The sequence below is a fragment of the Streptomyces sp. NPDC001514 genome (assembly GCF_053597075.1).
In genome coordinates this window covers 1-56,742 of the sequence record NZ_JBSFHO010000028.1, presented here as the reverse complement: position 1 = coordinate 56,742, position 56,742 = coordinate 1, and the positions used below count along the sequence as shown (strand labels likewise).

General features: G+C 70.9%; 52 protein-coding genes, 1 tRNA gene and 1 pseudogene (1 of these 54 only partly in view). 38 read left to right on the top strand and 16 right to left on the bottom strand.

What is annotated here, in order from left to right:
* The 12 genes from ACWCXB_RS26005 to ACWCXB_RS25950 form a co-directional block, all read left to right on the top strand.
* On the top strand, window positions 1–308 hold the 3' portion of the coding sequence (locus ACWCXB_RS26005; RefSeq protein ID WP_003967428.1) for an STAS domain-containing protein. It extends 46 nt beyond the left edge of the window; the window shows 308 of its 354 coding nt (coding positions 47–354); its start codon lies off the left edge, out of view; it ends in the stop codon at window positions 306–308.
* 164 nt (window positions 309–472) lie between these two features.
* Window positions 473–949, top strand: a complete 477-nt coding sequence (locus ACWCXB_RS26000) for an ATP-binding protein (RefSeq protein ID WP_450725986.1) — start codon at window positions 473–475, stop codon at window positions 947–949.
* 272 nt (window positions 950–1,221) lie between these two features.
* A complete protein-coding gene (locus ACWCXB_RS25995; RefSeq protein WP_450725984.1) occupies window positions 1,222–3,618 on the top strand; it encodes a sodium-translocating pyrophosphatase in 2,397 nt (798 codons plus the stop codon).
* Between the two features lie 240 nt (window positions 3,619–3,858).
* Window positions 3,859–4,518: a small secreted protein gene (locus ACWCXB_RS25990; RefSeq protein WP_450726053.1), complete on the top strand. Its 660-nt coding sequence runs from the start codon at window positions 3,859–3,861 to the stop codon at window positions 4,516–4,518.
* A gap of 225 nt (window positions 4,519–4,743) precedes the next feature.
* Entirely contained in the window at window positions 4,744–6,261 is a 1,518-nt protein-coding gene (locus ACWCXB_RS25985) for a DUF7059 domain-containing protein (protein WP_450725983.1), read from the top strand.
* Between the two features lie 298 nt (window positions 6,262–6,559).
* Window positions 6,560–6,757 (top strand): hypothetical protein, encoded by a 198-nt coding sequence (locus tag ACWCXB_RS25980; protein ID WP_450725982.1) that lies wholly within the window; start codon window positions 6,560–6,562, stop codon window positions 6,755–6,757.
* Between the two features lie 280 nt (window positions 6,758–7,037).
* On the top strand, window positions 7,038–9,875 hold the full coding sequence (gene topA, locus ACWCXB_RS25975; protein ID WP_450725980.1) for a type I DNA topoisomerase: 2,838 nt from the start codon (window positions 7,038–7,040) through the stop codon (window positions 9,873–9,875).
* A gap of 140 nt (window positions 9,876–10,015) precedes the next feature.
* Window positions 10,016–13,141: a dTMP kinase gene (tmk, locus tag ACWCXB_RS25970; protein ID WP_450725978.1), complete on the top strand. Its 3,126-nt coding sequence runs from the start codon at window positions 10,016–10,018 to the stop codon at window positions 13,139–13,141.
* 211 nt (window positions 13,142–13,352) lie between these two features.
* Window positions 13,353–14,558 carry a DNA polymerase III subunit delta' gene (locus tag ACWCXB_RS25965; RefSeq protein WP_450725977.1) on the top strand — a complete coding sequence of 402 codons (1,206 nt, stop codon included), beginning with the start codon at window positions 13,353–13,355 and terminating at the stop codon, window positions 14,556–14,558.
* Window positions 14,559–14,647: 89 nt separating this feature from the next.
* Window positions 14,648–16,207, top strand: coding sequence for an alpha/beta hydrolase (locus tag ACWCXB_RS25960; protein WP_450725975.1), 1,560 nt, complete (start codon window positions 14,648–14,650; stop codon window positions 16,205–16,207).
* 132 nt (window positions 16,208–16,339) lie between these two features.
* Window positions 16,340–16,413: transfer RNA gene (locus ACWCXB_RS25955), tRNA-Thr, on the top strand.
* Window positions 16,414–17,071: 658 nt separating this feature from the next.
* Complete coding sequence (locus ACWCXB_RS25950; protein WP_450725973.1) at window positions 17,072–17,647, top strand: hypothetical protein; 576 nt, start codon at window positions 17,072–17,074, stop codon at window positions 17,645–17,647.
* Window positions 17,648–17,929: 282 nt separating this feature from the next.
* Here the strand turns inward: ACWCXB_RS25950 and ACWCXB_RS25945 are convergent, their stop codons facing one another.
* A complete protein-coding gene (locus ACWCXB_RS25945) occupies window positions 17,930–19,126 on the bottom strand; it encodes a PucR family transcriptional regulator (RefSeq protein WP_450725972.1) in 1,197 nt (398 codons plus the stop codon).
* Window positions 19,127–19,226: 100 nt separating this feature from the next.
* Here ACWCXB_RS25945 and ACWCXB_RS25940 point away from each other — a divergent pair, with 100 nt between their 5' ends.
* From ACWCXB_RS25940 to ACWCXB_RS25925, 4 genes and pseudogenes are all read left to right on the top strand, one after another.
* Window positions 19,227–20,921, top strand: a complete 1,695-nt coding sequence (locus ACWCXB_RS25940; RefSeq protein ID WP_450725970.1) for an alpha-keto acid decarboxylase family protein — start codon at window positions 19,227–19,229, stop codon at window positions 20,919–20,921.
* An 89-nt stretch (window positions 20,922–21,010) separates the two neighbouring features.
* A pseudogene (locus tag ACWCXB_RS25935) lies at window positions 21,011–23,029 on the top strand (SpoIIE family protein phosphatase); the annotation flags it as partial.
* A 34-nt stretch (window positions 23,030–23,063) separates the two neighbouring features.
* The gene (locus tag ACWCXB_RS25930) at window positions 23,064–23,501 is read left to right on the top strand and encodes an ATP-binding protein (protein WP_450726052.1); all 438 of its coding nucleotides are present in this window, start codon (window positions 23,064–23,066) and stop codon (window positions 23,499–23,501) included.
* Window positions 23,502–23,702: 201 nt separating this feature from the next.
* Complete coding sequence (locus ACWCXB_RS25925) at window positions 23,703–24,524, top strand: alpha/beta fold hydrolase (protein WP_450725969.1); 822 nt, start codon at window positions 23,703–23,705, stop codon at window positions 24,522–24,524.
* A gap of 149 nt (window positions 24,525–24,673) precedes the next feature.
* Here the strand turns inward: ACWCXB_RS25925 and ACWCXB_RS25920 are convergent, their stop codons facing one another.
* Window positions 24,674–25,279: a LysE family translocator gene (locus ACWCXB_RS25920; protein WP_450726050.1), complete on the bottom strand. Its 606-nt coding sequence runs from the start codon at window positions 25,277–25,279 to the stop codon at window positions 24,674–24,676.
* Between the two features lie 198 nt (window positions 25,280–25,477).
* Between ACWCXB_RS25920 and ACWCXB_RS25915 the strand changes: the two genes are divergently transcribed.
* Window positions 25,478–25,996: a SigE family RNA polymerase sigma factor gene (locus tag ACWCXB_RS25915; RefSeq protein ID WP_450725967.1), complete on the top strand. Its 519-nt coding sequence runs from the start codon at window positions 25,478–25,480 to the stop codon at window positions 25,994–25,996.
* 103 nt (window positions 25,997–26,099) lie between these two features.
* Window positions 26,100–27,404 (top strand): hypothetical protein, encoded by a 1,305-nt coding sequence (locus ACWCXB_RS25910; RefSeq protein ID WP_450725965.1) that lies wholly within the window; start codon window positions 26,100–26,102, stop codon window positions 27,402–27,404.
* 26 nt (window positions 27,405–27,430) lie between these two features.
* Here the strand turns inward: ACWCXB_RS25910 and ACWCXB_RS25905 are convergent, their stop codons facing one another.
* Together ACWCXB_RS25905 and ACWCXB_RS25900 are read right to left on the bottom strand one after the other, a co-directional pair.
* Complete coding sequence (locus ACWCXB_RS25905) at window positions 27,431–29,128, bottom strand: bifunctional 3'-5' exonuclease/DNA polymerase (RefSeq protein ID WP_450725964.1); 1,698 nt, start codon at window positions 29,126–29,128, stop codon at window positions 27,431–27,433.
* Between the two features lie 65 nt (window positions 29,129–29,193).
* On the bottom strand, window positions 29,194–30,495 hold the full coding sequence (locus tag ACWCXB_RS25900; RefSeq protein ID WP_450725962.1) for a LuxR C-terminal-related transcriptional regulator: 1,302 nt from the start codon (window positions 30,493–30,495) through the stop codon (window positions 29,194–29,196).
* Between the two features lie 158 nt (window positions 30,496–30,653).
* On the opposite strand from ACWCXB_RS25900, the gene ACWCXB_RS25895 reads away from it, so the two are divergent.
* A complete protein-coding gene (locus ACWCXB_RS25895; RefSeq protein ID WP_450726048.1) occupies window positions 30,654–31,568 on the top strand; it encodes an NADP-dependent oxidoreductase in 915 nt (304 codons plus the stop codon).
* On the opposite strand, the gene ACWCXB_RS25890 is transcribed toward ACWCXB_RS25895, so the two are convergent.
* Entirely contained in the window at window positions 31,569–32,126 is a 558-nt protein-coding gene (locus tag ACWCXB_RS25890; protein ID WP_450725960.1) for a sugar O-acetyltransferase, read from the bottom strand. It abuts the gene before it with no gap.
* Window positions 32,127–32,242: 116 nt separating this feature from the next.
* Here ACWCXB_RS25890 and ACWCXB_RS25885 point away from each other — a divergent pair, with 116 nt between their 5' ends.
* Window positions 32,243–32,743, top strand: a complete 501-nt coding sequence (locus tag ACWCXB_RS25885) for a hypothetical protein (protein ID WP_450725959.1) — start codon at window positions 32,243–32,245, stop codon at window positions 32,741–32,743.
* A gap of 55 nt (window positions 32,744–32,798) precedes the next feature.
* Here the strand turns inward: ACWCXB_RS25885 and ACWCXB_RS25880 are convergent, their stop codons facing one another.
* The gene (locus ACWCXB_RS25880) at window positions 32,799–34,922 is read right to left on the bottom strand and encodes an FtsX-like permease family protein (RefSeq protein WP_450725957.1); all 2,124 of its coding nucleotides are present in this window, start codon (window positions 34,920–34,922) and stop codon (window positions 32,799–32,801) included.
* Window positions 34,916–35,680, bottom strand: coding sequence for an ABC transporter ATP-binding protein (locus tag ACWCXB_RS25875; RefSeq protein ID WP_450725955.1), 765 nt, complete (start codon window positions 35,678–35,680; stop codon window positions 34,916–34,918). Before ACWCXB_RS25875 ends, ACWCXB_RS25880 begins: the two co-directional genes overlap by 7 nt.
* Window positions 35,681–35,795: 115 nt before the next feature.
* Here ACWCXB_RS25875 and ACWCXB_RS25870 point away from each other — a divergent pair, with 115 nt between their 5' ends.
* Window positions 35,796–36,947 (top strand): DUF2786 domain-containing protein, encoded by a 1,152-nt coding sequence (locus ACWCXB_RS25870; protein WP_450726047.1) that lies wholly within the window; start codon window positions 35,796–35,798, stop codon window positions 36,945–36,947.
* 59 nt (window positions 36,948–37,006) lie between these two features.
* Here ACWCXB_RS25870 and ACWCXB_RS25865 read toward each other — a convergent pair whose 3' ends face one another.
* From ACWCXB_RS25865 to rpmB, 3 genes are read right to left on the bottom strand one after another with little or no spacing between them, the layout of a single operon-like run.
* Window positions 37,007–37,513 carry a hypothetical protein gene (locus ACWCXB_RS25865; protein ID WP_450725954.1) on the bottom strand — a complete coding sequence of 169 codons (507 nt, stop codon included), beginning with the start codon at window positions 37,511–37,513 and terminating at the stop codon, window positions 37,007–37,009.
* Window positions 37,514–37,561: 48 nt separating this feature from the next.
* Entirely contained in the window at window positions 37,562–37,867 is a 306-nt protein-coding gene (gene rpsN / locus ACWCXB_RS25860) for a 30S ribosomal protein S14 (protein ID WP_450725953.1), read from the bottom strand.
* Window positions 37,867–38,103, bottom strand: a complete 237-nt coding sequence (rpmB, locus tag ACWCXB_RS25855; RefSeq protein WP_450725952.1) for a 50S ribosomal protein L28 — start codon at window positions 38,101–38,103, stop codon at window positions 37,867–37,869. The genes rpsN and rpmB overlap by 1 nt, the downstream gene beginning before the upstream one ends.
* Window positions 38,104–38,154: 51 nt before the next feature.
* On the opposite strand from rpmB, the gene rpmG reads away from it, so the two are divergent.
* From rpmG to ACWCXB_RS25815, 8 genes are all read left to right on the top strand, one after another.
* Complete coding sequence (gene rpmG, locus ACWCXB_RS25850) at window positions 38,155–38,319, top strand: 50S ribosomal protein L33 (RefSeq protein ID WP_450725950.1); 165 nt, start codon at window positions 38,155–38,157, stop codon at window positions 38,317–38,319.
* 9 nt (window positions 38,320–38,328) lie between these two features.
* Window positions 38,329–38,583 carry a type B 50S ribosomal protein L31 gene (locus ACWCXB_RS25845; protein ID WP_450725948.1) on the top strand — a complete coding sequence of 85 codons (255 nt, stop codon included), beginning with the start codon at window positions 38,329–38,331 and terminating at the stop codon, window positions 38,581–38,583.
* Window positions 38,583–39,716 (top strand): CobW family GTP-binding protein, encoded by a 1,134-nt coding sequence (locus tag ACWCXB_RS25840; protein ID WP_450725947.1) that lies wholly within the window; start codon window positions 38,583–38,585, stop codon window positions 39,714–39,716. Before ACWCXB_RS25845 ends, ACWCXB_RS25840 begins: the two co-directional genes overlap by 1 nt.
* Before the next feature lies 1 nt (window position 39,717).
* Window positions 39,718–39,960 (top strand): 30S ribosomal protein S18, encoded by a 243-nt coding sequence (gene rpsR / locus ACWCXB_RS25835; protein WP_385421042.1) that lies wholly within the window; start codon window positions 39,718–39,720, stop codon window positions 39,958–39,960.
* A 124-nt stretch (window positions 39,961–40,084) separates the two neighbouring features.
* Window positions 40,085–40,459: a VOC family protein gene (locus ACWCXB_RS25830; protein WP_450725945.1), complete on the top strand. Its 375-nt coding sequence runs from the start codon at window positions 40,085–40,087 to the stop codon at window positions 40,457–40,459.
* A gap of 6 nt (window positions 40,460–40,465) precedes the next feature.
* Window positions 40,466–40,807, top strand: coding sequence for a metalloregulator ArsR/SmtB family transcription factor (locus ACWCXB_RS25825; protein WP_450725943.1), 342 nt, complete (start codon window positions 40,466–40,468; stop codon window positions 40,805–40,807).
* Window positions 40,804–41,262 (top strand): SRPBCC family protein, encoded by a 459-nt coding sequence (locus ACWCXB_RS25820; RefSeq protein ID WP_450725941.1) that lies wholly within the window; start codon window positions 40,804–40,806, stop codon window positions 41,260–41,262. The genes ACWCXB_RS25825 and ACWCXB_RS25820 overlap by 4 nt, the downstream gene beginning before the upstream one ends.
* Window positions 41,263–41,382: 120 nt before the next feature.
* Window positions 41,383–41,622, top strand: a complete 240-nt coding sequence (locus ACWCXB_RS25815; RefSeq protein ID WP_351229578.1) for a DUF397 domain-containing protein — start codon at window positions 41,383–41,385, stop codon at window positions 41,620–41,622.
* A 127-nt stretch (window positions 41,623–41,749) separates the two neighbouring features.
* Here ACWCXB_RS25815 and ACWCXB_RS25810 read toward each other — a convergent pair whose 3' ends face one another.
* Window positions 41,750–42,241 (bottom strand): ATP-binding protein, encoded by a 492-nt coding sequence (locus ACWCXB_RS25810; protein WP_450725939.1) that lies wholly within the window; start codon window positions 42,239–42,241, stop codon window positions 41,750–41,752.
* A gap of 296 nt (window positions 42,242–42,537) precedes the next feature.
* Here ACWCXB_RS25810 and ACWCXB_RS25805 point away from each other — a divergent pair, with 296 nt between their 5' ends.
* From ACWCXB_RS25805 to ACWCXB_RS25775, 7 genes are all read left to right on the top strand, one after another.
* Window positions 42,538–43,419, top strand: a complete 882-nt coding sequence (locus ACWCXB_RS25805) for a helix-turn-helix domain-containing protein (RefSeq protein WP_450725937.1) — start codon at window positions 42,538–42,540, stop codon at window positions 43,417–43,419.
* A 63-nt stretch (window positions 43,420–43,482) separates the two neighbouring features.
* Entirely contained in the window at window positions 43,483–44,940 is a 1,458-nt protein-coding gene (locus tag ACWCXB_RS25800) for an aldehyde dehydrogenase family protein (protein WP_450725935.1), read from the top strand.
* Window positions 44,941–45,084: 144 nt separating this feature from the next.
* A complete protein-coding gene (locus ACWCXB_RS25795; protein ID WP_450725934.1) occupies window positions 45,085–45,636 on the top strand; it encodes a DinB family protein in 552 nt (183 codons plus the stop codon).
* A 38-nt stretch (window positions 45,637–45,674) separates the two neighbouring features.
* Complete coding sequence (locus ACWCXB_RS25790) at window positions 45,675–45,932, top strand: hypothetical protein (protein WP_450725932.1); 258 nt, start codon at window positions 45,675–45,677, stop codon at window positions 45,930–45,932.
* 76 nt (window positions 45,933–46,008) lie between these two features.
* A complete protein-coding gene (locus ACWCXB_RS25785) occupies window positions 46,009–46,650 on the top strand; it encodes a PadR family transcriptional regulator (protein ID WP_450725931.1) in 642 nt (213 codons plus the stop codon).
* A gap of 84 nt (window positions 46,651–46,734) precedes the next feature.
* Complete coding sequence (locus ACWCXB_RS25780; RefSeq protein WP_450725929.1) at window positions 46,735–47,667, top strand: ATP-binding cassette domain-containing protein; 933 nt, start codon at window positions 46,735–46,737, stop codon at window positions 47,665–47,667.
* Window positions 47,668–47,696: 29 nt separating this feature from the next.
* Complete coding sequence (locus ACWCXB_RS25775) at window positions 47,697–48,440, top strand: ABC transporter permease (RefSeq protein WP_450726045.1); 744 nt, start codon at window positions 47,697–47,699, stop codon at window positions 48,438–48,440.
* A 77-nt stretch (window positions 48,441–48,517) separates the two neighbouring features.
* Here ACWCXB_RS25775 and ACWCXB_RS25770 read toward each other — a convergent pair whose 3' ends face one another.
* The 3 genes from ACWCXB_RS25770 to ACWCXB_RS25760 form a co-directional block, all read right to left on the bottom strand.
* Window positions 48,518–49,942 (bottom strand): glutamate decarboxylase, encoded by a 1,425-nt coding sequence (locus ACWCXB_RS25770; protein WP_450725928.1) that lies wholly within the window; start codon window positions 49,940–49,942, stop codon window positions 48,518–48,520.
* 13 nt (window positions 49,943–49,955) lie between these two features.
* Window positions 49,956–51,227, bottom strand: a complete 1,272-nt coding sequence (locus tag ACWCXB_RS25765) for an ion channel protein (protein WP_450725927.1) — start codon at window positions 51,225–51,227, stop codon at window positions 49,956–49,958.
* Window positions 51,228–51,321: 94 nt separating this feature from the next.
* Window positions 51,322–51,690: a YbjQ family protein gene (locus tag ACWCXB_RS25760; protein WP_450725925.1), complete on the bottom strand. Its 369-nt coding sequence runs from the start codon at window positions 51,688–51,690 to the stop codon at window positions 51,322–51,324.
* 172 nt (window positions 51,691–51,862) lie between these two features.
* Between ACWCXB_RS25760 and ACWCXB_RS25755 the strand changes: the two genes are divergently transcribed.
* A complete protein-coding gene (locus ACWCXB_RS25755; RefSeq protein WP_450725924.1) occupies window positions 51,863–52,552 on the top strand; it encodes a DedA family protein in 690 nt (229 codons plus the stop codon).
* Window positions 52,553–52,774: 222 nt separating this feature from the next.
* Here the strand turns inward: ACWCXB_RS25755 and ACWCXB_RS25750 are convergent, their stop codons facing one another.
* Window positions 52,775–54,424 (bottom strand): threonine/serine exporter family protein, encoded by a 1,650-nt coding sequence (locus tag ACWCXB_RS25750; protein WP_450725922.1) that lies wholly within the window; start codon window positions 54,422–54,424, stop codon window positions 52,775–52,777.
* A 118-nt stretch (window positions 54,425–54,542) separates the two neighbouring features.
* Window positions 54,543–55,037 carry an inorganic diphosphatase gene (locus tag ACWCXB_RS25745; protein ID WP_019888410.1) on the bottom strand — a complete coding sequence of 165 codons (495 nt, stop codon included), beginning with the start codon at window positions 55,035–55,037 and terminating at the stop codon, window positions 54,543–54,545.
* 139 nt (window positions 55,038–55,176) lie between these two features.
* Here ACWCXB_RS25745 and dacB point away from each other — a divergent pair, with 139 nt between their 5' ends.
* Entirely contained in the window at window positions 55,177–56,571 is a 1,395-nt protein-coding gene (dacB, locus tag ACWCXB_RS25740; protein ID WP_450725920.1) for a D-alanyl-D-alanine carboxypeptidase/D-alanyl-D-alanine endopeptidase, read from the top strand.
* The last annotated feature ends 171 nt before the right edge of the window (window positions 56,572–56,742 follow it).

The window sequence follows — 56,742 nt, the reverse complement described above, 5'->3', positions numbered from 1 at the left end:
ACCGTACGGTCGTCGAGGTCGGTGGCGAGATTGATGTGTATACCGCGCCCAAGCTGCGCGAGCAGTTGGTCGAGTTGGTGAACGACGGCAGCTACCACCTGGTTGTCGACATGGAGGGTGTGGACTTCCTCGACTCGACCGGCCTCGGCGTGCTGGTGGGCGGCCTCAAGCGTGTGCGTGCACACGAAGGCTCGCTGCGCCTGGTCTGCAACCAGGAGCGCATTCTCAAGATCTTCCGGATCACTGGTCTGACCAAGGTGTTCCCCATCCACACGACGGTCGACGAGGCCGTCGCGGCGACCGACTGAGTCGGCCGGAAGGCCCCGGAGGGCTCCGGACCGTTCCGTAGGGTCCGGAGACTTCCGGGGAGCTCCGGGGCGATCCGGAGATCCTTGAGGAAGGGCAGGGGTTCCGGGCGTCATCGCCCGGGCCCGGGAGTTGCACGCTCGCTCGTACGTCCGAGGGGGACCGCATGGCCACCGTTGAACTGCGCTTCAGCGCCCAGCCCGAGCATGTCAGGACGGCCCGTCTGGTGGCCGCTGCCGTGGCACGCCGGGCCGGGGTGGACGAGGCCGTGCTGGACGAGGTCAGGCTCGCCGTGGGTGAGGCCTGCAGCCGTGCGGTCGGTCTGCACCGCAGCAGCGGCATCACCGCCCCCGTGCGCGTCGTGCTCACCGAGGAGGAGAAGACCTTCTCGATCGAGGTCGGCGACGGGGTGCCCGCTCCGGGAGCTTCGTCGGCCGGCGGCGCACAGGCGTCCGGCACAGGCACCGGCCCCGGTTCCGGCTCCGCAGGGGCACCGGAGGACACGGACGGTGACGGTGGCGAGGACCAGATGGGGCTCGCGGTGATCAGCGGGCTCGTCGACGACGTCGAGGTCACCTCCGGTGTGGACGGCGGTGTGATCCGCATGAGCTGGCCCAAGAATCCGGACACGATCGCACCATGACCGCTTGACCGGTCATGCGCGTCACGCTGACGCCGATGCGCTCGTGCGTTCGTCCAACAGGCCCTGCTGAGCAGGGCCTTTTTTCATTTCCCCGGATCACGGACCTGGCGTCAATGCTTTTGACCCATTACTGCTTTCGGGGTGAATCCTGAGGCGCGATCTATTGCTGAGGAGCAAGTGAAGGTCAATTCCATTTGTCGCGCCCTGTTTTGATCAGGTTCTGCTCCCTACAATCCGTCCACATCTTGAGCTCTGAGCGTCAAGGAGGACGAATGGCGGGGCTCTTCAACCCACACCTGACCGACCACCCCACTTCTCTCGCTGCTGCGGTACTCACCGATGACAACCGGATGATCGTGATTGTCATCGCGGGCGTCGCGCTGGCGGCACTGATCGTCGCCCAGCTGCTGGTGCGCCAGGTCCTGGCGGCCGGCGAAGGCACCGATTCCATGAAGAAGATCGCGGCAGCCGTACAGGAAGGCGCGAATGCCTATCTGGCTCGGCAGTTGCGCACACTCGGCATCTTCGCCGTCGTGGTGTTCTTCCTGTTGATGTTGTTGCCGGCCGACAACTGGTCCCAACGCGCCGGACGTTCGGCGTTCTTCCTGGTGGGCGCGCTGTTCTCGGCGGCCACCGGATACATCGGCATGCGTCTCGCCGTACGGGCCAATGTGCGTGTGGCCGCGGCCGCGCGTGAGGCGACACCGGCGGAGGGCGAGCCGGCAAAGGATCTGACGACCGTCTCGCACAAGGCCATGAAGATCGCTTTCCGAACGGGCGGCGTGGTCGGCATGTTCACGGTGGGCCTCGGCCTGCTCGGTGCCTCCTGCGTGGTACTCGTCTACGCCGCGGACGCCCCCAAGGTCCTGGAGGGCTTCGGTCTCGGCGCCGCGCTCATCGCCATGTTCATGCGTGTCGGCGGCGGCATCTTCACCAAGGCCGCGGACGTCGGCGCCGACCTCGTCGGCAAGGTCGAGCAGGGCATCCCCGAGGACGACCCCCGCAACGCCGCCACCATCGCCGACAACGTCGGTGACAACGTCGGCGACTGCGCGGGCATGGCCGCCGACCTCTTCGAGTCGTACGCGGTCACGCTCGTCGCCGCGCTCATCCTCGGCAAGGCCGCCTTCGGTGATCTGGGTCTGGCCTTCCCACTGATCGTTCCGGCGATCGGCGTGGTCACCGCGATGATCGGCATCTTCGCGGTCGCCCCGCGGCGCGCCGACCGCAGCGGGATGACCGCCATCAACCGCGGATTCTTCATCTCCGCGGTGATCTCGTTGGCCCTGGTGGCCGCAGCGGTGTTCGTGTACCTGCCGTCGTCGTACGCGGAGCTGGACGGTGTCACGGAGGCCGCGATCCTGTCCCATGCCGGCGACCCGCGCATCCTCGCGCTCGTGGCCGTCGCCATCGGCATCGTGCTCGCCGCCCTGATCCAGCAGCTGACCGGGTACTTCACCGAGACGAACCGCCGCCCCGTCCGCGACATCGGCAAGTCGTCGCTGACCGGCGCGGCCACCGTCGTACTCGCCGGTATCTCCGTCGGTCTGGAATCGGCCGTCTACACGGCGCTGTTGATCGGCCTCGGCGTGTACGGGGCGTTCCTGCTCGGCGGTACGTCGATCATGCTCGCGCTGTTCGCGGTGGCACTGGCCGGCACCGGCCTGCTCACCACCGTCGGTGTCATCGTCGCGATGGACACCTTCGGCCCGGTCTCCGACAACGCCCAGGGCATCGCCGAGATGTCCGGCGACGTCACGGGTGCGGGCGCACAGGTCCTCACCGACCTCGACGCCGTCGGCAACACCACCAAGGCGATCACCAAGGGCATCGCCATCGCCACCGCCGTTCTCGCCGCGGCCGCGCTCTTCGGCTCGTACCGCGACGCGATCGCCACCTCCGTCGCCGAGGTGGGTGCCAAGGCCGCGGAGATGAACCTCAGTCTGGACATCTCCCAGCCCAACAACCTGGTGGGCCTGGTCCTCGGTGCCGCGGTCGTCTTCCTCTTCTCGGGGCTGGCGATCAACGCGGTGTCCCGGTCGGCCGGTTCGGTGGTCTACGAGGTGCGGCGGCAGTTCCGCGAGCACCCCGGGATCATGGACTACAGCGAGAAGCCGGAGTACGGGCGCGTCGTCGACATCTGCACCAAGGACGCGCTGCGCGAACTGGCCACGCCCGGTCTGCTCGCCGTGCTGGCCCCGATCGCCGTCGGCTTCACCTTCGGTGTCGGCGCGCTGGGCTCGTACCTCGCGGGCGCCATCGCCACCGGCACCCTGATGGCCGTCTTCCTCGCCAACTCCGGTGGCGCCTGGGACAACGCCAAGAAGCTCGTCGAGGACGGGCACCACGGCGGAAAGGGCAGCGAGGCGCACGCCGCGACGGTCATCGGCGACACGGTCGGCGACCCGTTCAAGGACACCGCGGGTCCCGCGATCAACCCCCTGCTGAAGGTGATGAACCTGGTGGCACTGCTGATCGCACCCGCGGTCGTGCAGTTCAGCTACGGTGACGACGCCAACGCGGCCGTACGGGCCGTGATCGCGACGCTCGCGATCCTGGTCATCATCGGCGCCGTGTACGTGTCGAAGCGGCGTTCCGTCGCCATGGGTGACGAAGGCAACGCCGCCGAGCGCACGGCGAAGTCACCGGACCCGGCGGTCGTTTCGTAGGAATACGACACGCCTGAACGAAACACCTGCTCAAAGCACGGGCGGGCGGCGCGGATTGACGCGCTGTCCGCCCGATCGCGTCTCCGCGCCGCCCCGGTGTGGGCCGGCGATGAGAGCCTTCTCTCTCTTGGTGCAAATGGCTGCAATAGCCTACATACTGGACGTCTGTCATGCGATTGTCGTCCACTTGGCGTGTATGTTCCGGGGCCGAGAGCCTTGGAAGGGACCGATCCGGTGAAGGTGAACAAGAAGCTTGCGGCCGCGCTGTCCGGCGGCGCTGTACTGGTACTCGCGCTGTCGGGCTGCACCGCCGACGACAGTGACGACAAGGTGAATGCCTGGGCCAAGACGGTCTGCGACCAGGCACAGCCGCAGATCCAGAAGAGGGCCGACGCCCAGCAGACGATCATCTCGACCGCCGCCGACGGCAAGCCCGCGGACATCCAGGCCGCCGACTCGAAGGCCTTCCAGGACATCGCCGACGCCAACAAGGCCCTGGCCGCGGCGGTGCAGAAGGCCGGCACGCCGCCGGTCGAGAACGGCGCGAAGCTGCAGCAGGACGCCGTCACGGAGCTCAACGCCACCTCCGCGGCCTACCTCGCGCTGAAGAAGCAGATCGACGCGCTCAACCCGAAGGACCAGCAGAAGTTCGCCGATGGTCTGCAGGAGGTTGCGGACGGTCTGGCCAAGATCGAGAAGATGGACCAGGACTCGCTGGCCAAGCTGCAGTCTGGCGAGCTGGGGCAGGCGATGGCCAAGGAGCCCGGCTGTCAGAAGGTGAAGCCGTCGGGGACGGCGACCGCGAATCCGGGCTCGGGCGCCTCGAAGCCGGCGACCAAGCCGTCGAACGCCACCGGACCGTCCAAGTCCGCCGGTGCGTCGAAGTCCTCCGGCGAGTAGTCGCCAGTCACCTGTAGTTCACCGAGCACGCCTGTAGTTCACCGAGCACGCCTGTAGTTCACCGAGCACGCCTGTAGTTCCCCGAGCACGCTCACGGTTCGCGTTCACGGATACCGGGTCACCCGGGCCGACATCCGGCCCCGGTAACCCGGTATCCGGCCCGGGGGCGGCGGCCCATCCGCGCGGCAGGAGCCGCCGCCCTGTCCCGCGGGAGAGAATGGGCCCGTGAGTACGACCAGCCCTGCTGCAGGCCTTCCCGCACCCGACCAGTCCGCCCGGCTCCGCGAGGCCCTTCTCGTCGCCGAGTTCACCGCCGACGGACTGCTCGACCTGCTCGGTGCGCCCGCCTATGCGGCGCTCGCCCGCAGCGAGACCGTGCCCGCGCTGCGGGCCACCCGCGGGGACTCCCCGCTGGAGACGCTCGTACGGCTGTTCCTCCTCCAGCAGACGGTGTCGTACGAGCACGCTCGCGCGGCCCTGCCGCTGGACGAGGCGCTCGCCGACGGCTGGGTGGCCAAGGACGGCGACGGCGTACGCGCGACGGTCGACGTCCGGCCGTACGGCGGGCCCGAGGGCCAGGACTGGTTCATCGTCTCCGATCTGGGCTGCGCGGTCGGCGGCGCCGGCGGGGCGAGCGGCCGCGAAGAGGGCGTGGTGCTCGGCGTCGGCGGCGCGTCCACCACACTCGCCGGCATCACCGTCCGTACGCCGGTGTCCTCCGCCCTCGACGTCGGCACGGGCTCCGGGATCCAGGCGCTGCACGCCACCCAGCACGCGACCCGCGTCACGGCGACCGATCTGAATCCCCGGGCGCTGGCGTTCACCCGCCTCACGCTCGCGCTGTCGGGGGCGCCCGAGGCCGATCTGCGGGAGGGTTCGCTCTTCGCGCCGGTCGAGTCGGAGACGTACGACCTGATCGTGTCCAATCCCCCCTTCGTCATCTCTCCCGGCGCCCGGCTGACGTACCGGGACGGCGGGATGGGCGGGGACGATCTTTGCCGCTCGCTCGTTCAGCAGTCGGGGGAGCGGCTGAACGAAGGGGGGTTCGCGCAGTTCCTCGCCAACTGGCAGCACGTGGAGGGCGAGGACTGGCAGGAGCGGGTGCGCTCCTGGGTGCCGCGCGGCTGTGACGCCTGGATCGTGCAGCGCGAGGTGCAGGACGTGACGCAGTACGCCGAGCTGTGGCTCCGGGACAGCGGTGACCACCGCACCGCTCCGGAGGAGTACGCGGCGCGGTACGACGCGTGGCTGGACGAGTTCGAGGCGCGCGGGACCAAAGCGGTCGGCTTCGGCTGGATCACGCTCCGCAAGTCCGGGGCGGAGCAGCCGTCGATCGTCGTGGAGGAGTGGCCGCACCCCGTGGAACAGCCCCTCGGCGAGACCGTACGGGCCCACTTCGAGCGCCAGGACTATCTGCGCACGCATGACGACGCGGCGCTGCTCGCCGGCGCCTTCGTGCTCGCCCCGGAGGTCATGCAGGAGCAGGTCGGCCTGCCGGGCGCGGAGGACCCCGAGCACGTCGTGCTGCGGCAGAACCGCGGTATGCGCCGCGCCACGAAGGTCGACCATGTCGGCGCGGGCTTCGCCGGGGTGTGTGACGGCACGCTCAGCGCCGGGCGGATCCTCGACGCGATCGCCCAGCTCGTCGGGGAGGATCCCGTGCTGCTGCGCGACCGCACGCCACAGGCGATCAGGCTGCTCGTGGAGGAGGGCTTCCTGGAGCCGGTGGCGGCTCGCGGATAGTCCGCTCACAGTTCGTGTCGTGTGGTTCACCGACAGCTCGTGCAAGGTTCCCTGGTGCTCGCTGACGACGGGGCGGCGGCCCCTGGCCAAGACTTCCCGTGTGAATCTGGCCATTGTTCGTACCGCGGTGCAGTGCGGTGCGGTGTGGTGCACGCCATGCCTGCGGAGAGGGCTCGACCGGCGCCGCCCGGGTGAACCCTCATCGCGTTCACCCGGAATTCGCGTGGGCGACGCCCAGGGGTGTCAGCCTCGCTCCCTGGGGGCGTCCCGGGACCGGGCCGAGGAGTGGGAGACGCGCATGGAGAGCGGGCCGGCGATCTTCGCGGGAACGGCATTCGCGCTGTTCGGAGCCGCACTGCTGGTGTGGACAGGGGCGCGCGTCCTGCACCGCGCACCGGTCGCCCACGGAGCGAATCCCGCCGCTGCCGCCACTCTCACCGCGATCTTCGGCGCCGTTTTCCTCGTCGCCGGCGTCTGGTGTTTCAGCCGCGTCTGACGAGCAAAGGACGAACGTCCGAGGAGCGCCCGAGCCGCCGCACGCGTCGCGAACCAGCCACACTCCGACCGGCACGCCCTGAGGCCGGCGTGGGAGTCCGGGCGGCAGGAATGCCTGGAGTCGGGTTACCGTTCGAGTGGCCGTTGCGAGCTTTTGCCGTTTGACACGGGGGCGGGTTGTACCGTCACACTCCGCAGCGACAGCAGTGGCAGTGCGGCCCGTACGCCGTACGCCGTGCGCGTATGTGCCCACCGAGCGTCGACCGGAGAGAAGAGCGAAGTTGTCCCCGACCAGCGAGACCGCACAGGGCGGCCGCCGACTCGTCATCGTCGAGTCGCCTGCCAAGGCGAAGACGATCAAGGGCTATCTCGGCCCCGGCTATGTCGTCGAGGCGAGCGTCGGGCACATCCGCGACCTCCCGAACGGGGCCGCCGAGGTCCCCGAGAAGTACACCGGCGAGGTCCGTCGCCTCGGCGTGGACGTCGAGCACGACTTCCAGCCCATCTATGTCGTCAACGCCGACAAGAGGGCCCAGGTCAGAAAGCTCAAGGAGCAGCTCGCCGAGTCCGACGAGCTCTACCTCGCCACCGATGAGGACCGCGAGGGCGAGGCCATCGCCTGGCACCTCCTCGAAGTCCTCAAGCCCAAGGTCCCCGTCCACCGGATGGTCTTCCACGAGATCACCAAGGACGCGATCCGCGAGGCCGTCGCCAACCCGCGCGAGCTCAACAAGCGCATGGTCGACGCCCAGGAGACCCGCCGCATCCTCGACCGCCTCTACGGCTACGAGGTCTCGCCGGTCCTCTGGAAGAAGGTCATGCCGCGACTGTCGGCCGGCCGCGTCCAGTCCGTGGCCACCCGTCTCGTCGTCGAGCGCGAGCGCGAGCGCATCGCCTTCCGCTCCGCCGAGTACTGGGACCTGACCGGCACGTTCTCCACCGGCCGCGCCGGTGACGCCTCCGATCCCGCTGCCTTCACCGCGCGCCTGACCACGGTCGACGGACAGCGCGTCGCCCAGGGCCGCGATTTCGGACCGGACGGCCGGCTCAAGTCCGCCCAGGTGCTCCACCTCGACGAGACGAACGCGCTGGCCCTCAAGGCCGCCCTCGAGAACGCGTCGTTCGCGGTCCGCTCGGTCGAGTCGAAGCCCTACCGTCGCTCGCCGTACGCCCCGTTCCGTACGACGACCCTCCAGCAGGAGGCCTCGCGCAAGCTCGGCTTCGGGGCCAAGGCCACGATGCAGGTCGCGCAGAAGCTGTACGAGAACGGCTTCATCACCTATATGCGTACGGACTCGACCACGCTCTCGGACACCGCCGTCGCGGCGGCCCGGGCGCAGGTCACGCAGCTGTACGGCGCCGACTACCTGCCGGAGAAGCCGCGCACGTACGCCGGGAAGGTCAAGAACGCGCAGGAGGCGCACGAGGCGATCCGCCCCTCGGGTGATCGTTTCCGTACGCCGGCCGAGACCGGACTGACCGGCGACCAGTTCCGCCTGTACGAGCTGATCTGGAAGCGGACCGTCGCCTCCCAGATGAAGGACGCGGTCGGCAACTCCGTCACCGTCAAGATCGGTGGCGTCGGCTCCGACGGCCGGGACGCCGAGTTCAGCGCGTCCGGCAAGACGATCACGTTCCACGGCTTCATGAAGGCGTACGTCGAGGGCGCGGACGACCCGAACGCCGAGCTCGACGACCGCGAGCGCCGCCTCCCGCAGGTCGCCGAGGGCGACCGGCTCGCCGCCGAGGAGATCACGGCGGACGGCCACGCGACCAAGCCGCCGGCCCGGTACACCGAGGCGACGCTGGTCAAGGAGCTGGAAGAGCGCGAGATCGGCCGCCCGTCGACGTACGCGTCGATCATCGGGACCATTCTCGACCGGGGCTATGTCTTCAAGAAGGGCACCGCCCTCGTCCCGTCGTTCCTCTCCTTCGCCGTGGTCAACCTGCTGGAGAAGCACTTCGGCCGGCTCGTCGACTACGACTTCACCGCCAAGATGGAGGACGACCTCGACCGCATCGCGCGGGGCGAGGCCCAGGCGGTGCCGTGGCTGAAGCGTTTCTACTTCGGTGAGGGCACCGGTGAGGGCGGTGCTGCCGAGGCCGGGAACGGCGACGGCGACCACCTCGGCGGCCTCAAGGAGCTCGTCACCGACCTCGGTGCGATCGACGCCCGCGAGATCTCGTCCTTCCCCGTCGGCAACGACATCGTGCTGCGCGTCGGCCGCTACGGCCCGTACGTCGAGCGTGGCGAGAAGGAGTCGGAGGGCCACCAGCGCGCCGACGTCCCCGCCGACCTTGCACCCGACGAGCTGACCGTCGAGCTCGCGGAGGAGCTGCTCGCCAAGCCGAGCGGCGACTTCGAGCTGGGCGCGGACCCGGTCACCGGCCACCAGATCGTCGCCAAGGACGGGCGCTACGGCCCGTACGTGACCGAGATCCTGCCCGAGGGCACGCCGAAGACCGGCAAGAACGCCGTGAAGCCGCGGACCGCGTCGCTCTTCAAGTCGATGTCGCTCGACACGGTGACCCTGGAGGACGCGCTCAAGCTGATGTCCCTGCCGCGCATCGTCGGCAAGGACGCCGAAGGCGTCGAGATCACCGCGCAGAACGGCCGCTACGGGCCGTATCTGAAGAAGGGCACGGACTCGCGCTCGCTGGAGAACGAGGAGCAGCTCTTCACCATCACGCTGGAAGAGGCGCTGGCGATCTACGCCCAGCCGAAGCAGCGCGGGCGGGCCGCCGCCAAGCCGCCGCTGAAGGAGCTCGGCACGGACCCGGTGAGCGAGCGTCCGGTCGTGGTGAAGGACGGCCGCTTCGGTCCGTACGTCACCGACGGCGAGACCAACGCGACCCTGCGGACCGGCGACAGCGTGGAGGAGATCACGCCGGAGCGCGGCTACGAGCTGCTCGCCGAGAAGCGCGCCAAGGGTCCGGCGAAGAAGACCGCCAAGAAGGCTCCCGCGAAGAAGGCGGCGGCCAAGAAGACGGCGGCGAAGAAGACGACGACGGCCAAGAAGACCGCCGCGAAGAAGACGACGACGGCCGCCAAGAAGACGACGGCGAAGAAGACCGCCGCGACGGCGGCCGCGAAGAAGACGGCGACGCCGGACGAGTAGGACCGCGGCCGACAAGTAGTCGGGAGTCGGAAGAGCAGAAGGAGGAGGGGCCCACGAGGTGGCCCCTCCTCCTCGTTGTCGCCGCCCATTTGTTCGGGCTCGGCCTCCGGGGAGTCACCCGCTCCGGATAGGCTGGGCGGATGACGCGAGCCGAGCAGCCAACGGCCCCGAGCCCCACCTCACCCCCCGACGGCCTTGCCGCGGACTCACGCGAGCGCGCCGTACGGTCACTCCTGCGCGTCCCCGCGCTGCGGCGCCTGTGGGAAGCGCAGCTCGTAGGCGGCATCGGGGATGCCCTCGCGCTGCTGGTGCTGGTGCTGCTGGCACTGCAGGCGGCGGTCACGGAGGGGGCCTTCGGCGGGGGGTACCGGGGCGCGGCGTTCGCCGTCGCCGCCGTGTTCGGTGCCCGCGTCCTCGCCACGCTGCTCTTCGGAGCCGTGCTCCTCGGTCCGCTCACCGCACTGACCGCGCCCAGCGGCCCCTTCGACCGCCGATGGACGATGATCGGCGCGGACGCTGTCCGCATGGCGCTGCTCGTCATCGCCCCCCTGTGGATCGACTGGATCCCGGACGCCGCGCTGGCGTACCTGCTGGCCACCGTCTTCGTCATCGGTGTCGCCGAGCGGTTCTGGACGGTCGCCCGCGAGAGTGCCGCGCCCGCGCTGCTGCCGCCGCCGCCTCTGGAGGGCGCTGCGGTACGCCCGCTTCCGGATCAACAGGACGCACTGCGCAGGCTCTCCCTCCGCACGGCCTTCGCGGCCGTTCCGGCGGGGGCCGCCGCCCTGCTCGTCGCCACCCTGATCGGCAATCTGCTCGGTTCCGGCATCGAGTGGTTCTCGCTCCACCAGGCGGCCCTCGGCTCATATGTCGCGGCGGGTCTCTTCGCCGCGTCGATGTCCGTCCTGTACGCCGTCGAGCTGCCGGACGCGCAGACTCCGCGCCCCCGCTCCCCGCTCGAGGGCCTGCGCCGCCCGTCCACGGGCAGCGGTCTCGACAAGGGGCGTACGGGTGCGGTGCCGCTGCTGGTCCTGGCCTGCGCATCGGTCGCCGGAGCCATCGCTTCCGCCGCGGCCGTCGCCGTACTGCACGGCCGCGACCTGGGCGGCGGCCCGGCCACCTTCGCGCTGCTCGTGCTCGCGCTGACCGGCGGCACCGGGCTCGGGATCCGTAGGGCACAGGCCGTGCTGCCCGCGCTGTCGCGCCGCCGGCTCCTCGCCCTCGCGATCGCCGTCACCGGGATCGCGCTGCTGGCGCTGGGGCTCGTGCCGGACACGGCGACCGTGCTGTTCGTCGCGGTCGTCGCGGGCGTCGCGGCCGGTGTCGCCGCGCACACCGGGCACGCGCTGATCGACCTGGAGACCGAGGAGTACCGCCGGCCGCGGATCACCGAGCATCTGCAGGCCGTCGTCCGCGTCACGATCGCGCTCGGCGCGATCGCCGCCCCGCTGCTCGCCGCCGCCATCGGCCCGCACCGCCTCGCCAACGGTGACTTCGTCTTCGCGCACGGCGGCGCCGCCTTCACCCTGATGCTGGTCGGTGCGCTGCTGCTGCCCGTCGCGGTGATCGTCCTGGCCAAGACGGACGACCGCTCCGGCGTCCCGCTGCGCCGCGATCTGGCCGATGCGGTGCGCCGCGGCGCGGACCCGGCGCAGGCGCCGTCCGCGACCGGATTCTTCATTGCCGTCGAGGGTGGCGACGGGGCCGGCAAGTCCACGCAGGTGGACGCGCTCGCGGACTGGATCAGGGCCAAGGGCCACGAGGTCGTCGTCACGCGTGAGCCCGGTGCCACGCCTGTCGGCAAGCGGCTCCGGTCCATCCTGCTCGACGTCTCGTCGGCCGGTCTGTCCCACCGCGCGGAGGCGCTGCTGTACGCCGCCGACCGCGCCGAGCACGTCGACACGGTCGTACGCCCGGCGCTGGAGCGCGGCGCGATCGTCATCTCCGACCGCTACATCGACTCGTCGGTCGCGTACCAGGGGGCGGGGCGTGATCTGTCGCCGACGGAGATCGCCCGTATCTCTCGATGGGCGACGGACGGACTCGTTCCGCACCTGACGGTGCTGCTGGACGTCTCGCCCGAGACCGCGCGCGAGCGCTTCACGGAGGCGCCGGACCGGCTGGAGTCGGAGCCGGCGGAGTTCCACCAGCGGGTACGTGCCGGGTTCCTGACCATGGCAGCGGCCGACCCCACCCGCTATCTGGTGGTGGACGCCGGCCAGGACCCCGAGGCTGTGACCACGGTCGTACGGCACCGGCTCGACCAGATGCTGCCGCTCTCCGAGGCCGAGGTGAAGGCCCAGGAGGATGCGCGGAAGGCCGCCGAGGAGGCGGCCCGCCGCAAGGCCGAGGAGGAGGCCGCGCGGAAGGCGGAGGAGGAGCGCCTGGAGCGCGAGCGCCAGGAGCAGCTCGCCAAGCTGCGTGCCGAGGAGGAGGAACGCAAGCGCCGCGAGCTCGAGGAGGCGCGGCAGCGCGAGGCCGAACGGCAGGCGGAGGAGGCCCGGCAGCGCGCCGAGGAGGCACGTCGGCTGGCCGAGGAGGAGCGCCGTCGGCGCGAGGCCGAGGAGAAGATCCGCCGGGAGGAGGCGGAACGCCGTCGCCGTCAGGCCGAGGAAGAGGCGCGGCTGCGCGCGGAGGCCGAGGAGCGGCGCCGCGAGAAGCAGCGGAAGGCGGAGGAGGCCTTGCTGCGGGCCGAGGAGGCGCGCAGGGCGGCGGAGGCGGCGGCATCGGCTGCCGCTGCCGAGACCACTGTGCCCACGCCTGTGGTCGCGCCGGGTGCGGATGTGCCTGGTGCGGATGCGCCGGGTGCGAACGATGTGACGCAGACGGTGGAGACTCCGCGCCCGCGCATCGGCATGACGAAGCAGGACGACGAGACGACGGTCCTGCCGCAGGTTCCGGATGCGGCGGAGACGACGGTGCTGCCGCAGGTCCCCGACACGGCGGAGACGACGGTCCTGCCGCCGGTACGGGACGAGAGGGCCGGGGCTGCCGCTGACGAGACGGCCGTGCTGCCGCCGGTTCGTCCGGACGCCGGCGGGCCCGTGGATCGCGTGCCTCCGGGTATCTTCCGGGACGAGCAGCCCGCGAGCGAGGATGACCGCACGCGCGAGCTGCCGCAGGTCGACGAGCAGGGCCGCCCCCGGCGCCGCTCGGACTGGGCGGAGGAGACGCCGCTGGACGACCTGCCGACCCTGGCGGATGAGCTGCTCGGCCCGCATGACGATGACGACGACGAGGACGGTCGCCGGTACGGGAACAGGCGTTAGCCGCCGCGACGTGCTTGCGAGGCGACGGGCGTCGAACACCGTGCGCGACCGGGGCTGACCAGGGCTGACCAAGGCCCGAGCAGGGCCGACCAGGGCTGACCAGGGCCGACCAGGGTTTTCCACAGGGGGCAGGGGCTGTCGGACCCCTGCCTCACAATGGGAACCCGGTGCAACACCTCGTACGACGATGTCGGAAGGCGGTGACGGCTGCATGGCCGTGTGGGACGACCTGGTGGGGCAGGAGCGTGTCCAGGAGCAGCTCGCCGCCGCTGCCCGGGACGCCGACGCACTGGTCACGGCGGCAGCCGCGGGTGAGCAGCCGGCCGAGGCGTCCAAGATGACGCACGCCTGGCTGTTCACGGGCCCGCCCGGCTCGGGCCGCTCCACCGCCGCGCGGGCGTTTGCCGCCGCCCTTCAGTGCACGAGCCCGGACCGGGCCCTGGGCGGTGCGCCGGGCTGCGGATTCTGCGACGGCTGCCACACCAGCCTCGTCGGTACGCACGCGGACGTCGAGGTGGTCCGCACCGACCTGCTGTCGATCGGTGTGAAGGAGACCCGGGACCTGGTCCGTCGCGCCCAGCTGTCGCCTGCGGTCGGCCGCTGGCAGGTCATCGTCCTGGAGGACGCCGACCGGCTCACCGAGGGCGCGGGCAATGTCCTGCTGAAGGCCGTCGAGGAGCCCGCCCCGCGCACGGTCTGGCTGCTGTGCGCGCCGTCCCTGGAGGACGTGCTCCCGACGATCCGCTCCCGCTGCCGACACCTCACCCTGCGCACCCCGCCGGTCGCGGCCGTCGCGGACGTCCTGATCAGACGGGACGGCATCGAGCCCGAGGCGGCGACGGCCGCCGCCCGCGCCACCCAGGGCCATATCGGCCGGGCCCGCAGGCTCGCCACGGACGAGCGCGCCCGCGCCCGTCGTGCGGCCGTCCTCAAGCTGCCACTCCGGGTCGAGGACATCGGCGGCTGTCTCAGGTCCGCGCAGGAGCTGGTCGACGCCGCCGCGGAAGACGCCAAGGAGGTGTCGGAGGAGGTCGACGTCAAGGAGACCGAGGATCTCAGGGCCGCGCTGGGCGCGTCGGCGGGCGGCCGGATGCCCCGCGGCACGGCAGGGGCGATGAAGGAGCTGGAGGACCGGCAGAAGCGCCGCAAGACCCGCACCCAGCGGGACAGCCTCGACCTGGCGCTCACCGAGCTGACCGGGTTCTACCGTGATGTGCTCGCGCTGCAGCTGGGCTCCCGGGTCGCCCTTGCGAACGAGGACGTGCGGGACGCGCTCGACCGGGTCGCGCGGAGTTCCGGCCCGGAGCGGACCCTGCGCCGCATACAGGCGGTCCTGGCCTGCCGCGAGGCCCTGGACGCGAACGTGGCGCCGCTGCTGGCGGTGGAGGCGATGACGATGGCGCTCCGCGCGGGCTGAATCGGGATCCGGGACCGGACACGAATTCTGGAATCGCCCATACGGGTGCTAAGGGGCACGAACACCCGCTCGGCGGTTAGGCTCCAGGAATGGACATCAGGCAACGCCTCCGGACCTCCGCCCTCGCGTGCGTCGCGGCCGTCGGGATGCTCATCTCGGGTTGCAGCGGCGGCAGTTCATTCTCGGAGGCGTCCGCGCCGTCCGGGTCCTCGCTCGCGTCCTCACCGAGCGCGGTGCGGTCGGACGACCTGAAGCGGTACTACACGCAGCGGCTGACCTGGCGGGACTGCGGTGTGCCCGGCTTCCAGTGCGCCACGCTCAAGGCTCCGCTGGACTACGCGAAGCCGGACGGCCCCTCGGTCGACCTGGCCGTGGCCCGGGTGAAGGCGACGGGACCGGGCAAGCGGATCGGCTCGCTGCTGGTCAACCCGGGAGGGCCGGGCGGTTCGGCCGTCAGCTACCTCCAGGGGTACGCGGGTATGGGCTACCCCGCCCCGGTCCGGGCCCGGTACGACATGGTGGCCATCGACCCGCGCGGCGTGGCCCGCAGCGAGCCCGTCGAGTGCCTCGACGACAAGCAGATGGACACCTACACGGAGACCGACCAGACCCCCGACGACCAGGCCGAGGTCGCCAAGCTGAGCAAGGCGTTCAAGGGCTTCGCGAAGGGCTGCGAGAGCCGGTCCGCCACGGTGCTGCCGCATGTCTCCACCGAGGACGCAGCCCGCGACATGGACATCCTGCGGGCCGTACTGGGCGACGAGAAGCTGTCGTACGTCGGGGCTTCGTACGGCACGTTCCTGGGCGCGACGTACGCCGAGCTCTTCCCGGAGCATGTCGGCCGGCTCGTCCTGGACGGGGCGTTGGACCCCTCGCTCCCGGCCCGCCAGGTGAACCGCGACCAGACGGCGGGCTTCGAGACCGCCTTCAAGTCCTTCGCCGCCGACTGCGTAAAGCGCGCGCTCTGCCCGCTCGGTACCACCTCCCCCGAGGACGCGGCGACCCGGCTGAAGGACTTCTTCGCGAAGGTCGACGCCGACCCGGTCCCGACAGGCGAGAGCCGCCGGCTCACTGAGTCGCTGGCCACGACGGGCGTGATCGCCGCGATGTACGACGAGGGCGCCTGGCCGCAGCTCCGCGAAGCCCTGACCCAGGCCATGGCCGGCGACGGGTCCGGGCTGCTGGCGCTGTCCGACTCGTACTACGAGCGGGAGCCCGACGGGAAGTACACGAACCTGATGTACGCCAACGCCGCCGTGAACTGCCTCGACGCGCCGCCCGCCTTCAAGACCCCCGGCGAAGCCGATGCCGCCGTCGCCGACTTCGAAAAGGCGTCCCCGGTCTTCGGCAAGGGCTTTGCCTGGGCCGCCCTGAACTGCGCCTACTGGCCCGTCCCGGCCACCGGCTCCCCCCACCGCATCGAGGCGAAGGGAGCCGCCCCGATCCTGGTCGTCGGCACGACCCGCGACCCGGCCACCCCGTACAAGTGGGCGCAGTCCCTGGCGGACCAGCTGTCCTCCGGGACGCTGCTCACGTACGACGGCGACGGCCACACGGCGTACGGCCGTGGGAGTGACTGCATCGACACGGCGATCAACACCTACCTCCTGGACGGCACACCCCCGCCTGCGAACAAGCGCTGCACATGACCGATGACGCCGACCGCGGGCGGGCGCACGGGTGATCGCCGGGCTGGTCAGGGGCACCCGGATTAACCCTGTAGACTTAGCGCCGCTGCTGATGCGAGCCTGCTCCTGCGGGAACAGGTACATCCGCAGCTTGCCGCCTTAGCTCAGTTGGCCAGAGCAACGCACTCGTAATGCGTAGGTCTCGGGTTCGAATCCCGAAGGCGGCTCACCTGAAACCCCAGGTCGGAAGCTTCTCCGACCTGGGGTTTTGTCGTTCAGCGGATGTGGCGACGGCAGCGGGAGCGGGCCGCGCGGGTGTCGGCGGTCTCAGTTCTGGTATCCCGCCACCCCGACAGAGAAGCACCAGGTCCCTGAGTGGTTTCCGGGGGCTCTTGGGAGAGTCCGTGCGCGCGGTGGCCACGGCCTTGGCCAACAGCGGGGCGAGGCGGTACTGGCGGCGGATCTGCCCGACGACCTCGTGACTGGTCGCCGACAGGTCCTCGGCGATCTGTGCGCAGATCCGGGCGACGGCCTGCCCGGCGACGTCCGAGAGCTGCGCTGAGATCAAGGTTCGTCGATTCCACAAATTTGAGCCCAGTGTTTCCGGCTTTTCGCCGTAGCTTCGCGTGATGCCGTAGGGAAAAACTTGAAGTGCCGGATGAAAGGTGCGAAAGCGCCCCGCCGGAAATGAGGTCAGGCATATCGGGCGACTACACCGCTGGCGCGTCCACTGCCCTAGTGACCACCTGTGGGGGCGAGCTCAGCGCGATCAACGTGATCGCCGCGGCGTACGCCAGACACATGCCGCATCAGGGCCCGCGATACCGCTCGAGCCGGTGCCCACGCGGGAATCGCCGACGTCACAAGAGAAGGAAAGACACTTTCATGGATCGGAAACTCGAAAGGCTGACGCGCTTCGGCGCGGTCTGCGGCGTCCTGTTCGGACTGTCGCTGGGCGTGGCCGGCACGATTGAGGCGTTTACCGGGGAGACCGCCGCAACCAGTTTCATCGTCGGCCTCGGGGTCGCGGGCTTCGGCGTACCGGCGCTCTTCGCGTTCCATCTCCGCCAGGCCGACGCCTCCGGCCGCTTCGGAGCGGTCGCCGCCGCTGCCAACATCGTCGGCCTCGGGCTGTTCGCCGGGGCCTCGTTCGCGTACAACGTGGTTCTGTTCTTCGTCGAACCAGCCCTCTTCGAAACCGTGCTTGACGGGCCGTCGATGTGGGCGATCGCCGGAGGAGGGACGATCTTCATCATCGGAACCCTGCTGTTCGGAATCTCCATGGCACGCACGGGCGTGCTCCCGCGGCTCGCCGCTGTGGGTTACACCATCACGCTGGTCCTGCTCGCCCTGCTCGGTAACTTGCCCGACTCCGTGCTCAGCAGCGCGAACCACGTAGCCGCCTGCGTCTCGCTCATATTCCTGTCCCGCTCCGTCTGGCGCGCAAGCTCGACTCCGTGAACCCCGGTCCTGTGTAACCGGTTTGAGCGCGACCCCGACCCACTCGGCCCCACCGACTCCGCGGGCGCTCACCTTCCGTCTGCACCTCCCCCGCCGGCACCACCGCTGACGGATGGCGTCGTCCGGTGAACCGGCGACACGGTCCACGATGTCGGGCCAGCGGGCTGAGAGCTCCCTGGGTGGCCGGCATTGGCTGCCAAGGGGCTCGTCCAGGGGTTTGCCCGTACGGCCCCGCGCCTCAGGCCGTACCCCGTCAGGGCTGAGGCGGACAGGCACATGACGTCAGTCCGTCTGATAGAGGCGGAGTGCGACCAGGGATGCGACGAGTCCGTCGCCGCTGCGCGGATCGAATCCAGTGAGTTCGTTCCACCGGCTGAGCCGGTAGGACAGCGAGTTCGGGTGCAGGTGCAGCGCGCGGGCCGCCGCGGCCACCGACAGGCCGTGGTCGGCGAATGCGACGACGGCCTCGGCCAGGTGGCCGTCCGTGCGCGCGGTGGCCACGGCCTTGGTGAACAGCGGGGCAAGTCGGGTGGCCTGCCCGCCGAGGCCGGCGGTGAGCCAGGCGTCGGCGAAGCGTACGACGCGGTGCTGCCCGCCCGTCTGGGAAAGCGCCTGGGTCGCGTCGGTGATGCTGTCCGCCGCCCCGGCCAGGGCGGGCCGCGGCAGGCCGATGCCCACCGCGGCGCCGGGCCCTGACGGCGAGATCGTCTTGGCGGCCGCGACGACCGTGTCCGGGTCGTGCCGCTGGCCCAGGACGAGGAGCCGGGTGCCGGCGGTGGCGCAGTGGAGTACGCCCGGCAGGGTGGTCAGCCAGTGCCGCAGTTGTTCGGTGTCGTCGTCCGGCCATTCCTCGGCCGGAAGGCACAGCGCCTGGAATTCGCCGTCCGGTTCGTAGCCGAGCGCCCGGGCCAGGGTGGCCGTCGGCTCCAACTGGACGGGATCGGCGGTGAGCTCGGCGAACAGCCGGTGGGCGAGCGTGGCCCGGGTCACCTCGGTGCGCCGCAGTTCCTCGTTGTAGGCCACGGACGCGTTGCCCATGAGGACCCGGAACCAGGTCCACATGAAGGCGACCAGATATGCCAGCTCCCCGACGTGCTCGGGTTCGTCGGCCGTGGCCTGCCGCAGGATCAAGTTCCAGGCCTCGCGGCAGGTGATGTGGTAGGCCCCGAGCAGCAGTTCGATGGGCAGGCCCTGCTGGGCGCGCCGCCGGCCGAGTTCCCGGGCGTGCGCGATGTGCTCGTCCTGCGGCGGGCTCTGCTCGGCGATGCCGGCCAGCAGCATGCGGCCCTGGTACAGCACGAACTGGCGGTGTTCCTCCGCAGGCACGACGGCGTAGTCGGGGATCTCGGTCCGGATCCGCCTGACGATCTCGTGACTGGTCGCCGGCAGGTCCTCGGCGATCTGTGCGCAGATCCGGGCGACGGCCTGCCGGGCCGCGTCCGAGAGCGGCGTCGATAGATCAGGATTCGTCGATTCCACAAATTAGAGCCTATCAATTCCGGCTTTTCGTCGTAGCTTCGCCGGGGCCGTGGTGAAAAGCTCGAAGTGCAGGCGCACCCACCGGAAATCGAGGTCAGACATGTCGGGCGACTACACCGTTGGCGACTACCTTCTTGCCAGGCTCGCCGAGATCGGCGTCCGACACCTGTTCGGGGTGCCGGGCGACTACAACATGGAGTTCCTCGATCACGTCGTCGACCACGACAGGATCAGCTGGGTCGGCAACGCCAACGAGCTCAACGCGGCCTACGCGGCCGACGGCTACGCCCGCGTCAACGGGGCCGGCGCCCTGGTGACCACCTACGGGGTGGGCGAGCTCAGCGCGATCAACGGGATCGCCGGCGCCTACGCCGAATACGTGCCGGTGATCCACATCGTCGGCGCACCGTCCACGGCGGCGCAGCAGGCCGGAGCCCTGCTTCACCACACCCTCGGTGACGGCGACTACCGGCATTTCGTCCGGGCGCACGCCGAGGTCACCGTGGCCCAGGCGTACCTGGGTGCGGGCAATGCGATCGCCGAGATCGACCGGGTGCTGGCCACCAGTCAACGGGAACGTCGTCCCGGCTACCTGGCGCTGCCCACGGACGTGGCGGCGAGTCCGGCCGAGCCGCCGGCGGGGGCGCTGATCGTGCCGGAGCCGGAGGCCTCGGCCCAGGTGCTGGCCCGGTTCACCGACGCCGCGCGCACCATGCTGGCCGGGGCCGGCACGCTGGGTGTGCTTGCCGACTTCCTGGTCGACCGGTTCAGTGTGCGGACCGAGTTGGCCGAGCTGGTCGCCGCCGGCGAGATCCCGAACGCGACGCTGTCCATGGGCAAAGGTGTGCTCGACGAGAGCGCCCCGAGCTTCGTCGGCACCTACAGCGGCGTCTTCAGCGCGAAGCGGGTGCTCGCCGCCGTCGAGGATGCCGATGTGCTGCTGTCGGTGGGTGTGCGGTTCAGCGACAGCACCACCGCATTCACTCACCGTATCGATCCGGACCGGACCATCGACGTGCAGCCCTTCGCCACCTCCATCGGCGACCGGGTGTTCGCGCCCTTGCCGATACGCGACGCGGTCCGTGCGCTGACCGCGGTGGTGGCCGAGTCCGGCCGGTCGTGGGCACGCTCGGATCTTCCGCCGGTTCCGGCCGGTGACCTGGCCGGCGACGCGTCCTCCGACACTACGGACAGTCTGCGCCAGGCACAGTTGTGGCCTGCGATCCAGGCGTTCCTGCAGCCGGGCGACATCGTGCTCGCCGACCTCGGCACCTCGCTCTTCGGGGCGCAGGCGATGCGGCTGCCGGCCGGCGCGACGTTCATCGGCCAGCGGCTGTGGGCCTCCATCGGATACACCCTCCCGGCGACCCTCGGCGCGCAACTCGCGGCCCCCGGGCGGCGCACGATCCTGCTCATCGGGGACGGCTCCGCGCAGGTGACCGCTCAGGAGATCGGCACCCTTCTGCGGGAAGGCTGCACGCCGATCGTGCTGCTGATCAACAACGGCCGCTACACCATCGAAAACGCACTTCACGGTAGGGAGCGGCGCTACAACGACATTCCCCAGTGGAACTGGACGCTGCTCCCGGCGGCCATGGGGGGCGAGTCGGCGACCACCATGCGGGCGAGCACGCCGGCCGAGCTGAGCACGGCACTTGCCCGCGCCGCCGATCCGGCCGACCTGGTGCTGCTGGAGGCCGTGGTGCCCGCATCAGACCTCCCTGAGGTGCTGCTGCGGGCCACGGCCCACTCACTCTCCGAGGCCCACGCCGAGGTCGTCGGCCCGTCCCGCTGACCCCGACGGCACCCGGGCCCGCTGGGCGGCAGCAATCGCCTCGGCCGGCCCAAGCAGCGCATCACAGGGGGACACGGAAAGGACGATCAATGGACAGTTCAACGGGAACGGCATTGGCCGCGACTCAAACGGCCTTCCACATGGCAGGCGCGGCGATAGCCCTGCTCGATGCGGAGGGGACGGTGGTCGGGTGGACGGAGGCCGCCCAACGGCTTGTCGGCTACGCGGCCGCGGAAGTGGTGGGCCGGTCCGGTTCCGTCCTGCTGGCGGCTGCCGAAGACCAGGCGAAGATACCGGCAGTTGTGGAGCAGAGCAGCGCCGGGGGCCGCTGGTCCGGCTTCGGCAACCTCCGCCACCGCGACGGGCGCAAGGTCGACGTACGCCTGAGCGTGTCGTCGCTGTCCGGGCAGGACGGCCGGGCCCGGTGGGTCGTATCGGCGATCGACAACGTCACGTATGCCTCGCGGGGTGCGGACGGATCAGCGGTGCAGTCGCTCCGGGCCGCGCTGAACCTCCAGAGCCACGTGCCGATCGGCGTCGTGATACGCGACTCCGAGTTGCGTTGCACCTGGGTCAACGACACACAGGGCCTCAAGGACGGCATCCCTCGCCAGGAACGGTTCGGGCGCACGCTGGTGGAGGCGGCCCCCGGTCCGGAGGCGAAGACTCTCGAGGCGCTGATGCAGCAGGTGCTGGAGAGCGGGGTCCCGGCGATCCACACGGAATACCGGGCCTTCCAGCCGGTCCATGGACGCGGGAAACGTACGTTGGCTGCGTCCCTCTTCCGTCTTGACGACGGGCATGGCCGTGCGCTGGGCCTGTGCGCCGTGAGCATGGATGTCACCGACAGCGAGCGGGCTCGCGAGCGGCTGGCGATCCTGGGTGAGGCCAGCAAGAACATCGGAACGACCCTGGACGTCATGCGCACCGGGCAGGAACTCGCCGACCTCGCGGTGCCGTTCCTCGCGGACTTCGTCACCGTCGATCTGGTGGAGTCGGTTCCGCTCGGCGAGGAGCCCCTGGCCCACATCGGGCCGAAGGACGGAGACATCCCCGCCTTCAGCCGCGCGGGCGTGGCCTCGATCCATCAGGAGGTCCCGGAGTCCCTATTCGTGCGGGGAGAGCCGGTCCTCCTTTCGCCGGCCTCGCCCTTCAACGGCGTCCTGCGCTCCGGGAAGCCGCACTTCGAGCCGATGCTGGACACCTCACCGGGCACTTGGGTGGACCGGCAACCCTTGGCCCGGGTGCGGAAGATCCACGAGCACGGGATGCACTCCTTCATGGTCGTGCCGATCCATGCGCGGGGCGCCCTGCTGGGCGTGGCGACGTTCGGACGCACGGAAAACAACCTGCCGTTCGAGGAGGACGACCTGCTCCTGGCCGAGGAACTCGTCAGCTGGGCCGCACTGTCCTTGGACAACGCCCGCCGGTACGCGCGCGAACGTACCGCGGCCCTCGCTCTCCAGCGTCACCTGCTGCCCCAGCGCGCCTCCGGCGGATCCGCCGCCGACGTGGCCTGGCGCTACCTGCCGGCGGACGACCACCACGGCGTCGGGGGCGACTGGTTCGATGTCATCCCGCTGCCCGGGGCCCGGATCGCCCTGGTCGTCGGCGACGTGGTCGGGCACGGCATCAACGCGGCGGCGACCATGGGCAGACTCCGCACCGCCGTGCGCACGCTGACCGACATGGATGTACCTCCCGACCAACTGCTGACCCAGCTCGACGAGCTGGTCCTGCGCCTTCTCGACGAAGAAGCCGACCCCCGTGGCCAGGCCACCGCGACCACGGGAGCCACGTGTCTGTACGCCGTCTACGACCCCGTCACCCGGGAGTGCACCATCGCCCGCGCCGGCCATCCGCCGCCCGCGATCGTCGACCCGCACGGCGGCGTCACCTTTCCCGAACTGCCTGCCGGAGCCCCGCTCGGTGTTGGCATGGTCCCGTTCGAGTCCGTCACCCTGGAACTGCCCGAGGACAGTGTGATCGCCCTCTACACCGACGGCCTGATCGAGAACCGCGACCACGACATCGACGTCGGCATGGACCGCCTGGCCACCGCCCTGGCACGTCCCGGTCTCCCGCTGGAGGGCCTCTGCTCGTCCGCGATGGACATGCTGCCCACCAGGGCACCGAGCGACGATGTCACCCTCCTCCTCGCACGGACCCGCTCGCTCGGCCCGAGGCAGGCCGTCTCCTGGCACCTGCCAGGCCGACCCGGCCTTGGTAGGCCACGCCCGCACCCTGGCCACCCGCCAACTGGACCAGTGGGGACTGGAGCACCTTGTCGACTCCACGGAACTGATCGTCAGCGAGCTGGTCACCAACGCCATCCGCCACGGCAACGGGGTGCGCGACGGCCGGGGCATGGTCGGCCTGCGCCTCATCCGGCACGAGATGCTGACCTGCGAGGTCTCCGACACCAGCGACAGCCACCCACGCCTGCGCCACCCCCGCACCACCGACGAGAACGGCCGCGGCCTCCACCTCGTGTCGAAGCTGTCCCGCCGATGGGGAACCCGCTGCACACGGGACGGCAAACTCATCTGGTCCGAACAGCAACTCGCACCCAGCGCATGAGGCGCGGTCGCACGTTGCCCCAGCGGCCTCCAAGGCCTGACTGGGCCAGGAGGTCGACCGCATCCATGCCGTATGTCTCCTGTGGCCCACAGCACGGCTGCGAGGGTCTTGACGCTCGTTGACTCGGAAGTAAGCATTCCGCTTATCGTTCGGCATTGTCGAACCAAGATCGGCTCGCCGCCAGGGAAAGGTTCCACTTCCATGCGCCTGAGATTCCCCCGCCGGGTTCTGGCCGCTGCCACCACCGCAGCGGCCCTCGCCTTCATGGGCACTGCCGGTCCCGCCCATGCCGATGTGACGGACCTCCCGCCGGCCGGGGCCAACGACTGGTCCTGCAAGCCGGATGCGGCGCATCCCCAGCCCGTGGTCCTGGTCAACGGCACCTTCAAGACCATGGCCGAGAACTGGGCCACGCTCTCGCCGCAGCTCGCGCAGGCGGGCTACTGCGTGTTCGCCTTCAACTACGGCACTGCCGCCACCGAGCCGATCCCCGACTCGGCGGCCGAGCTGCGCGACTTCGTCGGTGCCGTACTCGGTGCCACCGGAGCGAGCAAGGTGGACATCGTCGGCCACAGCCAGGGCGGGATGATGCCCCGCTACTACGTCAAGTTCCTCGGTGGCGCGACCAAGGTGGACGACCTGGTCGGCATCGTGCCGTCCAACCACGGCACCTCGAACCCGCTGGCCCTCGCTGCCGGAGCCACCGTCTGCCCTTCATGCGTCGACCAGACCGCCGGTTCCGATCTCCTCCAGAAGCTCAACACCGACCCCGAAGCCCCGGTCGGTCCGCACTACACGCAGATCGCCACGAGGTACGACGAGGTCGTGGTTCCGTACACCAGCTCGTTCCTGACGGGGCGCGATACACAGGTGACCAACGTCCCGCTCCAGGACACGTGCCCGCTCTCCGTCACCGAGCACGACCAGGCCCCCAAGGACCAGGTCGTCGCGCAGTGGGTGAGCAACGCCCTCGGGCGCAAGGGCCCCGCCGACCCGGGATTCCAGCCGGACTGCGGCGTGTGACCGGAAGCCGGTCAGCAGGACCGGCTCCACAAGGACCAGGCCCTGAGCGTGTTGTCCGGATCCGTCTCCCCGCGGGACCGGATGCCGGAGGACCTCAAGGGCGTGGAGCGCCTCGGCATTGCGCCCGCCGCCGCCCTGCAGTCGATCCGTCAGACGAACGCGAGCTTGGCGCCGAGCGCCGCGAACGCGGCCGCGAACACCCGGCGCATCCAGGTCAGTACCGGCGGGTGCGAGATCACGCGGTGCCTGACGGTGGCGGCGAACTTTCCGTACGCGGCGAAGACGACGAACGTGAGCAGCATGAAGACGGCGCTCAGCTCGATCATGCGGGGGAGCGTGTCCGGTTCGCCGGGGGTGACGAACTGGGGGAGGAACGCGAAGAAGAAGAGGGTCAGCTTCGGATTGAGGATGTTGATCAGAACGGCGGAGAGGATCACCCTGGCCGCGGAGCGGGGAGCGGCGTCCTCGGGGGCGGTGAGCGCGCCCTTGTCGCGCAGGGTGCTCCACGCCATGAAGAGGAGATAGGCCACACCCAGGTACTTGAGGATCTGGAAGGCCGTCGCGCTGGTGTGGAGAAGCGCCGCGAGGCCGGTGATCGCGGCGACCATGTGCGGAACGATGCCGAGGGTGCACCCGATCGCGGCCACACAGCCGGCGCGGGCGCCGCGCGAGAGGCCGGCGGCGATCGTGTAGAGGGCGCCCGTGCCGGGGGTGGCCACGACGACGAGCGAGGTCAGCAGGAACTCGAGGCTCAGGTGCATGTCCTGACCCTGCGCCCGTTAATGGTCCGCCCACCAGGTCCAAACCGGGCCGGGCCGACAGATCCATAAGGCCTCGCAGGCTCCTCGACGAATCCGTCTGAAACATTCGTCCCTGCCCAGCGCGTCAGTGGGGTGTAGGCCGGCGGCGACAGCCGACAGTCGGCAGGGGCGGGCAGCGAGGTGGGGGCCGGGGTGGGGACGAGAAGGTCCAGGGCGGATGAGTTCCTGGAGTTCGCGGCCGGGCGCACGGGGCATCTGTACCGCTCCGCGTGCCTGCTCACCAGCGGAGACACTCACCTCGCCGAGGATCTGGTGCAGGACACGCTCGGGCGGATGTACGCCCTGTGGGGCCGGATGTCCCGGATCGACAACCCCGCGGCGTATGCCCAGACCGTGCTCGTACGCACCTTCCTCACCCAGCGGCGGCGGCGCTCCGCGACCGAGCGGCCCCTCGGGGAGCTGCCCGACACGACCCCCGTCGCGGGCGAGGACGATCCGGCGCTGCGGGTGGCGCTGCTCGGCGCGCTGGCGCGGCTGGCGCCCAAGGACCGGGCGGTCGTGGTGCTGCGGTACTGGGAGGACCGCAGCGTCGAGGAGACCGCCGACGCGTTGCACGTGAGTTCGGCGGCCGTACGCACCCGGTCCGTACGGGCACTGGCGAAGCTGCGGGAGCAGCTCGGCGGCAGCATCACCGAGTTCGCCGCCCGCTGACCCGTACCCCTGCTCGTACCCGACCCCGGCCCCGAACCGTGACCCGATCCGTACCCGTACGAGCCCTTACGACGACTTCCATGACCAGGAATGGGTGATTGGCATGCCTTTCGAGGACGAACTCGGCGACGCGCTGCGTCGCACCGGCGCCGGCTTCACGGCCGACGACCAGCAGGGCCTGCTGGCCGGCGGCGTGCAGCGTGGCCGCCGCAGGGTGGCGCGCAGGCGCGCCGCGGCGGTGACCGGCAGTGTGCTGGCGCTGGCTGTGGTCGGTGTCGGCGGTGCGTACGGCGGGGGGCTGCTCGGAGGTGGCGGCGGCGCCGGTGGCGACGACGAGCAGCGCGCCTCGGTGGCGGCGGCGCCCAAGCCGGTCGGCGAGGGGAACGGAAAGATCTCCGCCCAGGACATGATCAAGACCTTTGGAGGGCTGCTCCCCAAGGGCGAGCTGACCGACGCGACGGCACGCGGCACCGACTTTCCGGCGCCGATGGTGTCGGGGGTCTTCGACGACGGCAAGGGTAAGGCCGCGATCGGGATCGCCTTCTTCCGTACGACCCCCGGGGACGAGGGCTACAGCAAGTGCGCGGACAAGAACTTCATTCCGTACGACGGGTGCACGGCCGAGACGCTGTCCGACGGCTCCCGGCTGATGATCCTCCAGGGGTACGAGTACCCGGACAAGCGGGAGGAGACCAAGAGCTGGCGGGCCACGTTGGTCACCAAGGACGGAGTCGTGCTCGACGCGAGCGAGTACAACGCGCCCGCCCCGAAGGGCGCGGAGATCTCCCGTACCGATCCGCCGCTCAGCCCCGCCCAGTTGAAGGCGCTGGTGACGGCCGAGCAGTGGAAGCCCGTGCTGGCCGGGGTCCAGGATCCGGCCGAGGCCAAGGCGGACCTGGCCAAGGGCAAGGGCAAGGGCAACGGCAACGGCAATGCCAAGGGCCAGGCCGGGGAGCCGACGGCGCCTGAGGCCACACCGATCGACGGCACGGCCGTTCATTCGACGCTCGTCTCGCTGCTGCCCAAGGGGCTGAAGGTGAGCGACAAGGGTGAAGGGGACGGCGAGTTCGCGTACATCGTCGTCGACGACGGCGAGGGCAAGAGCCTCGTGCAGATCAACGTGCAGCGGAACATGAAGGACGTCGAGTCGGAGCTCTTCCCGCAGGGCGCGTACGCCCTGCTCCCCGACGGCACCAAGGTCAGGGCCACCCAGCGGCCCGGTGAGAAGGGCGGCGAGGGAGTCGTCTGGTGGTCCGTCGACACCATCCGGCCCGACGGCCGGCGGGTCGTGGTCTCGGCCTTCAATGCTGCGACCCAGCACGAGGCCGCCACCCGCGACGAGCCCGCGCTGACCATGGACCAGCTGAAGTCCATCGCCACGAGTGAGAAGTGGCGCACGCTCAAGTAGCCGGCCCAAACAGGTGCACATGTCTGTCACTTGGCGTCGGAGTACCGCTCCACCACCGCCGTCGTGAACGGAAACCGCACCGGCGTCTCCCCGAACGCGATCCGCCCGGCCAGATCCCCGGCCGCGCGGATCGCTTCGGCGACGGCGGCCGCCTCCTCCGCCGGACAGTGCACGATCACCTCGTCGTGCTGGAAGAAGACCAGCTCCGCCCGCATCCCGGCCGTCTCCCTGCGCAGCGCGGCGAGCATCAGCAGCGCCCAGTCCGCCGCGCTGCCCTGCACCACGAAGTTACGGGTGAAACGACCGCGGGCCCGGGCGTTCGTCGACGCGTACCCAGGGACGAACTCGCCCTGTACGGAGTCCTCGTCCGCACCGCCCTCCTGGGGGATGCCCGCTTCGTCGTCCTCGCCCGCGCCGGCCGCCGGGGGACTCGTGCGGCCCAGCCAGGTCCGCACGAGGCGGCCTTCCTCGCCCGCGCGGGCCGCGTCATCCACGTACGCAACGGCGAGCGGGAAGCGGCGGCGCAGCGCCGCGAGGTTCTTCAGGCCGTCGCCGCTGGTCTGGCCGTAGATCGCGCCGAGCAGTGCGAGCTTGGCATGGGCGCGGTCGCCCGAGAACGCCCGGTCGGACAGCCGTGTGTACAGATCGTCCGGGTGGCCCGCGACCTCCATCAGGCCCGGATCGCCGGAGATCGCGGCGAGGACGCGCGGCTCCATCTGGTCGGCGTCCGCGACGACGAGCCGCCAGCCGTCGTCGGCGACGACCGCCCGCCGGATCACCTTGGGGATCTGGAGTGCCCCGCCGCCGTTGGTGGTCCACCGCCCGGAGACCGTGCCGCCGGGAAGGTACTCGGGCCGGAAGCGGCCGTCCCGGACCCAGTCCTGGAGCCAGCTCCAGCCGTGGGCCGTCCAGATCCGGTACAGCTTCTTGTAACGGATCAGCGGCTCCACCGCCGGGTGGTCGATCTCCTCCAGCTCCCAGCGCCGGGTCGACTTCACCTTGATCCCGGCCTGCGCGAACGCCTTCACCACGTCCGTGGGCAGGTCGGGCCGCACCCGGCGTCCGAACGCCGCCGACACCTCGTCCGCCAGCTCGGCCAGGCGGCGCGGCTCGCCCCCACCCGCATACCGCTCGCCCAGCAGCTCGTGCAGCAGCTCCCGGTGCACGTCCGCCCGCCAGGGCAGCCCCGCCCGGTTCATCTCCGCGGCCACCAGCATGCCCGCCGACTCGGCCGCGGTCAGCAGCCGCATCCGGCCGGGGTGCTCGGCGGCCTCGTGTCTTCGCTGCTGCTCGGCGTAGACCTCAAGGAGGCCCTCGAAGGGGATGGTCACCGGCTGCGGCTCGAAGAGCGAGGACTGCGAGCCCGGTTCGGCCGCGCGCTGGGGCGGATCGGGCGGTACGGGGGCGCCCCGCAGCCGCGCCCAGGCGGCCGCCGCGGACCGGGGCTCGCCGAGCCGCCCCTCGTGCCCGAGCAGCAGCAGCTCGGCGTCCTCGATGTCGTAACACCGCTCGACCCGGACCCCGGCGGCGAGCAGGCGCGGATAGACCTCTGCGGTGGAGCGCCACACCCACCGGCCTTCCCGCCCCACCTCCGGCCGCGCCCGCACCGCCTCGACGAGATCCGGCTCCTTCCGGACCTCCCCGGCGGGCAGCCCGTCCGGGCCGAGGGGGACGAGCAGCGCCCCGTCACCCTCGGCCGGGGACAGGGCCCACCGCTCGGTCATGGGTGCGAGTCTGGCACCCGCGACTGACAACGGCCCGTCGCCGGGCCGCCACCGGCCAGGGCGGCCTACGCCGCCGCGTGGAACAGCGCCGCCGCCTCACCCCGTGAGCCGACACCCAGCTTGGTCAGGATGTTCGCGACATGGAACTTCACCGTGGACTCGCTGATGTGCAACTCCTGCGCGATCGTCCGGTTGCGGTGGCCGAGGGCCAGGTGGGTCAGGACCTCGACCTCGCGGGCGCCGAGTGCGGTGAGCGGGTCGGCGGCGGGCTCCTGCGCGACATCCAGCGGGATCGTCGCCGTGACCGTCGTGCCCCAGCCCGGCACTGCGTCGATGTCCAGCCGCCCGCCCAGGACGTCGAGGCGTTCGACGACGCGGCCTGGGGCCAGCGCACCCGGCGTGAGGTCACCGGGGCCGTCGTCCCGTACGGTCGCGCGCAGCTCCCGCTCGGTGACCTGCCAGCCGACGTGCACGCGGGACAGCGCGTCCTGCTCCAGCACGGCCAGCAGCACCGCCCGGACGACCGCCCGCGCCGTGTGCGCCACATCGGCCGCCACCGTGCTGGTGGCCTCGGGCTCCGCCAGTTCGAGGCGGACCGGGCTGTAGCGGACCAGTGGCCTGAGCGAGGCGGCGAGCCGCGCGAAGGCCTCCTTGGCGGGCTCCTCCGCGATCTCCTGGTCGCGTTCCGCCTGGGCACGCAGCTCGACCAGGGCGGATACGGCCAGATCGGTCGCGGTCGCGCGGGCCGCGCCGTCGTCGAGGCTGCGGCTGCGCAGCACCCCCAGCAGCCCGGTCAGCGATGCCGCGTGCGCCTCGCCGAGCTCCGCGATCACCCGGGCGCGGGTCTGGGCCGCGGTTCGCGACCGGGCCAGTGCCCCCGGCACGGCCTCCGCCGCGAGCCGGTCGAAGTGGCTGGTCACCACGTCCCACAGGGCCTGTACGACGGCGACGGCCGCCGCGTCGACGGGCGCCTGGGCGGCCTCAGCGATCTCGCCGATCTCGCCGGTCTTGACGGTCCCGCCGGTCCGTACCAGCACCAGCACCGCGCCCCGCGGCGTGGCGTCGCTGGTGACGGCGAGCACCGGCCGCGCCTCCCCGGCGAGCTCGACGGTGCCCTGCCACGGCCGCCCGGCGATGCCCGACGAGAGCAGCGGGGCCAGATCGGCCGTGGTCATCCGGTCCGCGATCTCCGGCTCCCCGTACGTCTTGAACGGCGAGTGCGCACAGTGCGTGGACAGCTCGGCAGCCGCACGGTGCGGGACGAGCTCCGCCAGGACAGCGGATAGCCGGGGCAGGATCTCGCCCAGTGGCTGTCGGATGACGTCATAGGCGGCGGTCAGAGCGGGCACGGGTCCGGTCAGGTCCATACCGATCAGCGTAATCAGGCGTGTTGGGCGGGTGGCCGGTCTTTCGGCCAGGTCGGACTGTCCCAAAGGCCGGGCAGGCCGGAGCCCGCGGCGATCAACGCTGGAAGCGTCAACAGATCCTGATCCGAACGGAGTCCGGCATGGCAGCGAAGGACGTCATGGAAGCGATCGTGTACGAGGAGTTCGGTGGCCCCGAAGTGCTGCGGCACACCGAAGTCGACAAGCCCGAACCCGGTCCCGGGGAGGTCCGCGTCAAGGTGGTGGCGGTCGGCGTCAACCCGCTGGACCACAAGCGCCGTTACGGCTGGGTCGAACAGTTCTATCCGACGACGTTCCCGGCGATCCCGGGTCTGGAGTTCGCCGGCATCGTGGACGCGCTCGGTGAGGGCGTGACCGGGACCGCCGTCGGCGACGAGGTTCTCGGCTGGACGAAGACCGGCGCGTACGCCCAGTACGCCATCGCCGGTGACATCGTCCCCAAGCCCGCCGCCCTGTCCTGGGAGTCGGCCGCGACCCTCCCCGTCGCCGGCGAGACCGCCCAGCGGGTCCTCGGGGCACTCGGCCTGAAGCAGGGCGAGACGCTGCTCCTGCACGGTGCGGCGGGCGCGGTCGGCTCGATGGCGGTGCAGCTCGCGGTGGCGCTCGGCGCGACGGTCGTCGGCACGGCTTCCCCGCGGAACCACGACTATCTGCGGGCACTCGGCGCGATCCCCGTCGCCTACGGGGACGGGCTCGTCGCACGCGTACGCGCCGCCGCTCCCCAGGGCGTGGACGCAGTCTTCGACGCGGCCGGCAGCGGTGTCCTGCCCGCCTCGATCGAGCTGCGCGGCGGCACGACGGACCGGATCGTCACCATCGCCGACATGAACGCGGCCGACCACGGCGTGCCGTTCTCCGGCGGCGGTACACCACCGGAGCAGGTCCGGGCGGGTCTGACGGAGCACGCCCGCCTCGCCGCAGAGGGCCGTCTGAACATCCCGGTCGTCGAGACGTTCGTCCTCGCCGACGCCGCGAAGGCGCAGGAGCTGAGCGAGGCGGGCCATGTGCGCGGCAAGCTGATCATCAAGCCGTGATCACGAGAGCGTCCGTACGATCCGGGCCGGATTCCCCACCGCCAGCACGCCCGCCGGCAGGTCCTTGGTGACCACGGCACCCGCCCCGACCACCGTGTTCTCGCCGACGGTCACCCCCGGGCAGACGATGACGCCGCCGCCCAGCCATGCATTGTCGCCGATGGTGATCGGCTCGGCCTTCTCCCAGCCCTCCCTCCGCCGCTGCGCGTCCATTTCATGGGTGGGGGTCAGCAGTTGGACGTTCGGCCCGATCTGGACGTGCGCGCCGATCGTGATGGGAGCGGCGTCGAGGAAGACCGCCCCGAAGTTGATGAACGTGCCCTCGCCGATCCGGATGTAGCGGCCGAAGTCGCACTGGAACGGCGGCCGGATGCGGACGTCCGCGCCGACCGAACCGAGGAGTTCGGCCAGGATCCCGGCCCGGTCGGCGGGCGCGGCACCGCCGTTGGCGTTGTAGGCCGCGCAGAGGACGAAGCGCCGCTCCGTGTCGGCGGCCAGCTCGGGGTCGTCGGGCAGATACCAGTCACCGGCCAGCATGCGCTGTTTGTTGTCGCCCATGGCTGCCACCGTACGGACCCCGGGCCCCGAGGAGGAGGCGGAACTCCGCCGCAGTGCGGAGGCGGATGCTCCTGGCCTCCGATGTCTTCGCCTCGGGCCGCCGACAGCCTGGACGCATGCCGAGGATGAGAGCTCTGCCGGACGTGCCTCGCCGGGCCGTGATCGCCGCCCATGCCGTGCCCCTGATCGCCCTGCCCTCCGGGCTGTGGCGGCTTGCGCTGGTCGCCGGGCTTCCGGTCGGTGACGCGTACGAATCCACCGCGTGGTGGGAGCCGGTCTACGTCGTGATGCTCAGCGTCGTGTCCGAGTGCCTGGCGCTGCTGACGCTTGGACTGGTGCGGGGCTGGGGCGAGCGGGTTCCCGGCTGGGTTCCGCTGCTGGGCGGCCGCCCGGTCCGCCCGCTCGCCGCCGTCGTACCGGCGCTGCTGGGGGCGGCCGGGCTGTTCGCGCTGTACGCGTGGAGTCTCTACTGCCGACTGACCGGGCTCGGGGAGCCCATCGGCAACGCGTGGCAGGAGGCTCTCGCGGCGGTCTGTTACACGCCTCTGCTCGCCTGGGCTCCGCTGCTCGTGGCGGTGACCGTCGCGTACCACCGGCGGCGCCGACGGTCCGCCTGACCAGGCGCCTGAGCCGCACCCGGGCCGGGCCCCACCCGAGCCCGGGCCCGCAGCCTCACCGGTACCCGCGCCTGCACACCGGAGCCACCCCCGCCACCACCGCGATCAGCGTGCACGCCCCGGCCGATGCCCCGAGCGCCGCCCACGGGACGTCCACCGCGACCGGTGCCGACAGTGTGGCCAGCGCCGCTGCCAGGCCCGTCAGGTTCACCGCCGTCACGGCGCCGCCCAGCAGCACGCCGATCGCCACGGCCAGCAGGGCCTCGCCCGCGACGACCCGGACGACCTGGCCGCGCGTCGCACCGGCGAGCGCCAGCGAGCGGAGTTCGGCGGAGCGTACCGAGTTGGCCATCAGCAGGGTGTTGGCGAGCGCGATCGCCGTGTACACGAGGGCGATGCCCAGCACCACGACCAGCCCGAGGCGCGTCCTCGGGCTCGTACGGGGATGGGCGGCCGCGGCCCACGCGTCCGCCGTGCGCACCTCTCCGCCGGTGGCGCGCAGCGCCGCGGCGACCGCGGCCCGGTCCGAATCGGCTGCCAGCCGCACGTCGATGCGGTCGAGGCGCGCGGCCGGCGCGTTCGCGGCGGTGACGTAGGCGCCGTTGTTGCCGGTCCCGGCCGCCAGCACCGCCGCGATCCGCAGCGAGGCCGGCCGCCCGTCGCCGAGCCACACGTCGACGGTCTCGCCGACCCGGTGCTCGGCCCACTCCTCGTTGACGACGATGGACCGGTCGTCCAGGTTCCGCAGGTCCCCGGCGACGACCGGCAGTCTCGCGACGGACGCCAGGGCCGCCGGGTCGGTGACCGCGCGGGCCTCGGACCTGATGAGGGCGGTGCGGTCCTCGCGTACGAAGACGGCGGTCGTCGCCGAGCCCGAGACGACCGCCCCCGGAATCCGCCCCGGATGCCTGAGCCGCTCACCGGTGACCACGAGATCGGCGGACGTCTGCTCGCGCGCCTCCTCGCCCCTTGCGGCCGTCACGGTCGCCGCCGACCCCATGAGCGAGCCCGCGAGCGCCACCGTCACCAGCACGGGTGCCGCGACGGCGGCGGTACGGCGCAGGGCGGCGGCCGCGTTGGCGCCGACCAGCAGCCCGGTCGCCCCGGGCAGTCGCAGGAGCCGGGCCAACGGCCGTACGAGCAGCGGGGACAGGGCGGCGACGGCCGAGACGAGGACCATCGGCTGGGTCGTGTACGTCTTGCGCTTGAGCAGATCGGCCGGGTCGGTGGCGAGCGTCCAGCAGAGCAGCCCGGCGCCGGCCAGCAGCAGTGCGCCGCCCAGCAGCAGCCGCCCGGGCGGCATCGCACCGCTTTCGGCGTCGGCCTCGCGCAGTGCCTCGGCGGGGCCGGTCCTGCCCGCCCGGCGCGATGCCGCCAGCACCCCGGCGAACGCCACCGTCAGGCCCGTCCAGAACGCGGCGTGATACGGCCAGGCGTGGTCGCCGATCGCGAACCAATCCGGCGCGATCCCGCCGTCGACCAGCAGATGGGCGAGCCGCGGCGCCCCCCAGGCGCCCAGCGCACACCCCGCCGCCGAGGCGAGCACCCCGACGACAGCGGCCTCGGTGAGGAGCAGCCTGCGCAGCTGGCCGGGCGTCGCGCCCGCCGTGCGCAGCAGCCCGAACTCCCGCCGGCGCAGCGCGACCGCGAAGGCGAAGGTCGACGCGACGACGAAGACGGACACGAAGGCGGTGACACCGCCCGCGGTGCCGAGCAGGGAGTTCACGGTCATCAGTGCCTCCGCGTCCCGCTCGGGGTCCGGATCGGCGCGACGGCGGTCGTCACCGGTGAGCACCTGGGCACGGTCGCCCACGACGCGTCGTACGGCGGCGGGGTCGGCGGCCACGCCGACGGCGTTCGGGGTGTCGTCCGTGGTGACGGGGCCGAGCGCCCGGAGGTCGTGCAGCAGTTCGATGTCCACAGGCTGTGGATGGGTGAGCTTCTTCGACACCTCGGCGGTGTCGGGCCCGCGCTCCACCTCCACGGTCAGCGTGTCCCAGCCCATGACGACGACGGGCACTTCCGCGAACCGCTCCGGCGGCCTGACCGGGGCGTCGAGCGTCGACGCGAGCCCGAGCCCCATGGCGGCGAGCAGCCCGACCCCCAGAGCGAGCGCGACAAAGCTCCCGAGGAGCGTGGCCCAGCGGGTGCGCAGGGCGGCGAAGACGACGGTCAGCACACCGCACCCCCGGTCACGAAACCCCCGGCCACGAAAGCGCTGCTGTCCTCCAGCTGCGTCATCGCCGTCGCGACCTGCGCCGCCGAGGGCGACGCCAGCTCGCCCACGACGCGCCCGTCGACCAGGAACACGACACGGTCCGCGTACGAAGCGGCCACCGGGTCGTGCGTGACCATGACCAGCGTCTGCCCCTCCCGGTCCACCAGCTCCCGCAGCATCACCAGAACGGCCCGCCCGGTCGTGGTGTCGAGCGCGCCGGTCGGCTCGTCCCCGAACAGCACCTCGGGCCGGGTGATCAGTGCCCGCGCGAGCGCGACCCGCTGTTGCTGGCCGCCGGACAGTTCGGACGGCCGGTGCCGGGCACGGTCGGCGAGCCCGACTGCCGCGAGCGCCTCGCGCACCTGGGTACGGGACGGGCGGCGGCCGGCGAGCCGCAGCGGCAGGGCGACGTTCTGCGCGGCGGTCAGCGACGGGATGAGGTTGAACGCCTGGAAGACGAACCCGATCCGGTCCCGCCGCAGCAGCGTCAGCCGCCGCTCGCTCAGCCCGGTGAGCGTGGTCCCGCCCACCTGGACGGTCCCGGAGGTCGGCCGGTCGAGCCCTGCCGCGCACTGCAGCAGCGTCGACTTGCCGGAACCGGAGGGGCCCATCACGGCGGTGAAGGTGCCGGAGGGGATGTCGAGGTCGACGCCGTCGAGGGCGACGACGTCGCGGTGCACACGGCGCAGCGCGGTGAGCCGTACAGCTGTCGTGGTCATGGCTCCAGCCTTCCGGCCGGGCGGCGCGCGATCACGACCACTGGTGGGCGTCCCGGGGGTATGGCCGGCCCTACCTTCGGCCGTGGGTCGCGTAGGCTCCATCGGCGTGAACGTGGTGGAGCGGGCGCTCGGCGGTGCGCTGTACGCCGATGACGACGACGCGCTCGACACCGGCGCGTCGCTGCTGGCTGCCGACCCGGGCGCCGACGCGGAACTGACCCGGCGCGGCGAGGAGTTCGTACGCCGGGCCTGGGAGCGGGGCTGGCAGCCCGCCGATGTCGTACGGATCGTCCGGCGCGACCTCGACGAGCTGCACGTACGGCTGACCGCCGGGCTGATCGCGAGCGAGACACGGCGGTACGGGAAGGACTTGCCGCCGCGGTGGGCGGCGCAGCTGGCCGAGCTGCCGAGCGGGTACGAGAGCCGGCCCGCGGACCGGTTCTCGTATGCGACGGCGGTGCTGGAGCTGTACCGGCTGCTCGTACGGCTGCCCGCGATCGAGCCGGTGGGCCCGGTGCCCGGCTCGCCCGTCCATGTGGCGCCGGTGTCCGGAGGCGAGCCGCGCATGCTCACCCGGATCCGCGGGCTCCTCGCCAAGGCGGAGGCCACCGGCTTCCCGGAGGAGGCGGAGGCGCTCACCGCGAAGGCGCAGGAGCTGATGGCGCGGCACAGCATCGACGAGGCGCTGCTCGCGGCGCGCGGCCACCGCGCGGACGTGCCCGGAGCCTGCCGTATCGGGGTGGACGCGCCGTACGAGACGGCCAAGGCGATCCTCCTCGACGCCGTCGCCTCGGCGAACCGCTGCCGCGCGGTCTGGAACAGCGCCCTCGGTTTCTCCACGGTGGTCGGCTTCGAGGCCGACCTCGACGCGGTCGAGCTGCTCTACACCTCCCTGCTGGTCCAGGGCACCACGGCGATGACCCGCGCGGAAGCGTCGCAGCGCGCGGGCGGCCGCAAACGCACCAAGACCTTCCGCCAGTCCTTCTTCCTGGCCTACGCCGACCGCATCGGCACCCGTCTCACCCGGGCGGCCTCTCACGCGGAGCACGATGCGGGCACCGGCGAGCCCGGCGTACGCGGCGAACTCCTCCCGGTGCTCGCCGCCCGCGACGTCGCGGTCACGGCCCACACGGACCGCCTCTTCCCGCAGACGGTGAAGACCCGGGTCCGCGGGGCCACCGACGCGGCGGGCTGGCAGCACGGCAGGACGGCCGCCGACACGGCTCACATGCCGCCGCGCGATCGCCGGGACGAACTGCCGGGATAGGACGGGCGGTTCGCCGCCGGGCCCGGCCGTCGGGACGATGCCGGGCCCGGCCGTCCGGATCAGGATTGCGGGAGGGCCGTCGGCAGGTCAGTAGGAAGGCCGGACGGGAAGACCGACGGGGCGTCGCCCGGTTCCGTCTTCGTCAGGGAGTCCTTCGCGCCGGTGGACCAGGACACGACCAGGGTCGTGCCGTCGTTGGAGTCGACCGTGCCGGAGGTCCGTTCGGTGTCGCCGTCCGTGCACTTGAGGGACAGCGTCACCTTGCCGTCCTCCTTCACCTCGCCGTTGCAGACGTGCTGACCGGCGACGAGCGTGACGTGGCCGTCCTTGACCGAGAGAGCGATGACCTTGCTGTCGCCCAGCCCCGCCCAGGTGCCTTCGAGATCCCTGGGCCTGGCATCCCCGGAACCGGAGCTGCCGCCCGAGCCTCCGTCGGTCGCCCCGCTCGGCGTCGCCGTCGCGTCGCCGCGGTCCTTGCCCGGGTCGTCGCTGCTGCCGCAGCCGGTCAGCGCGAGGGCCGCGGCGAGACCCGCCGCGGCAACTCCCTTACGTACGAGCTTGTGCACGGTCTCGTCCCCTGGTCGCTTGCAAGACCGCGCCAAGCTATCAGCCTGCTACCAGGAGGACTTGGTCACTCCGGGGAGGAATCCCGCGTGGGCCTGCTCCCGCAGTCGCACCCGCGAGAGCCCGAACTTGCCCACGAAACCACGGGGCCTGCCGTCCACGCTGTCCCGGTTGCGGACCCGTGTCGGGCTCGCGTCACGGGGCTGACGTCGCAACTCGGCCTGGGCCGAGTCCCGTTCCGCCTCGGGGGTGCCAGGCCTGCGGATGATCTCCTTCAGCTCCGCACGCCGCGCCGCGTACCGCGCCACGACCTCCTTGCGCCGTTCATTGCGAGCGATCTTGCTCTTCTTCGCCATCAGACCTTCACCCCTCGGGCACGGATCCGGGCCACCGCGGCCTCGATCCCGATGCTGTCCACCGTCTTGATCGCCTTCGCGCTGAGCGTGAGCCGTACGTACCGGCCCTCGCTCGGCAGCCAGTAGCGCTTCTTCTGGATGTTGGGGTCGAAGCGCCGCGAGGTGCGCCGGTGCGAGTGGCTGATGGTGTTGCCGAAGCCGGGCCTGGCCCCGGTCAGCTGGCAGTGTGCGGACAACGTCACAACCTTCTCTTGGAAATGGAAACCATTTCCATTTATCCTAGCCGCATGTCCCGCAACGAACTACGCCCGATCATCAAGCTCCGCTCCACGGCGGGGACCGGCTACACGTACGTGACCCGCAAGAACCGCCGTAACGACCCCGACCGCATGACCCTGCGCAAGTACGACCCGGTCGCCGGCCGGCACGTCGACTTCCGAGAGGAGCGCTGAGCCCACGCCATGAAGCCTGGAATCCATCCCCCGTACGGGCCCGTCGTCTTCCGCGACAGGGCGGCGAACCACGCCTTCCTCACCCGCTCGACCATGACCAGCGACAAGACGATCGAGTGGGAGGACGGCAACACCTACCCCGTCGTCGACGTCGAGATCTCCTCCGTGAGCCATCCCTTCTACACGGGGACGGCGCGCGTGCTCGACACGGCCGGGCGTGTGGAGCGCTTCGAGCGGCGGTACGGACAGCGCGAGGTCCGTTGATGCTGTCCGTCGCTCTGGTGGGCGGGCTTCACTCGGAGGCCCGCACCGCCACGGTGGAGAAGCTGCTCGGCGCCGTCCCCGGCAGTGTCGCGCTCCACCACGACCTCTCGACCGCCGTCCAGGGGACGGTCGTCCGTACCGTCCGGGACGCCACCGGCGTCCTGTCCGCCGGCGACGCGCCGCTCGTCAACGACTGTGCCTGCTGCGCGCTGCGCGAGGACCTGGTGCCCGAGCTGGAGCGGCTCGCCGATGACGGGCTCACGCGGCTCGCGGTGGTCGAGCTGTGGGACTCGGTCGAGCCCAAGGCGATGGCCGAGGTCGTCGCCTCGCACGGCGGCGAGCGGCTGCGCCTCACGAGCGTGATCACCGCGGTGGACCCGGCGCTGCTGCTTCCGTATCTCGCCAACGGCGACGACCTGATGGACGCGGGGCTCGCCGCCGCTGCGACCGACCAGCGGACGGTCGCCGACACCTGGGCCCGGCAGCTGGAGTACGCGCCCGTCCTGGCGCTGGTCGACAGTGAAGAGGCCGATGACGAGGACCGGGCGCTGCTGGCGCAGCTGCACCCGACCGCCCGCCGGGTCTCCCTGGACGGCGGCGAGCTGGCCGAGGCCGCCCTCGCCGGTTTCGACGTCGAGGCCGCGGCGGCGGCGCAGCACCCGGCGTGCGCGCTGCTGCCGCAGGAGGCGGACGAGTGCGGAGTCGCCACGTATGTGTGGCACCGCCGCAGGCCCTTTCATCCCGAGCGGCTGTACGCGGCCCTCGAGGATCTGACCTGCGCGGCCGCCCGGAGCCGCGGCCGGTTCTGGCTGGCCGACCGGCCGGACACGCTGCTGGCCTGGGACGCGGCGGGCGGTGCGCTCTGCGTCGAGAGCGCGGGCCCCTGGCTGGTCTCGCTCCCGGACGCCGCCTGGGAGATGGTCCCGCCGGTGCGCCGCGCCGCTGCCGCGCTGGACTGGCACCCCGAGCACGGCGACTGCTGCCAGCACCTGGTCTTCACGTCGCCCGGCCTGGACCGCGACGGGCTGGCGGAACTCCTGGAGTCCTGCCTGCTGACCGATGCCGAGTACGCGGCGGGACCGGAGGCGTGGAAGCGCCTGCCACCCGCTTTCGATTCCCTCCTGGAGGTATGACGTGGCCCCGCGCCGCTCCGACCGCAAGCCGGTCAAGTCCCGCCCGAATCCCCTGGATCAGGCGAAGATCACCTACATCGACTACAAGGACACGGACCTGCTGCGGAAGTTCATTTCCGACCGGGGCAAGATCCGCAGCCGTCGCGTCACCCGTGTGTCGGCGCAGCAGCAGCGCCTGCTGGCCCGAGCGATCAAGAACGCGCGGGAGATGGCGCTGCTGCCGTACTCGTCGTCGGCCCGTTGACGTTCGGGGCACGCTGACGTTCGGATTCCGGGGCGGTCCGGCGGTCGCCCCGGAGGGCAGCAGAGATAGGTAGGGATTTTCCTACGCTTGACGCGTAGGTAAATCCCTACCTATTGTTGGGGGCGTGAACATCACCCACGCCTCGTTCGTCACCCTCCCCGTCTCCGACCAGGACCGCGCCCTCGCCTTCTACCGCGACGTGCTCGGCTTCGAGGTCACCGCCGACCTCCAGATGCCGCCCGGGCGCTGGCTGCAGGTCGCGCCGAAGGGCGCGCAGACCGTCTTCACGCTCTCCGGGCCCGGGATGGGCGGGTTCACGCCCGGATCCGCGCGGGGGATCATGTTGGTCACGACCGATGTCGACGCCGACTGTGCGAAGCTCGCCGCGGCCGGAGTCGCGGTGGACGGGCCCGACGACCTCCCCTGGGGGCGGATGGCCGGCTTCACCGACCCCGACGGCAACGGCCTGATGCTGCTGACGGAGAAGGAAGGCCTGTAAGCCCCCATGGTCACCACCGGTGAACGCGAGGACCGGCTCTTCGCCGCGCTCGCGAACACCACCCGCCGCGAAGTGCTCCGGCTGCTGCGCGAGGACGGCCCCCAGCCCGTCCAGGCCATAGCCGACCACTTCGACATGCGCAGGCCGAGCCTCTCGGAGCACCTCAAGGTGCTGCGGGAGGCCGGTCTCGTGTCCGAGGAGCGATCCGGCCGGCAGCGTATCTACCGCCTCGAAGCGACTCCGCTCGCCGACGTGCAGGACTGGCTCCATCCGTACGAGCGGTTCTGGCGCGACCGGCTCACGGGCCTCGGCGAACTGCTGGACCGTATGCCTGACGATGAGTCATGAGCTTTGCCAGTGACGACAACGACCTCACCACCATCCGGGTCGCCCAGTTTCTCGCCCATCCGCCCGCCAAGGTCTGGCGTGCGCTGACCGAACCCGAGCTCATCGCCCAGTGGCTGATGCCCGGGGACTTCCGACTGGAAGTCGGCCACCGCTACACGATGACCTCCGTGCCCCGTCCGGGCTCCGGCTTCTCAGGGACCGTCGAGGCCGAGATCCAGGCCTTCGAGCGGGAGCGGATGCTCCGCGTCCACTGGGTCGACGCCGACCCCGGCTCCAATGTGGACTGGACAATTACGTGGACCCTGGAGCCGGAAGGGCGTGGAACGCGTCTCTTTCTCGTGCACGAGGGTTTCGATCCGGACGATCCCGCCCAGCGAATGGCCCACAAGATCATGGGCGGCGGCTGGCGCTCGCAGGTCATGAGGGCGCTGGAGGCCGCGCTGGATCGGTTGTGAGCCAGGCTGTAACCGAGGGACCACCCCGCGTGCACGTGCATCTGCTCATGCATCCGCATATGAACACAGCTATGATCCGAGACAGTTGACACTTGCACCTTGTAACTCGGGGAGCGTCCTGTGCACGACGTGTACAACGGCATGGCGGCGACAGAGCTTCACGGGGTCGTCTGGCAGAAGAGCAGGCACAGCAACTCCCAGGGTTCATGCGTGGAGTTTGCAAAATTGCCTGGTGGGAACGTTGCGGTGCGCAATTCGCGCTACCCGGACGGGCCCGCGCTGGTGTATACGCCGGCCGAGATCGAGGCGCTGCTGCTCGGCGTCAAGGACGGGGAGTTCGACCATCTGGCAGGCGGCTGACTCCCGAGGCCCCGAGGGCTCCTGAAGCCCCGGGGCGGGAGTCAGCCGTGCTCGGTCGTGCGCCTCGCTGTATCGGTGGTGCGTCTCACTGCACCGGTGGTGCTCCTCGCCCCACCGGTCGTGCGCCTCACTCCATCGGCAGCCGGAACAGCGCCCACACGACCTTCCCCGTCAGCGGCCCGGCCAGCGGATGCCAGCCCCAGCTGTCGCTGAAGGAATCGACGAGAAACAGCCCCCGGCCGCATTCGGCGGAGTCCTCCGCCTCGCCCGCCACCGGGCTCTCCTGGCTCGGATCGCGCACCGCGCACACGAGCCGCCCCGTCCAGCGCATCAAGTGCAGCCGCACGGGCGGCTCCTGCTCACGCTCGCGCGGGTTGTCCGCGGGCAGGGCGTGGCGCAGCGCGTTGGTGACGAGTTCGGAGACGACGAGTGCGACATCGTCGAAGCGTTCGGCCAGTTCCCAGTGGGTCAGCGTTCTGCTCGTGAACTTCCGGGCACCGCGCACGGCTTCGTAGCGGGCGGGCAGGGCGCAGGAGGCGGAGCTGGAGACGGCCGCGGGATCGATGGGCGGAAGTCCCTGCCGTAACGGCTCGAGCATGGTCGATCCATTCGTCCCCATGCGAGGCACTCCCGGGAATCGCGGCTGTGACGCTACAACACGAACGAGCACGAACGAGTACGCAGGTGCGCGGGGTCCATGGTTCCGAATGAGGTAGGCAGATGCAAGGGCAGATGCACGTGCACGCGCCCGGCCTGTCCGGCCCCGTGCCGGTTCACGCTCTTTTCTTCCCTGAGCTTCTTTCACGCCCTTCCCAATGGCTTCCTGTTTCCGTAATCGATTGAGTACGGGGCGAAGCGTTTTGGTGGCAGAATCCGGGACTCGGGGTTCGGGGGTGCTCCGGGAAACAAGCAGCGATGGGGAGGGTTGGAGACGTGACCGCAGTGGAGTCGAGCGGAAGTGTGGTGCGGCGCATCCTGCTGGGCTCGCAGCTGAGGCGGCTCCGGGAGTCCCGCGGCATCACCCGTGAGGCGGCCGGCTACTCGATCCGCGCATCCGAATCCAAGATCAGCCGTATGGAGTTGGGAAGGGTGAGCTTCAAGGCCAGGGATGTCGAGGACCTCCTCACGCTCTACGGCGTCACCGACGAGGCGGAGCGCGACGCCCTGCTCGGCCTGGCCCGCGAGGCCAATGTGGCGGGCTGGTGGCACAGCTTCGGCGATGTGCTGCCCGGCTGGTTCCAGACGTACATCGGCCTGGAGGGTGCCGCCTCGCTCATCCGGATCTACGAAGTCCAGTTCGTCCATGGCCTGCTGCAGACCGAGGCGTACGCCCACGCGGTCGTCTCCCGGGGCATGCCCGGTGCGCCGCGCGCCGAGATCGACCGACGGGTCGCGCTGCGCCTGGAGCGCCAGAAGGTGCTCGTGTCCGAGCGGGCGCCGCGCTTCCACGCCGTACTGGACGAGGCTGCGCTGCGCCGGCCGTACGGCGACCGGTCGGTGATGCAGGGTCAGCTCAGGCATCTGATCGAGATCTCCGAGCAGCCGAACATCACGCTGCAGGTGATGCCGTTCAGCTTCGGCGGCCATGCGGGCGAGTCCGGGGCATTCACGATGCTGAGCTTCCCCGAGTCGGATCTCTCCGACATCGTGTATCTGGAGCAACTGACCAGCGCGCTGTACCTCGACAAGCGGGAAGAAGTCGCCCTGTACGAACGGGTGATGGACCGGCTGCAGAGCGATTCGCCGGATCCCGGGGAGAGCCGGGACGTGCTCCGCGGTCTCCTCCAACTCACGTAAAACGACAGTACGATGACGCGGCATCAGGACCCTGCACCGTATGCGCCTGCAGTAAGGGATCGTATGTCCTACTTCACCGACCTGGCCCACCAGTACATCGACGGCGAGTGGCGGACCGGCAGCGGCTCGTGGGACATCATCGACTTCAATCCGTACAACGGTGAGAAGCTCGCCGCCATCACGGTCGCCACGGTTGCAGAGGTCGACCAGGCGTACCGGGCGGCGGAGCGGGCGCAGCGCCCCTGGGCCCGGACCAATCCGTACAGCCGCAGACTCGTCCTCGAGCGCGCCCTGCGCATCGTCGAAGAGCGCGAGGACGACATCGCCGAGGCGATCACCGAGGAACTCGGCGGGACCCGTCTGAAGGCCGGGTACGAGATCCATCTCGCGAAGGAGTTCCTGCGCGAGGCGATACAGCTGGCGGTGCGTCCCGAGGGCAGGATCCTTCCCTCGCCGGTGGACGGCAAGGAGAACCGCGTCTACCGGCTGCCCGTCGGCGTCATAGGCGTGATCACCCCGTACAACTTCCCCTTCCTGGTGACCCTCAAGTCGGTCGCGCCCGCGCTGGCGCTCGGCAATGCGGTCGTCGTCAAGCCCAACCAGAACACCCCGGTGGTCGGCGGTGGACTGATCGCCAAGATCTTCGAGGACGCGGGCCTGCCGTCCGGTCTGCTCAACGTCCTCGTCACGGACATCGCCGAGATCGGCGACGCGCTCATCGAGCACCCCGTCCCGAAGGTGATCTCGTTCGCCGGCTCGGACCGTGTCGGCCGCCATGTCGGAGCGGTCGCGGGCAGCAACTTCAAGCGGTCGATCCTGGAGCTGAGCGGCAACAGCGCGCTGGTCGTCCTCGACGACGCCGATCTCGACTACGCGGTGGACGCCGCGGTCTTCAGCCGCTTCGTGTACCAGGGCCAGGTCTGTATGGCCGCCAACCGGATACTTGTGGACCGGTCCGTGGAGGCGGAGTTCACCGAGAAGTTCACGGCGAAGGTGGCGGCGCTGCGCACCGGCGACCCGCGGGACCCGGAGACCCAGATCGGCCCCGTCATCAACAACTTCCAGGCCGAGGCGCTGTCCGGACTGGTGGACCAGGCGGTGGCGGACGGGGCCAAGGCGCTCGTCCGGGGACGTACGCACGGCAATCTCGTCGAGCCGACGGTGCTGGCCGGGCTGCCGGAGGACTCGCCGCTGCTGCAGCAGGAGATCTTCGGCCCGGTGGCGCTGCTCGTGCCGTTCGACGGCGAGGAGGAGGCCGTACGGATCGCCAACGACAGCCCGTACGGCCTGAGCGGCGCGGTGCACACGAGCGACGTGGAGCGGGGTGTGCGGTTCGCGCAGCGCATCGAGACCGGGATGTTCCACGTCAACGACTCGACGATCCAGGACGAGCCGCTGGTCGCCTTCGGTGGCGAGAAGCTTTCCGGGCTCGGGCGGCTCAACGGCGATGCGACGGTGGAGGCGTTCACCACGCAGAAGTGGATCTCGGTGCAGCACGGCCGGACGAGGTTTCCGTTCTAGATTCCCCGAATCCCCGCTCGACGTTTCCGACTTGAGGACAGAAGCTGACCGCAAGGGTTCGTAGCTTGTGAGGTGTCAGGACGGCGACCGGCCGGCGAGCTGCCGGCCGGCCCGGCACCTCATCGGCATCGGAAGGCGGACATCATGGTCACTCACGTTCCCGCGGAGGCCCAGGGCGACGAGCGCGGCGCGCTGATCGCCTTCGTCGAGGCGCAGCGCGGCGCGATCCGCAGGTCGGTCCTCGGGCTGACCGAGGAGCAGGCGGGGAGCCGCCCCAGCGCCAGTGAGCTGTCGCTTTCAGGGCTGCTGAAGCACGTCGCCGAGACCGAGCTGACCTGGCTGCGCATGGCGCAGCAGCGGCCGAACGAGAAGGCGCGCACCGAGGAGACCTGGGGAGACAGCTTCCGGCTCGTCGACGACGAGACGATTCCGGGGATGCTCGCCTTCTGGGAGGGCGTGGCGAAGGAGACCGAGGACTTCATCCGCTCGGTGCCGAGCCTGGACGACACCTTCCCGCTGCCCGAGGCGCCCTGGTTCCCGAAGGAGGGCCGGGTGTCCATGCGCTGGCTGATGCTCCACCTGGTCGAGGAGATCGGCCGGCACGCGGGCCACGCGGACGTCGTCCGGGAGTCGCTCGACGGCCGGACCGCGTTCGAGCTCGTCGCGCAGGAGCGGGGCGAGAGGTGGGGCGGCTAGGGCGAGCGGAGTCGGGGGACCTGCCACACGCTTGAGGCATGACCAACGACGCCAACGACGCCCACGACGCCCACGACGTCCACCGGGCGGCAGTGACTCCGATCGTCGTGCTCGCGGTCGTCCCGGCCGATCCGCCCTACCGGTTGGTGGAGATCAACGGGACCATGGTCGGGATCGCCCGCGACATGCTGGACGTGATCAAGCTCGCGTACCAGGCGGGGATGACCCACGTCGACCTCGACGACCCCTCGGTCGTGAGGTGGGTCGGCGGAGGCAAGTACAAGTGGTTTCCCTGACCGCTCCCGGCAGGTAGGGCGGGGGCAGGGCGGCGTCGCGCGTACCCTAGTCAAAGTTGAATAGGAGGGTGCGCGGATGTCAGCGATCAGGTTGCTGGTCCTCGGAGCCGTACGCCAGCACGGTCGGGCGCACGGCTACCAGGTCCGCAACGACCTCGAGTACTGGGGTGCGCACGAGTGGTCCAACGCCAAGCCCGGGTCGATCTACCACGCGCTCAAGCAGATGGCGAAGCAGGGCCTGCTGCACGCCCATGAGATCGCGCCGTCGACGGCCGGCGGTCCGCCCCGTACCGAGTACGAGATCACGGAGAAGGGCACCGCAGAGTACTTCACGCTCCTGCGCGAGTCGCTGACCTCGTACGACCAGAAGATGGACGTGCTCTCGGCCGGGATCGGCTTCATCGTGGACCTGGAGCGGCGCGAGGCCGTGGAGCTGCTCCAGGAGCGGGTGCGCCGGATCGAGGAGTGGCGTGCGACGGTCACCGAGTACTACACCCCCGAGGACGGGCCCGGACAGCTCGGCCACATCGGCGAGATCATGAACCTGTGGGTCCACTCGGCGGACGCCGGGGCTGCGTGGACGCGCGGCCTGATCGAGCGGATCGAGGGCGGGGCGTACACCTTCGCGGGCGAGGGGGAGCCCTTTGTGGGGGTGCTCGCGGAGGGGCAGGAGAACCCGTACGCGACGGGCGTCCCCCACGAGGGAAACCACTCCTAATCAAGTTTGACCAGTTGCAGCCCGAGGGCTTACTTTCTGAAGTAGTCAAGTTTGACTAATGTGCAGGGAGGCGGGAGGAGACGCATGACCGACGCGATCGTGGTCGAAGGCGTGACCAAGCGGTACGGCGGCAAACAGGCCCTGGACGGGCTCGACCTGGCCGTCGCGCGGGGCACGGTGCACGGGGTGCTCGGGCCGAACGGAGCGGGCAAGACCACGGCCGTGCGGATCATGGCGACGCTGCTGCGCCACGACACGGGCGTGGTGCGGGTCGCGGGCCATGACGTACGGACGGACGCCGCCGCGGTGCGGCGCCGCATCGGGCTGCTCGGGCAGCACGCCGCCGTGGACGAGGAGCTCGGCGGACGGCAGAACCTGGAGATGTTCGGGAGGCTCCACCACCTGGGCGCCCGGCGGGCGGGGGAGCGGGCCGACGAACTGCTGGAGCGGTTCGGGCTCGCGGACACGGGCCGCAAGGCGGTCAAGCAGTACAGCGGCGGCATGCGGCGCCGGCTCGACCTGGCCGCGTCGCTGATCACCGAGCCCGAGGTGCTGTTCCTGGACGAGCCGACGACCGGGCTCGACCCGCGTGGCCGGGCGGAGGTGTGGGCAGCGGTGCGCTCACTGGTCGGCGGCGGTACGACCGTCCTGCTGACCACCCAGTACCTGGAGGAGGCCGATCAGCTGGCCGACCGGATCTCGGTGATCGACGCCGGCAGGGTGATCGCGGACGGCACCGCCGACGAGCTCAAGGCGAAGCTCGGCGGCGACCGGATCGACGTCGTCGTACGGGACGCGGCGGATCTGCCGCGCGCGGCCGTACTGCTGCCGGGCGACCCCGAGGTGGACGAGGACCGGAGGCTGCTCAGCGCGCCGGTCAGCGACCGGATGGCCGCGCTGACCGAGACCGTACGCGCGCTGGAGGCGGCCGGGATCGAGGCGGAGGACATTGCGCTGCGCAGGCCCACGCTCGACGAGGTCTTCCTGCACCTCACGAAGGAGGATGCGGCGGCGTGAGCACGTACGTACTGACCGATTCGTGGACCATGACACGGCGTGAACTCGCCCACTGGGCGCGGCAGCCCGTGCAGGTCGTCGTCGGACTGGCCTTCCCGGTGATGCTGCTGCTGATGTTCGGCTATCTGATCGGCGGCGGACGGGGCGTCGAAGGGGCCTACATCGGCTTCCTGGTGCCCGGCATGCTGGCGCTGACCATGGCCTTCGGCCTCGAGGCAACGATGCTGGCCGTCACCCAGGACCTGAACAAAGGTGTGATCGACCGCTTCCGGTCGATGCCGATGGCGGACTCGGCGGTGCTGGTCGGCCGCAGCGCGGCGGACATGCTCCAGTCGGCGCTCGGCCTGCTCGTGATGATCGGGGTCGCCTACGCCGTCGGCTGGCGCTGGCACGGCTCGTTCGGCGCGCTGCTGGGAGCGCTGGGGCTGCTGCTTCTGCTGCGCTTCGCGATGCTGTGGCTCGGCATCCAGCTGGCGATGGTGGCGGGGAAACCCGAGCTGGTGCAGGCCGTGCAGATCCTGGTCTGGCCCATCGGCTTCCTCTCCAACGCCTTCGCGACGCCGGAGTCGATGCCGGGCTGGCTGGGCGCGACGGTCGAGTGGAACCCGCTGTCGGCGACGGCCACGGCGGTACGGGAGCTGTCCGGCATCCCGGCCGGCAGTGGCTCGTGGGCGGCCGAGCACGCCCAACTGCTGGCCGCGGTATGGCCGCTGACGCTGCTCGCGGTGTTCTTCCCGCTGGCGGTACGCCGCTTCGCCCGCCTGAGCCACTAGGGCTGGGGCCGGGCACGGGGCACCGGCGGCGCGTCGCCGCCGGTGCCCCCGCACGCCCCGGCGGCCCTCAGCCGCCCTCAGTGGTGGAAGCTGGTCGCCGCCGCCTTGTCCTTGCTCATCGGGGCGCTCTGCGCCCGCAGCTCCGGAAGGATTCGCCTCAGGTCCTCCATCAGCAGCGCCGACAGGTCCGCCGAGAAGCCGTTGCGGCAGACGAAGCGCAGCACCGACAGGTCCTCGCGGTTGGGCGGGAAGGTGTATGCGGGCACGAGCCAGCCGTTCTCCCGAAGGCGCCGCGAGACGTCGAAGACGTCGAAGTTCTCGACGTCCGGTGCCGTCGTGACGGCGAAGACCGGCAGCTGGTCCCCCCGAGTGAGCAGCCGGAAGTCGCCCAGTTCCTCGATCCGGTCGGCAAGATGCCGCGCGACGTCACGGGTCGTCTGCTGCACGGCCCGGTAGCCGGCGCGGCCGAGCCGCAGGAAGGTGTAGTACTGCGCCACGACCTGGGCCCCCGGCCGTGAGAAGTTCAGCGCGAACGTCGGCATGTCGCCGCCCAGATAGTTGACCCGGAACACCAGCTCTTCGGGGAGGTTCTCCGGCGAGCGCCACAGCGCCCACCCCACGCCCGGGTAGACCAGTCCGTACTTGTGCCCGGAGGTGTTGATCGACGACACCCGCTGCAGCCGGAAGTCCCAGACCAGGTCCTCGTCCACGAAGGGCGCCACCATCGCCCCCGACGCCCCGTCCACATGGACGGGGATGTCCAGCCCCGTGCGCTCCTGCAGGGCGTCCAGCGCCGCGCAGACCTCCGCGACCGGCTCGTACGACCCGTCGAAGGTGGAGCCCAGGATCGCGACCACCCCGATCGTGTTCTCGTCGCAGAGGTCCGCCGCGGCCTGCGGGTCGAGGTGGAAGCGGTCGCCCTCCATCGGGACCAGCCGCGGCTCGACCTCCCAGAAGTTGCAGAACTTGTCCCAGCAGACCTGCACATTGACGCCCATGACGAGATTCGGCCGGGCGCCCGGCCCCGGATAGCGATCTGCGTTCCGCTTCGCCCACCGCCGTTTCAGCGCCATCCCGGCGAGCATGCACGCCTCGCTCGACCCCGTGGTCGAACACCCCACCGTCGACGCCGGCTCCGGCGCGTGCCAGAGGTCGGCCAGCATCGCCACGCACCGCCGCTCCAGCTCGGCCGTCCGCGGGTACTCGTCCTTGTCGATCATGTTCTTGTCGCGGCACTCCGCCATGAGCACCCCGGCCTGCGGCTCCATCCATGTCGTCACGAACGTGGCCAGGTTCAGCCGCGAGTTGCCGTCCAGCATCAGCTCGTCGTGCACCAGCTGATACGCCGTCTCGGGCGCCATCGGCCCGTCCGGCAGCTGGTGCTTGGGCGGCGCCGACGTCATCGATCCCGTCGGATCGGCCTCCCCGTAGAACGGATTGAGCGAGAGCCTGCGGCGCTCCTGGCTGTCCTCGCGGCCGGTGCCGCCCTTGTGCAGTGCCATGTCCGACTCCCTTTCAGCGCAATGGTGTTCCGTCGTTATGGAGTTGCATCTGGATCCGGCCCGTCACCAGCAGCCAGGCCGGCAGCACGGCGAGGCAGAGCAGCGGGAGCACATGCGGGTCGGCGGCGAGAATCGCCGCGGTGAACAGGCTCAGCCAGCCCATCCGGGTCACCGCCAGCAGCACCCCGAGCACCGCGCAGACCACCCCCAGCGTCGGATGCACCTCGGGCACGAGCGCGCTCACGCCAAGCCCCAGGGCGACCCCCACGAAGATGCTGGGAAAGATCCGGCCGCCCCGGAATCCGCACGCCGCCGCGACGGTGAGGGCGGCCACCTTCACGATCGTCATCAGCGCGAACTGCCCGGACGACCAGCCCGACGGATCCGCCGCCAGCACCTTCACCTCGGACAGGCCCTTGAAGAGCGTGAGTTCGCCGCCCAGCGCCCCGAGCAGCCCCAGCACCAGCCCGCCCGTGGTGATCATCAGCACGGGGTGCCGGAGCCGCTGGAAGGCGGCGTGGAGGTACGGGAACGCGTGGACGGCCGCCATCCCCACGAGCGCGCCCAGCGACGCGACCGCCAGCGCCGCCGGCACATCGCCCCAGCGTGAGCCCGAGAACTCCGGCAGCGAGAGGTCGAACGTCGGATGCGCGATCAGTACGGTGGTCAGCGCACCGGCCCCGCCCGCGATGAGCGGGGCGAACAGCTTGTCCCACAGTGCGCCGGGCGCCGGCCGCCCGGCGAGGGACTCGGTGAGGATCAGCGCGGCTGCCACGGGCGTGCCGAAGAGCGCACCGACCGTCCCCGCGGCCGCCAGCGCCGCCCACAGCTCCGCGCCTGTGCCGCGCATCGTCTTGCTGCCCAGCCAGGCCGCGAGTGCGATGTTCGAGGCCGTGATGGGGTTCTCGGGGCCGAGGCTGACGCCGCCTGCCAGCGCGAGCACGGCCGCCAGCAGCAGGCCCGGCACCACCGATGCGGGCAGCGGTGGGTCGACGAGCGCCGTCGTGGCCGGATCGGGCCCGGCGTGTCCGTACACCTTCCACACCACGAGCCCGACCGCGAGACCCGTCGCCGTGAGCACGGTGATCACCCAAGGCGCCGAGTACCGGCCGATGCCGATGGCGTCGGGCAGGTCTTCCCACAGGACGTTCTTGAGCTGGTCCGAGAGCACGGTCACGCCGAGCAGAAGCAGGCTCGACGCGAAGCCGACGACCACCGCGGGCAGGATCAGCGGCAGCAGTGCCCGCGCCGGGGTGGCCGCCGGAGGGCGTTGGGTCGTCGTCACGCGGCTCACGATAACGGCATGAATGGTGCACACACGGTGAACCCAGCACGTATCGGAGCTTCACGACGAGCCCGGACCCGCCACGGACGCGCCGTCACGCCCGCGGGGCGATCACCACGGCCGTGCCGTACGCACAGACCTCCGTGCCCACGTCGGCCGCCTCCGTCACGTCGAAGCGGAACATGAGCACCGCGTTCGCGCCGCGCGCCCGCGCCTGCTCCACCAGGCGGTCCATGGCCTGGTTGCGGGTCTCCACAAGGGTCTTCGTGAGGCCCTTCAGCTCGCCGCCGATCATCGACTTGAGCCCCGCGCCGATCTGACTGCCCAGGTGCCGCGACCGGACCGTCAGTCCGAAGACCTCCCCGATCACGTGTTGCACGTCGTGGCCCGGTACGTCGTTCGTCGTGACGACCAGCACATCGGGGTGCTTGCCCTGCCCGCCGCCGTAGTCATCGATACCCATGGGGCACAGCTTCGTTGCCCTCCGTTCACCCCGCATCCGGAGAGGGCCGGTGGAACCCGTCGTCACTCGGATGCGTTGATAGCTTTGGTTGCCGACGCACCGGCCGACACGCCCGTACGCCGCACGTGCCACGCAGCCGATCGACCTTCAACACCACAGGAGCCCGGACCTCGTGAACACCCTTGCGCTCGGACCGAGCTGGCTGGACCCGGACTATCTGATCACCACGTTCGGTCTGATCGGCGTGCTCGTCATCGTCTTCGCCGAGTCCGGTCTCCTGATCGGCTTCTTCCTGCCCGGCGACTCGCTGCTGTTCACGACGGGTCTGCTGGTGACGACCGATGTCATCAAGCAGCCCCTGTGGGTGGTCTGCACGCTCGTCGTGCTGGCCGCGATCATCGGCGACCAGGTCGGCTATCTCTTCGGCCGCAAGGTCGGCCCCTCCCTCTTCAAGCGCCCGGACTCCAAGCTCTTCAAGCAGGAGAACGTGGAGAAGGCCCACGAGTTCTTCGAGAAGTACGGCCCGAAGTCGCTGGTCCTGGCCCGCTTCGTGCCCATCGTCCGTACGTTCACGCCGATCATCGCCGGTGTGAGCCGGATGAACTACCGCTCGTTCATCACCTTCAACGTCATCGGCGGCATGCTCTGGGGCGCGGGCGTCACACTGCTCGGCGCCGCGCTCGGCAAGGTCGAGTTCGTCCACAAGAACATCGAGGCGATCCTCATCGCCATCGTGCTCATCTCGGTCGTCCCGATCGCGATCGAGTTCTTGCGCGCCCGCTCCAAGGGCAAGAAGGAAGCGGCCGCGCTTCCCGACGCGGCGTCGCAGGGCGCTCCGCGCGGACGCCACGCCAAGCGCTGACCTGTGGCCCCGGCGAGTGAGCCGAAGGGGCGCGCGGGACGCGGCCGGAGGCTGCTGTCGAGCACGGTGAAAGGCAGGCGGCGGTCGATCTGCGGCTGCCGCCGCGTGGGCTGAGGTCCCGAGGGCTGTATCGATATGCGGCTCCGCCGAGCGAGGGACCGAGCACGATCGACCATCGACGCACGCTGAAGCGCCCCGGAGGCGAACCGAGCCGCAAAAAGATCAGAAGCCGCGCGTCCGCTTGGCCGCGCGGCGCCTGCCGGCCGCCGCCGGGCTGCGCAGGAACAGCCGGGCCGTCTCGCCGCCCAGGTTCACTCCGATCGCGATCGCCAGCGCCAGCGCCGCCGCCCTCGCCAGCGAGGCGAAGCCCAGGTCCATGTTGTTCTGCGCGATGTGCAGCACCCCGAAGTACATGGCACTGCCCGGCAGCAGCGGACCGATCGCCGCCGTCACGTACGGCAGTGACGACGTGTGCTGATAGCGGGCCAGCAACTGCCCGAAGAGACCGACGAGGCCCGCCGCCACGGCCGTCGCCAGGACGGACGAGCCTCCCGCCGTAACGGCGATCGCCGCATAGATCACCCACGCGACCCCGCCGTTCGCCGCCGCGATCAGCACGGTGGAACGATCCTGTTGCAGCAGGACGGCGAAGGTCAGGCACAGCACCATCGAGGCCAGGATCTGCACCACCGGCCGTTCGACGATGCTCAGCGAGCCCTCCGGACTGAGGTTCGCCTCGAACTGCACGCCCACGTACAGCACCGTGAGCACGCCGACCACGATCGCCACGAAGAAGTAGGCGACCTCCAGCAGCCGGGCCGACGCCGTGATGTAGAAGCCGGTGAGCCCGTCCTGCACGGCCGCCACCAGCGCCCGTCCCGGGATCAGCGCGAACAGCCCACCGGTGATCACGGCGGACGGCCGCAGATCCGTGTGGAGCGCGCTGAGCGCGACCCCGATCGCGGCGGGCGGCATCGCCGCCACCACGAACTGGTAGAACTCCGGCAGCCCGCGCCCCGCGCACAGCCATGCGAGCCGGTCGCCGAGCATCGCCCCGACCGCGGCCGCCAGGAACACCAGCGGCCCGCCGCCCACCAGCACCGACGCCGCCCCGGCCAGGACACCCGCCGCTGTGGTGAGCACCCAGCCGGGGTACGGGTGCCGGTTGCGGCGGATCTCGGCCAGGCGCCGGTACGCCTCGTCCAGCTTGACGTCGTGGTCCTCGGCGCTGATGTCGGCGACGAGCTGGTAGACGGCGGTCAGCCGCGTGTAGTCGGTGCCCCGGCGCCGCACCGTACGGTTCGCCGTCACCGGATCGTCGACGAGCGACGGCTGGTACGTGATCGACAGCAGCGTGAAGGTGACGGTCGGCTCGCAGTGGTCGAGTCCGTACGAGCTCGTGATGGCGAGCATCGCCGCCTCCACGTCCTCGGCGCCCTCACCGCCCGCGAGCAGCAGCTCGCCGATGCGCAGCGTCAGGTCGAGGACGCGCGGCACGGCGGGTCCCGCCTCGCCCGGCGGCTGCACAGGCTCCGGCATGGGCCGCTCGCTCACCGGGATCCGCAGCATCGTGCGCATCCGGTCCTGCCACGGCGCGTCCTTGGACAGCTGGACCACCGGGAAGCCATGCGCCGGGGTGAACGCCGGCGGGGACTCCTTCGCCCGGTACGTCGACGGCGGGGCGAACGCAGAGCCCTCGGGCTCGGCAGGAGGCTCCGCCGCCAGGCCCGCGGGAACGGCGAACTCGGAGGACGGGTGGTCCTCCTCGGGCGGCCCGGGCTGTTCCACACCCTCGGGCGGGGTGAAGGCGCTGTGCGCTTCGTCCGACTGCGGCTTCCGGTCCTCCGCCGGCCTCTCCGGCTCCGCCACCACCGCTCTCCCGATTCCTCTCCCGCGCCGAGGCACTGTGCTGCGCCCAGTATGCGACGGGCGGCGCACCCCGTGTGGGGTGCACCGCCCGTGGGCCGACCGTCAGGTCAGTGGGACCGCGTCAGTGCGCGCCGCCCTGCGCCTCGAGGCGCTTGTAGGAGGCCTCGATCTCGGCCTCGGCCTCGGCGCGGCCGACCCAGTTCGCACCCTCGACGGACTTGCCGGGCTCCAGGTCCTTGTAGACCTCGAAGAAGTGCTGGATCTCCAGGCGGTCGAACTCGGAGACGTGGTGGATGTCGCGCAGGTGCTCCACGCGCGGGTCGGAAGCCGGGACGCACAGCAGCTTGTCGTCGCCGCCGGCCTCGTCCGTCATCCGGAACATGCCGATGGCGCGGCACTTGATCAGGCAGCCGGGGAACGTGGGCTCGTCCAGGATGACCAGGGCGTCCAGCGGGTCGCCGTCCTCGCCGAGGGTGTTCTCGACGAAGCCGTAGTCGGCGGGGTAGCTGGTCGAGGTGAAGAGACGACGGTCCAGTCGGATCCGGCCGGTCTCGTGGTCCACCTCGTACTTGTTCCGCGACCCCTTCGGGATCTCGATGGTGACGTCGAACTCCACGGGTGGCACTCCTCCATGATCAACACATATGTAGGTGACGCTGTGCCCGGCGGACCCGCCGGGTGCCATGCTCGCGGCAGGGCGCAGTGATTAAGTGTCCCCTACGCAGGTGTGTGATCGCGAAAGGGGCTGGTCAGTGGTGCCCGACCGCAGAACGTGGCAGCTCACGGCAGGCGCGGCCGTGGTAGGCCTCGCCGTCGCGGCCGGGGCGGTGGCCGCGGCTGGTCCCTGGGACTCCGGTCAGCGTAAGGCCGAGCGCGACCGGGCCGCTGCCCTGTCCCGCACAGGTGGCGCACATCACCAGCCCGCCGCGACGGCACCTGCCGCCCCGCTCGAGCCCGCGCCCGCGCCGAGCGCCTCCGGCGTGCTCTCCGCGCCCGTCGCCCCGGCCACCCCTGCCGCGCCCGCCCCCGTCGCCAAGGCCCTCGCACCTCTGCTCCGCCACCCGGGGCTCGGCCCCGTCCTCACCGCGTCCGTGGTCGACGTCTCCACCGGCAAGCAGCTGTACGGGAAGGACGCAGGCACCCTCATGACCCCCGCGTCCACCATCAAGATCGCCACGGCGGTCGCCGCGCTCTCCGCCACCGGACCCGCCCACCGCATCCCCACCACGGTCGTCGCCGCACCCGACTACCGCGGGATCACCCTGGTCGGCGGCGGTGACCCCACCCTCGACATGCCCCGGCTGCGCACTCTGGCGGACTCCGCCGCGCGCGCCCTGCGCGAACACGGCGTCAGCACGATCCGGCTGTCGTACGACACCTCGCTCTACAAGGGGCCCGCCCGGCATCCGATCGGCCGCAACAACAACATCGCCCCGGTCAGCCCCCTGATGCTCAACGAAGGCCGCCTCGACGAATCCACCAGCGGGCCCGCCCCGCGCGGCGCGGACCCGGCGCGCGACACCGCCGCCGCCTTCGTCGGGATGCTCGCCGTACGCGGCATCAACACAGAGGCGGGCCCGGACCTGGGCAAGGCCCCGGCCAAGGCCGTACCCATCGCCAAGACCCTCTCCGAGCCGATGTCCGCACTGGTCGAACGGACGCTGACCAACAGCGACAACGACCTCGCCGAGGCCCTCGCCCGGCAGACCGCGATCGCCGGTGGGCGACCGGCGAGCTTCGTCGGCGCGCAGGCCGCCGTCACCGAGCGGCTGAAGCGGCTCAAACTCCCGGTGGCCAAGGCCCGGTTCGTCGACGGGAGCGGGCTGAACCGTGCGGACAAGGTCTCGGCGGGCCTCCTCACCGCCCTGCTCGCCCGCGCCGCCGACCCCGCCCACCCGGAGCTCCGCCCCGTCCTCACCGGGCTCCCGGTCGCCGGCTTCACCGGCACCCTCAGCGGGCGTGCCGAGGCCCGGACCGCCGGTCTCGTCCGGGCCAAGACCGGCAGCCTCACCGGAGTGGACACCCTCGCGGGCACGGTCGTCACCTCCGACGGCCGCCTGCTGGCCTTCGCCTTCATGGCCGGCAACACCCCCGCCTACGGCGCCGGCCGCCCGGCCCTGGACCGCATGGCGGCGGCGCTGGTTCGCTGACGGGGTGCGGGGTGCGGTGTGCCTCCGGCGGTGCGGGGTGCGGGGCCTGTGCGGTGTGCGCGGTGCCGCGGGCGTGCCCGGTGTGTCCGTCCTCAAGCGCCGGACGGGCTTGGTGCGGCTGCTGTGGGTGGGTGGTGGTGCGGGGCCCCTCCGGGCTCGCCTCCTCGGAAA

What these genes read in the sequence shown, in the direction of transcription:
- ACWCXB_RS25995 (WP_450725984.1), top strand. Translation starts at nt 1,222, where the DNA reads ATGGCGGGGCTCTTCAACCCACACCTGACCGACCACCCCACTTCTCTC.
- ACWCXB_RS25795 (WP_450725934.1), top strand. Translation starts at nt 45,085, where the DNA reads ATGGTCACTCACGTTCCCGCGGAGGCCCAGGGCGACGAGCGCGGCGCG.
- ACWCXB_RS25775 (WP_450726045.1), top strand. Translation starts at nt 47,697, where the DNA reads ATGACACGGCGTGAACTCGCCCACTGGGCGCGGCAGCCCGTGCAGGTC.
- ACWCXB_RS25910 (WP_450725965.1), top strand. Translation starts at nt 26,100, where the DNA reads ATGCCTTTCGAGGACGAACTCGGCGACGCGCTGCGTCGCACCGGCGCC.
- ACWCXB_RS26000 (WP_450725986.1), top strand. Translation starts at nt 473, where the DNA reads ATGGCCACCGTTGAACTGCGCTTCAGCGCCCAGCCCGAGCATGTCAGG.
- ACWCXB_RS25780 (WP_450725929.1), top strand. Translation starts at nt 46,735, where the DNA reads ATGACCGACGCGATCGTGGTCGAAGGCGTGACCAAGCGGTACGGCGGC.
- ACWCXB_RS25940 (WP_450725970.1), top strand. Translation starts at nt 19,227, where the DNA reads ATGTCGGGCGACTACACCGTTGGCGACTACCTTCTTGCCAGGCTCGCC.
- ACWCXB_RS25980 (WP_450725982.1), top strand. Translation starts at nt 6,560, where the DNA reads ATGGAGAGCGGGCCGGCGATCTTCGCGGGAACGGCATTCGCGCTGTTC.
- ACWCXB_RS25790 (WP_450725932.1), top strand. Translation starts at nt 45,675, where the DNA reads ATGACCAACGACGCCAACGACGCCCACGACGCCCACGACGTCCACCGG.
- ACWCXB_RS25820 (WP_450725941.1), top strand. Translation starts at nt 40,804, where the DNA reads ATGAGCTTTGCCAGTGACGACAACGACCTCACCACCATCCGGGTCGCC.
- ACWCXB_RS25785 (WP_450725931.1), top strand. Translation starts at nt 46,009, where the DNA reads ATGTCAGCGATCAGGTTGCTGGTCCTCGGAGCCGTACGCCAGCACGGT.
- ACWCXB_RS25875 (WP_450725955.1), bottom strand. Translation starts at nt 35,680, where the DNA reads ATGACCACGACAGCTGTACGGCTCACCGCGCTGCGCCGTGTGCACCGC.
- ACWCXB_RS25960 (WP_450725975.1), top strand. Translation starts at nt 14,648, where the DNA reads ATGGACATCAGGCAACGCCTCCGGACCTCCGCCCTCGCGTGCGTCGCG.
- ACWCXB_RS25900 (WP_450725962.1), bottom strand. Translation starts at nt 30,495, where the DNA reads ATGGACCTGACCGGACCCGTGCCCGCTCTGACCGCCGCCTATGACGTC.
- ACWCXB_RS25965 (WP_450725977.1), top strand. Translation starts at nt 13,353, where the DNA reads ATGGCCGTGTGGGACGACCTGGTGGGGCAGGAGCGTGTCCAGGAGCAG.
- ACWCXB_RS25845 (WP_450725948.1), top strand. Translation starts at nt 38,329, where the DNA reads ATGAAGCCTGGAATCCATCCCCCGTACGGGCCCGTCGTCTTCCGCGAC.
- ACWCXB_RS25805 (WP_450725937.1), top strand. Translation starts at nt 42,538, where the DNA reads ATGGGGAGGGTTGGAGACGTGACCGCAGTGGAGTCGAGCGGAAGTGTG.
- ACWCXB_RS25895 (WP_450726048.1), top strand. Translation starts at nt 30,654, where the DNA reads ATGGAAGCGATCGTGTACGAGGAGTTCGGTGGCCCCGAAGTGCTGCGG.
- ACWCXB_RS25950 (WP_450725973.1), top strand. Translation starts at nt 17,072, where the DNA reads ATGGATCGGAAACTCGAAAGGCTGACGCGCTTCGGCGCGGTCTGCGGC.
- ACWCXB_RS25825 (WP_450725943.1), top strand. Translation starts at nt 40,466, where the DNA reads ATGGTCACCACCGGTGAACGCGAGGACCGGCTCTTCGCCGCGCTCGCG.
- rpsN (WP_450725953.1), bottom strand. Translation starts at nt 37,867, where the DNA reads ATGGCGAAGAAGAGCAAGATCGCTCGCAATGAACGGCGCAAGGAGGTC.
- ACWCXB_RS25770 (WP_450725928.1), bottom strand. Translation starts at nt 49,942, where the DNA reads ATGGCACTGCACAAGGGCGGCACCGGCCGCGAGGACAGCCAGGAGCGC.
- tmk (WP_450725978.1), top strand. Translation starts at nt 10,016, where the DNA reads ATGACGCGAGCCGAGCAGCCAACGGCCCCGAGCCCCACCTCACCCCCC.
- ACWCXB_RS25930 (WP_450726052.1), top strand. Translation starts at nt 23,064, where the DNA reads ATGTCACCCTCCTCCTCGCACGGACCCGCTCGCTCGGCCCGAGGCAGG.
- ACWCXB_RS25800 (WP_450725935.1), top strand. Translation starts at nt 43,483, where the DNA reads ATGTCCTACTTCACCGACCTGGCCCACCAGTACATCGACGGCGAGTGG.
- ACWCXB_RS25925 (WP_450725969.1), top strand. Translation starts at nt 23,703, where the DNA reads ATGCGCCTGAGATTCCCCCGCCGGGTTCTGGCCGCTGCCACCACCGCA.
- ACWCXB_RS25760 (WP_450725925.1), bottom strand. Translation starts at nt 51,690, where the DNA reads ATGGGTATCGATGACTACGGCGGCGGGCAGGGCAAGCACCCCGATGTG.
- ACWCXB_RS25885 (WP_450725959.1), top strand. Translation starts at nt 32,243, where the DNA reads ATGCCGAGGATGAGAGCTCTGCCGGACGTGCCTCGCCGGGCCGTGATC.
- ACWCXB_RS25810 (WP_450725939.1), bottom strand. Translation starts at nt 42,241, where the DNA reads ATGGGGACGAATGGATCGACCATGCTCGAGCCGTTACGGCAGGGACTT.
- ACWCXB_RS25890 (WP_450725960.1), bottom strand. Translation starts at nt 32,126, where the DNA reads ATGGGCGACAACAAACAGCGCATGCTGGCCGGTGACTGGTATCTGCCC.
- ACWCXB_RS25905 (WP_450725964.1), bottom strand. Translation starts at nt 29,128, where the DNA reads ATGACCGAGCGGTGGGCCCTGTCCCCGGCCGAGGGTGACGGGGCGCTG.
- rpmG (WP_450725950.1), top strand. Translation starts at nt 38,155, where the DNA reads ATGTCCCGCAACGAACTACGCCCGATCATCAAGCTCCGCTCCACGGCG.
- ACWCXB_RS25840 (WP_450725947.1), top strand. Translation starts at nt 38,583, where the DNA reads ATGCTGTCCGTCGCTCTGGTGGGCGGGCTTCACTCGGAGGCCCGCACC.